The sequence below is a fragment of the Pseudomonas defluvii genome (assembly GCF_001695625.1).
Lineage (GTDB): Bacteria > Pseudomonadota > Gammaproteobacteria > Pseudomonadales > Pseudomonadaceae > Aquipseudomonas > Aquipseudomonas defluvii.
The window spans coordinates 1-41,387 of sequence record NZ_MBPN01000041.1; the positions used below are offsets into that span (position 1 = coordinate 1).

Annotated in this window: 43 protein-coding genes and 2 pseudogenes; 29 read left to right on the forward strand and 16 right to left on the reverse strand. The window is 58.5% G+C overall.

Annotated features, from left to right (window positions below):
* The 8 genes and pseudogenes from EKA13_RS28705 to EKA13_RS13290 all read left to right on the forward strand — a co-directional run.
* Positions 1-516 (forward strand): annotated as a pseudogene (locus tag EKA13_RS28705) (hypothetical protein); the annotation flags it as partial.
* Positions 517-519: 3 nt separating this feature from the next.
* Positions 520-1,386: a hypothetical protein gene (locus tag EKA13_RS13260; RefSeq protein ID WP_065759854.1), complete on the forward strand. Its 867-nt coding sequence runs from the start codon at positions 520-522 to the stop codon at positions 1,384-1,386.
* Entirely contained in the window at positions 1,383-2,501 is a 1,119-nt protein-coding gene (gene gmd, locus EKA13_RS13265; protein ID WP_065759855.1) for a GDP-mannose 4,6-dehydratase, read from the forward strand. Before EKA13_RS13260 ends, gmd begins: the two co-directional genes overlap by 4 nt.
* Before the next feature lie 2 nt (positions 2,502-2,503).
* The gene (gene fcl, locus EKA13_RS13270; RefSeq protein ID WP_065759856.1) at positions 2,504-3,481 is read left to right on the forward strand and encodes a GDP-L-fucose synthase; all 978 of its coding nucleotides are present in this window, start codon (positions 2,504-2,506) and stop codon (positions 3,479-3,481) included.
* The gene (locus tag EKA13_RS13275; RefSeq protein ID WP_065759857.1) at positions 3,481-4,689 is read left to right on the forward strand and encodes a glycosyltransferase WbuB; all 1,209 of its coding nucleotides are present in this window, start codon (positions 3,481-3,483) and stop codon (positions 4,687-4,689) included. Before fcl ends, EKA13_RS13275 begins: the two co-directional genes overlap by 1 nt.
* 87 nt (positions 4,690-4,776) lie before the next feature.
* Positions 4,777-6,204, forward strand: coding sequence for a mannose-1-phosphate guanylyltransferase/mannose-6-phosphate isomerase (locus tag EKA13_RS13280; RefSeq protein WP_065759858.1), 1,428 nt, complete (start codon positions 4,777-4,779; stop codon positions 6,202-6,204).
* Positions 6,205-6,346: 142 nt separating this feature from the next.
* A complete protein-coding gene (locus EKA13_RS13285; protein WP_065759859.1) occupies positions 6,347-7,726 on the forward strand; it encodes an undecaprenyl-phosphate glucose phosphotransferase in 1,380 nt (459 codons plus the stop codon).
* Between the two features lie 26 nt (positions 7,727-7,752).
* Complete coding sequence (locus EKA13_RS13290) at positions 7,753-9,009, forward strand: O-antigen ligase family protein (protein WP_125862933.1); 1,257 nt, start codon at positions 7,753-7,755, stop codon at positions 9,007-9,009.
* Between the two features lie 79 nt (positions 9,010-9,088).
* Here the strand turns inward: EKA13_RS13290 and EKA13_RS13295 are convergent, their stop codons facing one another.
* Complete coding sequence (locus tag EKA13_RS13295) at positions 9,089-9,925, reverse strand: lipopolysaccharide kinase InaA family protein (RefSeq protein ID WP_065759861.1); 837 nt, start codon at positions 9,923-9,925, stop codon at positions 9,089-9,091.
* A 273-nt stretch (positions 9,926-10,198) separates the two neighbouring features.
* On the opposite strand from EKA13_RS13295, the gene EKA13_RS13300 reads away from it, so the two are divergent.
* Positions 10,199-10,519, forward strand: coding sequence for a ComEA family DNA-binding protein (locus tag EKA13_RS13300; RefSeq protein ID WP_065759862.1), 321 nt, complete (start codon positions 10,199-10,201; stop codon positions 10,517-10,519).
* 175 nt (positions 10,520-10,694) lie between these two features.
* On the opposite strand, the gene EKA13_RS13305 is transcribed toward EKA13_RS13300, so the two are convergent.
* Entirely contained in the window at positions 10,695-10,862 is a 168-nt protein-coding gene (locus EKA13_RS13305; protein WP_065759863.1) for a DUF2897 family protein, read from the reverse strand.
* A 146-nt stretch (positions 10,863-11,008) separates the two neighbouring features.
* Here EKA13_RS13305 and pyrF point away from each other — a divergent pair, with 146 nt between their 5' ends.
* Positions 11,009-11,710 (forward strand): orotidine-5'-phosphate decarboxylase, encoded by a 702-nt coding sequence (gene pyrF / locus EKA13_RS13310; protein WP_065759864.1) that lies wholly within the window; start codon positions 11,009-11,011, stop codon positions 11,708-11,710.
* On the opposite strand, the gene EKA13_RS13315 is transcribed toward pyrF, so the two are convergent.
* Complete coding sequence (locus EKA13_RS13315) at positions 11,700-12,704, reverse strand: NADP-dependent oxidoreductase (RefSeq protein WP_065759865.1); 1,005 nt, start codon at positions 12,702-12,704, stop codon at positions 11,700-11,702. The two genes, pyrF and EKA13_RS13315, sit on opposite strands and share 11 nt — an antisense overlap.
* Positions 12,705-13,897: 1,193 nt before the next feature.
* On the opposite strand from EKA13_RS13315, the pseudogene EKA13_RS28860 reads away from it, so the two are divergent.
* Both EKA13_RS28860 and EKA13_RS28865 read left to right on the forward strand, forming a co-directional pair.
* Positions 13,898-14,116 (forward strand): annotated as a pseudogene (locus EKA13_RS28860) (HAMP domain-containing protein); the annotation flags it as partial.
* A gap of 3 nt (positions 14,117-14,119) precedes the next feature.
* On the forward strand, positions 14,120-14,983 hold the full coding sequence (locus tag EKA13_RS28865) for a methyl-accepting chemotaxis protein (protein WP_425415173.1): 864 nt from the start codon (positions 14,120-14,122) through the stop codon (positions 14,981-14,983).
* A 32-nt stretch (positions 14,984-15,015) separates the two neighbouring features.
* On the opposite strand, the gene EKA13_RS13325 is transcribed toward EKA13_RS28865, so the two are convergent.
* Positions 15,016-16,209, reverse strand: a complete 1,194-nt coding sequence (locus EKA13_RS13325; protein WP_065759867.1) for a benzoate/H(+) symporter BenE family transporter — start codon at positions 16,207-16,209, stop codon at positions 15,016-15,018.
* A 147-nt stretch (positions 16,210-16,356) separates the two neighbouring features.
* Between EKA13_RS13325 and EKA13_RS13330 the strand changes: the two genes are divergently transcribed.
* Complete coding sequence (locus EKA13_RS13330; RefSeq protein WP_065759868.1) at positions 16,357-16,959, forward strand: glutathione S-transferase family protein; 603 nt, start codon at positions 16,357-16,359, stop codon at positions 16,957-16,959.
* Between the two features lie 488 nt (positions 16,960-17,447).
* On the opposite strand, the gene EKA13_RS13335 is transcribed toward EKA13_RS13330, so the two are convergent.
* From EKA13_RS13335 to EKA13_RS13355, 5 genes are all read right to left on the reverse strand, one after another.
* Positions 17,448-17,819, reverse strand: coding sequence for a glutathione S-transferase N-terminal domain-containing protein (locus EKA13_RS13335; RefSeq protein ID WP_065759869.1), 372 nt, complete (start codon positions 17,817-17,819; stop codon positions 17,448-17,450).
* Between the two features lie 59 nt (positions 17,820-17,878).
* A complete protein-coding gene (gene folE, locus EKA13_RS13340) occupies positions 17,879-18,424 on the reverse strand; it encodes a GTP cyclohydrolase I FolE (RefSeq protein ID WP_065759870.1) in 546 nt (181 codons plus the stop codon).
* A gap of 69 nt (positions 18,425-18,493) precedes the next feature.
* The gene (locus EKA13_RS13345) at positions 18,494-19,051 is read right to left on the reverse strand and encodes a Smr/MutS family protein (protein ID WP_065759871.1); all 558 of its coding nucleotides are present in this window, start codon (positions 19,049-19,051) and stop codon (positions 18,494-18,496) included.
* Positions 19,052-19,104: 53 nt separating this feature from the next.
* Positions 19,105-19,425 (reverse strand): hypothetical protein, encoded by a 321-nt coding sequence (locus EKA13_RS13350; protein WP_065759872.1) that lies wholly within the window; start codon positions 19,423-19,425, stop codon positions 19,105-19,107.
* 68 nt (positions 19,426-19,493) lie between these two features.
* Positions 19,494-20,084 carry a cysteine hydrolase family protein gene (locus EKA13_RS13355; protein WP_065759873.1) on the reverse strand — a complete coding sequence of 197 codons (591 nt, stop codon included), beginning with the start codon at positions 20,082-20,084 and terminating at the stop codon, positions 19,494-19,496.
* 187 nt (positions 20,085-20,271) lie between these two features.
* Between EKA13_RS13355 and prmB the strand changes: the two genes are divergently transcribed.
* On the forward strand, positions 20,272-21,180 hold the full coding sequence (prmB, locus tag EKA13_RS13360) for a 50S ribosomal protein L3 N(5)-glutamine methyltransferase (RefSeq protein ID WP_065759874.1): 909 nt from the start codon (positions 20,272-20,274) through the stop codon (positions 21,178-21,180).
* Positions 21,181-21,262: 82 nt separating this feature from the next.
* On the opposite strand, the gene EKA13_RS13365 is transcribed toward prmB, so the two are convergent.
* Together EKA13_RS13365 and EKA13_RS13370 are read right to left on the reverse strand one after the other, a co-directional pair.
* Positions 21,263-22,060, reverse strand: coding sequence for a hypothetical protein (locus tag EKA13_RS13365; RefSeq protein WP_065759875.1), 798 nt, complete (start codon positions 22,058-22,060; stop codon positions 21,263-21,265).
* 106 nt (positions 22,061-22,166) lie between these two features.
* Positions 22,167-23,126 (reverse strand): alpha/beta hydrolase, encoded by a 960-nt coding sequence (locus EKA13_RS13370; protein ID WP_065759876.1) that lies wholly within the window; start codon positions 23,124-23,126, stop codon positions 22,167-22,169.
* Between the two features lie 136 nt (positions 23,127-23,262).
* On the opposite strand from EKA13_RS13370, the gene aroC reads away from it, so the two are divergent.
* The 14 genes from aroC to EKA13_RS13440 all read left to right on the forward strand — a co-directional run bounded on the left by aroC (position 23,263) and on the right by EKA13_RS13440 (position 36,364).
* Complete coding sequence (gene aroC, locus EKA13_RS13375) at positions 23,263-24,354, forward strand: chorismate synthase (RefSeq protein ID WP_065759877.1); 1,092 nt, start codon at positions 23,263-23,265, stop codon at positions 24,352-24,354.
* A 38-nt stretch (positions 24,355-24,392) separates the two neighbouring features.
* Positions 24,393-25,541, forward strand: coding sequence for an MFS transporter (locus EKA13_RS13380; RefSeq protein WP_065759878.1), 1,149 nt, complete (start codon positions 24,393-24,395; stop codon positions 25,539-25,541).
* Complete coding sequence (locus EKA13_RS13385; RefSeq protein ID WP_065759879.1) at positions 25,538-26,158, forward strand: methylthioribulose 1-phosphate dehydratase; 621 nt, start codon at positions 25,538-25,540, stop codon at positions 26,156-26,158. The genes EKA13_RS13380 and EKA13_RS13385 overlap by 4 nt, the downstream gene beginning before the upstream one ends.
* A gap of 26 nt (positions 26,159-26,184) precedes the next feature.
* Positions 26,185-26,730, forward strand: coding sequence for a 1,2-dihydroxy-3-keto-5-methylthiopentene dioxygenase (locus EKA13_RS13390; protein ID WP_065759880.1), 546 nt, complete (start codon positions 26,185-26,187; stop codon positions 26,728-26,730).
* 11 nt (positions 26,731-26,741) lie between these two features.
* Positions 26,742-27,425, forward strand: a complete 684-nt coding sequence (gene mtnC, locus EKA13_RS13395) for an acireductone synthase (RefSeq protein ID WP_065759881.1) — start codon at positions 26,742-26,744, stop codon at positions 27,423-27,425.
* Positions 27,426-27,788: 363 nt separating this feature from the next.
* Complete coding sequence (locus EKA13_RS13400) at positions 27,789-28,310, forward strand: ankyrin repeat domain-containing protein (protein WP_065759882.1); 522 nt, start codon at positions 27,789-27,791, stop codon at positions 28,308-28,310.
* A 58-nt stretch (positions 28,311-28,368) separates the two neighbouring features.
* Positions 28,369-28,899 (forward strand): hypothetical protein, encoded by a 531-nt coding sequence (locus EKA13_RS13405; protein WP_065759883.1) that lies wholly within the window; start codon positions 28,369-28,371, stop codon positions 28,897-28,899.
* A gap of 70 nt (positions 28,900-28,969) precedes the next feature.
* On the forward strand, positions 28,970-29,161 hold the full coding sequence (locus tag EKA13_RS13410) for a PLDc N-terminal domain-containing protein (protein ID WP_065759884.1): 192 nt from the start codon (positions 28,970-28,972) through the stop codon (positions 29,159-29,161).
* 127 nt (positions 29,162-29,288) lie between these two features.
* On the forward strand, positions 29,289-30,149 hold the full coding sequence (speE, locus tag EKA13_RS13415; protein ID WP_065759885.1) for a polyamine aminopropyltransferase: 861 nt from the start codon (positions 29,289-29,291) through the stop codon (positions 30,147-30,149).
* Between the two features lie 207 nt (positions 30,150-30,356).
* Entirely contained in the window at positions 30,357-32,441 is a 2,085-nt protein-coding gene (locus tag EKA13_RS13420) for an LTA synthase family protein (protein ID WP_065759886.1), read from the forward strand.
* Between the two features lie 248 nt (positions 32,442-32,689).
* Positions 32,690-33,022, forward strand: a complete 333-nt coding sequence (locus EKA13_RS13425; protein WP_065759887.1) for a ribonuclease E inhibitor RraB — start codon at positions 32,690-32,692, stop codon at positions 33,020-33,022.
* A gap of 184 nt (positions 33,023-33,206) precedes the next feature.
* Entirely contained in the window at positions 33,207-34,616 is a 1,410-nt protein-coding gene (locus EKA13_RS13430) for a circularly permuted type 2 ATP-grasp protein (RefSeq protein ID WP_065759888.1), read from the forward strand.
* Positions 34,617-34,619: 3 nt separating this feature from the next.
* On the forward strand, positions 34,620-35,570 hold the full coding sequence (locus tag EKA13_RS13435; protein ID WP_065759889.1) for an alpha-E domain-containing protein: 951 nt from the start codon (positions 34,620-34,622) through the stop codon (positions 35,568-35,570).
* Complete coding sequence (locus EKA13_RS13440; RefSeq protein ID WP_065759890.1) at positions 35,567-36,364, forward strand: transglutaminase family protein; 798 nt, start codon at positions 35,567-35,569, stop codon at positions 36,362-36,364. Before EKA13_RS13435 ends, EKA13_RS13440 begins: the two co-directional genes overlap by 4 nt.
* Positions 36,365-36,366: 2 nt before the next feature.
* Here EKA13_RS13440 and EKA13_RS13445 read toward each other — a convergent pair whose 3' ends face one another.
* Positions 36,367-37,170 carry a cytochrome c gene (locus EKA13_RS13445; RefSeq protein WP_065759891.1) on the reverse strand — a complete coding sequence of 268 codons (804 nt, stop codon included), beginning with the start codon at positions 37,168-37,170 and terminating at the stop codon, positions 36,367-36,369.
* A 528-nt stretch (positions 37,171-37,698) separates the two neighbouring features.
* Here EKA13_RS13445 and EKA13_RS13450 point away from each other — a divergent pair.
* Positions 37,699-38,427 (forward strand): amidotransferase, encoded by a 729-nt coding sequence (locus EKA13_RS13450; protein ID WP_065759892.1) that lies wholly within the window; start codon positions 37,699-37,701, stop codon positions 38,425-38,427.
* Between the two features lie 9 nt (positions 38,428-38,436).
* Here the strand turns inward: EKA13_RS13450 and EKA13_RS13455 are convergent, their stop codons facing one another.
* The 4 genes from EKA13_RS13455 to EKA13_RS28120 all read right to left on the reverse strand — a co-directional run.
* Positions 38,437-39,408, reverse strand: a complete 972-nt coding sequence (locus EKA13_RS13455) for a magnesium and cobalt transport protein CorA (protein ID WP_065759893.1) — start codon at positions 39,406-39,408, stop codon at positions 38,437-38,439.
* 62 nt (positions 39,409-39,470) lie between these two features.
* Entirely contained in the window at positions 39,471-40,193 is a 723-nt protein-coding gene (locus tag EKA13_RS13460; RefSeq protein ID WP_065759894.1) for a lysophospholipid acyltransferase family protein, read from the reverse strand.
* Positions 40,194-40,369: 176 nt separating this feature from the next.
* Entirely contained in the window at positions 40,370-41,059 is a 690-nt protein-coding gene (locus tag EKA13_RS13465; RefSeq protein ID WP_065759895.1) for a crotonase/enoyl-CoA hydratase family protein, read from the reverse strand.
* Between the two features lie 33 nt (positions 41,060-41,092).
* On the reverse strand, positions 41,093-41,387 hold a 295-nt coding region (locus tag EKA13_RS28120), incomplete at its 5' end, for a hypothetical protein (protein ID WP_218060845.1).

Genomic DNA, 41,387 nt, shown 5'->3' on the forward strand with positions numbered 1-41,387 from the left:
GAGCAAGTCATGCGATATAGGAAGTTTCGCTATGGCTGGAAGAATGTTTCGCACAAAAGTTGGGTTGTTCCTGATCAAAAATATATAGCTAAAGATTTTGAGCTTTCAGATTACGGTTTTGTGGGAGCAGGCTGCACGATATATCCTAAGGTTAAGGCGGGGCGATTTTTATTGATGGCCCCAGGTGTATCAGTAATTGGTTCCGACCATGAGTTTTCTATTGTAGGTGTACCGACGTGCTTTTCTGGTCGACAGCTTCTGGAGCAAACGGAAATCGGTGACGATGTGTGGGTTGGTCAAGATGCACTAATCATGGCGGGAGTAAAAGTTGGCTCCTGTTCAATAATCGCTGCTAAATCGGTAGTCACGAAAGATGTCCCACCGTTTGCTATTGTTGCAGGGGTGCCAGCAAAGGTAATACGTTATCGTTTTACAAGTGACTTGGAGCGGCAGCGCCATCTCGCTACTATTTCAAGTCACAAAGGCTATGGTGAGTTGGTCGGCGATTTGGAGTGACGTATGAGTTTTCAGAAAAGATTTTATTATTTACTGCAGGATTTTGTTCCTCGTATTTTTATGCCCTATGTTCTTAGGGTCGCTGTCCTGTTTCGCTTTTTGGCTACGCGAAATAAACAGGGTTTGATGAAAAACTTGGATCTGAAAAATATTGCAGCGGGCAAGGATGCTTTTTTGTTGGCCACCGGGCCAAGTTTGAAAGGGATTGATTTAAGTTTTCTGGCTGGAAATGATTGTTTTAGTGTGAGTAATTTTATTTTACATCCACAGCTGAATGTGATCAGGCCGAAGTTTCATTTTTTTGCGCCATATCATGAGCCCCTGGTTTATGAAGAGTATATTTCTTGGCTTGTTAAGGCTGATAAAGAGTTGCCTTTGGAAACATCCATAGTGCTAGGCTTGCAAACCAAAGTAGATGTTGAGAAGTTTGGTATTTTTCAAACCAGGTCTGTTTATTATTTGTGCTTGGAAAAATCTCAAATTTCAAGTGATATTGATCTTACTCGCCCTGTGCTAGCTCCACAGACCAGCCCTATTATGGTTTTACCAGTGCTCTATTATATGGGCTATAAGCGAGTGTTTCTTCTTGGTTGTGATCATAATATATTAAAAGATTATGGTGGCGTTGTTGAGAATTTTTATGAGTCAGGTCAGGATCCAAGGAAAAATGCTACCTCGGGTGATAATTGGCGTGACGGTATAATCAAGCATCTGGATAATGCGAAGAATGTATTTGTGCAATATGAGTATTATCGAAAGATTTTTGAGTCGTCAGGTAGGTCTCTGAAGCATACTTCTAAATATGGTTGGCTTGATTTTATTGAGTATGTCCCACTCAATAAAGATGATATTTTTAAGGCGGAAAAATGAAAAAAGCACTTATTACCGGCGTTACAGGGCAGGACGGCTCTTACTTGGCTGAGTTTCTCTTGGAGAAAGGCTATGAAGTACATGGTATTAAGCGCCGTGCTTCGTCTTTTAATACTCAGCGTGTTGACCATATCTACCAGGATCCGCACGTAGATAATCGTAATTTTGTTTTGCATTATGGCGATTTGAGTGACTCTTCTAACCTCACTCGTATTATTCAGGAAGTACAGCCTGATGAGGTGTACAACTTGGGGGCACAGTCCCATGTTGCAGTGAGTTTTGAGTCCCCGGAGTACACCGCAGACGTTGATGCCATGGGCACACTGCGTATTCTTGAAGCTATTCGTTTGTTGGGCTTGGAGAAAAAAACACGCTTCTATCAGGCGTCGACGTCCGAGCTTTATGGACTGGTGCAAGAAATTCCTCAAAAGGAAACGACACCGTTCTACCCTCGCTCCCCTTATGCGGTAGCCAAGCTTTATGCCTACTGGATTACAGTAAACTACCGTGAAGCTTATGGTATGTATGCCTGCAACGGCATTTTGTTCAACCATGAGTCGCCGCGTCGTGGTGAAACATTCGTAACACGTAAGATTACACGCGCTTTGGCGAACATCGCCCAAGGCCTGGAAAAGTGTTTGTTCCTCGGCAATATGGATGCCCTGCGTGACTGGGGTCATGCCAAGGACTACGTCCGCATGCAATGGATGATGTTGCAGCAAGAGCAACCGGAAGACTTCGTGATTGCAACCGGTGTTCAATATTCGGTGCGTGAGTTCGTACGGTGGTCGGCTGCTGAGCTTGGCCTTACGCTGCGCTTTGAAGGTGAAGGCGTTGAAGAGCATGCGATTATCGAACACATTGAAGGCGACAAGGCACCGGCACTGAAGGTCGGTGATGTCGTTGTCCGCGTAGATCCGCGTTATTTCCGGCCTGCCGAGGTGGAAACCTTGTTGGGTGATCCAACCAAGGCCAAAGAAAAATTGGGTTGGGTACCGGAAATTACCGTACAGCAAATGTGCGAAGAGATGGTGCGCGAGGACTTGAAAGCAGCTCAGCGCCATGCGCTGCTGAAGTCCCACGGCCATGACTTGCCTGTATCTGTGGAGAACTGATTGTGGCCCGTAATCTGGAACAGTCGATTTTTGTGGCCGGCCATCGTGGAATGGTTGGCTCAGCCATCGTTCGCAGGCTCAAGACGCTTGGCTACTCGAACATCCTCACCGCAACGCGGGATGAGTTGGATTTGCTCGACCAGGCGGCGGTTCGGCAATTTTTTCAAACTCATGCCATTGACCAGGTTTATCTGGCCGCAGCCAAAGTAGGTGGTATTCATGCGAATAACACCTATCCGGCCGATTTTATTTTTGACAACCTGATGATTGAGGCCAACATCATTCAGGCTGCTCACCTGCGTGGTGTTCAAAAGCTGCTATTTCTCGGTTCTTCCTGCATCTATCCAAAGCTGGCAGTGCAGCCTATGACGGAGGCTGCGTTACTGACAGGTGTGCTTGAACCAACGAACGAGCCTTATGCATTGGCCAAAATTGCTGGTATCAAGCTTTGTGAAAGCTACAACCGTCAGCATGGCCGCGATTATCGTAGTGTGATGCCAACCAACCTCTATGGCCCGCACGATAATTATCACCCTGAAAACAGCCATGTTATTCCAGCGTTGCTGCGTCGCTTCCACGAGGCTACTCAGCGAGGTGATACCGAGGTTGTGATCTGGGGCAGTGGCAAGCCAATGCGTGAATTTCTACATGTCGACGATATGGCTGCTGCCTGCGTGCATGTCATGGAGCTCGAGCCCGAGCTATATCAGGCACACACACAGCCAATGCTTTCTCACATCAACGTTGGTACGGGCGTCGATTGCACGATTGCTGAGTTGGCGCACACGGTTGCCAAAGTGACCGGATTTCAGGGCAAGCTGACGTTCGATGCGACGAAGCCCGACGGTGCTCCGCGCAAGTTGATGGACGTTTCGCGTTTGGCCGCGTTGGGCTGGACAGCCAGTATTGGCCTTGAGCAAGGCTTGCAGAGTGCCTATCAGTGGTACGTCGACAATGTGCAAAACGCTCGGACTCACTGATGAAAATTCTGCTTTATGGCATCAATTACAGCCCAGAGCTGACTGGAATCGGTAAATACAGCGGCGAAATGGCCCGCTGGCTTGCTGAGCAAGGCCATGAGGTGCGGGTTGTTACCGCACCACCGTATTATCCCGATTGGAAAGTGTGGCCTGCGTTTTCGTCCTGGCGTTTTAACTGTACTCAAGAGGAGGGCGTCAGTGTTTACCGGTGCCCGCTCTATGTGCCGGCTAAACCGACGGCACTAACGCGCTTGTTGCACCTGGCAAGTTTTTCTATCTCATCTTCGTTGGCAATGCTGGCGCAGTTGAGGTGGAAGCCAGACCTGGTAGTTCTGGTGGTCCCGACGCTATTTTGTGCACCTCAGACGCTCCTGCTGGCTAAGCTGGCGGGCGCTAAGTCCGTTCTGCACATTCAGGATTTTGAAGTCGATGCATTGTTTGGCCTGCGGATTGCCAACAGCGGCGTGCTAAAACGTATTGCTTATGGCGCAGAGCGGCTGATTTTGCGCGCATTTGACCGTGTTTCAAGCATTTCTGCGGCCATGCTGCGGCGCGCCCAGAGCAAAGGTGTCAGCGTTGAGCAGTTGCGTTTTTTCCCTAACTGGTCTGAAACCGCACGGTTTGCCAATGTTGCGCGTAATGACGCATTGCTTGCCCGACTTGGCATTGATCCTGCCAAGAAGGTGCTGCTTTACTCCGGGAACATAGGCGAGAAGCAGGGGCTGGAAAGTGTAATTGAAGCTGCGGATCGCCTTAAGGGCCGTGCGGAGCTGGTGTTCCTGATCGTTGGCGAAGGCGCAGGTAAGGCCCGATTGCAAGCGTTGGCAGCATCGAAGCAACTGTCGAACGTAGTCTTTGCACCGTTGCAACCCTATGAGGACCTGCCCGCGCTGCTCGCCAGTGCCGATTGCCATTTGGTCATTCAGAAACGTGGGGCTGCAGATGCGGTACTGCCATCAAAACTGACCAACATCCTTGCAGTAGGCGGCAATGCAGTTATTACCGCAGACCCTGAGACCAGTCTGGGCTTGTTGTGCCAAGACCATCCAGGCATTGCAGAACGGGTAGAGCCCGAGTCTGTCGAGGCATTGCTTAGGGGGATTGAGGGTTGCCTGGCTATGCCCTTGCCTAACCTGATTGCTACAGCATATGCCCATGATTTTCTCGACAAGGATCGGATTCTGGCTCGGTTTATCGATGAGGTTTAATTTTCTTTCTTGTTGTAATGTGTTGGGCGTGCTGCACGGCATGCAGAATTCATTTTTTGGTAGTACGACTTCAAAGGACAAAAACACATGTTGCTTCCGGTAATCATGGCTGGCGGTTCCGGCTCGCGTCTCTGGCCGCTTTCGCGTCAACTTAACCCCAAGCAATTTTTGCCGATGGTCGACCAGAATCAGTCCATGCTGCAAGCCACGATTGAGCGCCTGCAGGGGCTGGACGCCCAAGCGCCACGCTTGATTTGCAACGAGCAGCATCGGTTTCTTGCAGCAGAGCAGCTACGTCAGATTGGCCTGGAGCAGGCCAATATTCTGTTGGAGCCAATGGGGCGTAACACGGCACCTGCCATTGCTTTGGCGGCATTGCAGGCCATAGAAGAGGGTCAGGATCCGTTGCTGCTGGTTTTGGCTGCCGATCACTTGATTCAGGACGTGCCAGCGTTCCATGCCAGTATTGAGGCTGCCATGGTGTTAGCCAAAGCAGGCAAGCTTGTCACCTTTGGCATCGTGCCGGCTTACCCTGAAACCGGTTATGGCTACATCCAGAAAGGCGAAGTGCTTGGCAGTGAAGGGTTCAAGGTCAACCGTTTCGTTGAGAAGCCGGACTTGTCCACAGCCCAGCATTACGTTGCCTCTGGGGACTATTTTTGGAACAGTGGCATGTTCATGTTTCGTGCCAGCCGCTACTTGGCGGAGCTGGAGGCGTTCCAGCCCGACATTCTCAAGGTGTGCCGTCAGGCATTGGCGGGGGCAGAGCAGGACCTGTACTTCACCCGTATTGATGCAGATGCCTTTGGCCAGTGCCCGGACGACTCGATCGATTATGCGGTGATGGAAAAAACGGCCGATGCCGCCATGGTGCCGCTGGATGCTGGATGGAGTGACATCGGGTCATGGTCTGCACTGTGGGATGTCAGCGAAAAGGACAGCAACGGGAATGTCCTGAAGGGGGATGTCCTTCAACACGGTACTCGTCATAGCTATGTGCATGCCGAGCATCGCTTGGTGACGACGGTAGGGGTCGAGGACCTGGTTATTGTTGAGACCAAGGATGCTGTCCTGGTTGCCCACAAGAGTCATGTGCAAGACGTCAAAAAGATTGTTGAGCAGCTCAAGCAGGAGCAGCGCCATGAGCATGCCAATCACCGTGAAGTGTATCGTCCTTGGGGGGTGTACGATTCGATCGATAGCGGGCACCGTTATCAGGTCAAACGTATCACCGTAAAACCTGGGGCCAAGCTCTCAGTCCAGATGCACCATCACCGTGCGGAGCACTGGATTGTGGTGAGCGGTACGGCGAGTGTCACCAATGGCGACAAAACCTATTTGGTCACCGAGAACCAGTCCACCTACATCCCTATCGGCCAAGTTCACGCCTTGGAAAATCCAGGCGTTATACCATTGGAGCTGATTGAGGTTCAGTCAGGTACGTACCTGGGAGAAGACGATATTGTGCGCTTTGAAGATAAGTACGGGCGTGTCAATCCAAAAAATAAAGCATGACTGATAGTGACTCAGGAGGGGGTGGCCGGCGCTGGCGCCTCTGAGTTGCTGTGTAGGGTAGGGTGTTGTGACTGCGGGGGCGGTGCCTGGCTGCAGTGCGCGCTAACCAGTGTTTTATAGAGATTGGGGCCTGTTCAACGACATGCAAGTCACTCATCGGTATCAACCAACATTTGCAGAACGTTATCCCGTTCCTTTTTTTGTCGCGTTAACGGACATGGTCATCGTCTTGGTGGCGGGCTTGTTTGCCTTCCATTACCGTTTTCAGCACTTTGAGATGACGGGGCGTTACAACACCGCAACGATGATTACGGCTATTGTGGTCGTAGTCTGTTTGGCGTTGGGCGGTGTTTATGGTTCTCAACGAGGCCATTCCTTCTGGCGTCAACTCGGTGTCTTGGTGGTTTGCTGGCTGTCCGCCGCAGGCATTCTTTTATCGTTGACGTTTTTCCTGAAGCTTTCAGATAACTATTCCCGTATCTGGTTCAGCGTAATGTTATTTATGGGTGGCGCATTGTGTTTGTTGCTGCGCCTTTCCGTGTTTTTATTTTTACGCCGTATACGTGGCTCAGGGCTGAACCTGAAGAGTGTACTGCTGATTGATTCTGGAGGGCAGTCGGCCAGCCAACTAAACAGTGGTCGCACCTTGGAAGAAGACGGTTTTCGTATTTCCGCAAGCCTCGCGTTTAGCCAGGATGACGGCTGGATGGACAGCCTGGTCGCCAAAGTGGATGAGTTAGGTGTGCATGAAGTATGGCTGTGCCTGCCGCTCAGTGAAGGGGGCGTCATCCGCTCCATCATGTATGCCCTTCGGCACCACACTGTTGCGGTTCGCTTCATTCCGGAGTGGGGTGATATCCGCTTGCTGAACCACAAGGTGAGCCATATTGCCGGCTTGTATTCATTGGACCTTAGCTGCAGCCCGATGGATGGCTCGGCGTTGGTCGTCAAGCGGCTTGAAGACCTGATCATTGGAGGCTTGATAAGCCTTTTGATACTTCCGGTTTGCCTGTTAATTGCTTTGGCAATCAAGGTGTCGTCCCCTGGGCCAGTTTTGTTTAAACAGTATCGAACGGGCATCAACGGTAAACATTTCAAAGTGTACAAATTTCGCTCGATGGTTGTGCATAGCGAAGGTGGCGTTACCCAGGCCACGCGCAACGATGTGCGTGTGACCAAAGTCGGGGCGTTTTTACGACGTACTAGCCTTGATGAACTACCGCAGTTTTTCAATGTGCTCCAAGGGCGTATGTCGATTGTTGGACCTCGCCCCCATGCATTGGCGCACAACGAGTACTACAAGGAGTTGGTTGAGTCTTACATGCAGCGGCATAAGGTCAAGCCAGGTATCACCGGTTGGGCTCAAGTCTGCGGCTACCGTGGGGAGACTGATACGCTCGAAAAAATGCAAAAACGGGTCGAATATGATCTGTGGTACATCGATAATTGGTCGCTCTGGGTTGACCTGAAAATTATAGTTCTCACGGTTTTTAAAGGCTTCATTAATAAAAACGCATTTTGATTTTGTTTGGGGAATTAGTGGTGGCTATGAATGGAGTAGAAGTATTGCGGGGTGGCGGCACTAAAGGCCGAAGCTGGCAGCTTGTTATGATTTGGATGCTGGCTATTGGTTTGTTTATTCAGTTGAGTGGTAAGGTTTGGATTCAGTCCGGTAGCGCGAGGAACGCTCAAGTATATATATGGCTACTTTTGCCTGCGCTGATTTTTGTTTTTTACAAGTTGATCGTTCGGAGTAAATGTGTACCGTCGGCTCACTACATTCCGTGGATTTTTTTTCTGCTCTGGGTCGGCTTGAGTGCACTATGGGCAACAGGCTCTGAAAAGGATGCGTTCTCGCTTGCAAAGCGAGGGTTGCTGATTGCCCTGTATCTTCAAGCGATCTACTTACTAATGTCCTACAATGAGGCCTTTCTGAAGAAGGCGTTGTTGGCAGGGGTCGTCATGGTTGCTATAGGCGCCCTTGTCAGCATTGTTTATCAGTTTGGCATTTTGGATAAACCACTGGCCTATCGTGCTTACCGTATAGATCGCTCGGGTATCGGGAATTTTGCCAATTACGGCTGGCCTGTAGTCGCCGGTATTTTCCACGGTGCAATTGCTATTTGGGCACTCGGTGTGGCATTGGATAAGCGCACGGTGTTCAAGTCAGTACTGTTTTGGCTCGCTATCTTCATGCTGTTGAGCCTCTATGTATTGTTGACCTATACCAGGGGGGCATGGTTCGCCTTGCTGGGGGGGATTGTGGCTGTCGTCATTTTACAAAACTCCAGGCTCGGTTGGTGGTTGCTGGGGATCGGCACAGTGCTTGTCCTTGCACTGGTCATCAAGTTTTGGCCGCAGTTGGTCATCGAGTTTCAGGAAAAGCAGTTGTCTGGGCGCGGGCCTATTTGGGTCTACTATTTTAAAGTCATGTCAGGTCACTGGGCCGTAGGGCACGGGCTGGGCACACCCTTCGAGTATCGCTGGCCTGATGGCGTTCATGTTTCCCCTCATGCCCATAGCTTGTACCTCCAACAGGTCTACGACAGCGGCATCGTTTCGCTTGCGTTGCTAGCTGCGGGTCTACTGGGGTTGGCTCATAAAGCTTGGAAACTGCGCAGCAACTATTGGGTGCGTCTTGCATTTCCTGCACTGGTCTTTGCGCTGATCGCCATGCTTACGGATGTTGAGCGGATCTTTAGTCGACCTGGTGACTACTGGACGTTGTTCTGGTTGCCAGTGGCGATTTTGTTGGCGGTGCCGATGCGGTCTAAAGATGCTGACCAAGTCACTGTGTCGAATTAGTAGCTTTGAGGCAGGCGCATTGCGCGCCTGCCTTTTTCAACATGTGGGAACTGTGGGCTATTGTCCGGAGTTCCTCGATTCACCCCACAACCACCTCTCCGCAAAACACCCCCCGCCGTTCCTTGCGCCCAATATGCTGGTGCTTGCTCTCCTCGTACACCTTGGCAAACCGTGACTTATCCACAGCCGGGTACGCTTTCAGCGCGTCATACACCAGCGCGTCGTACCGCGCTTCTGTGATGAAGCGATAGATTTCCCGGTGGTAGAAAAAGCCAAACTGAAAGCCTAGGGTTTCGCTCAGGTCGTCGGGCGCTTTCAGGAAGCAGTTCTCAAGGTCAATGGCATGGGCAGGGGCGTTGCCGGTGTTGGCGAGCATCACATTTGCGGCCCACAGGTCCATGTGGATGATGCCTTTGCTGTTCAGGGCGTGCAGCAATTCGAACGTTTTTGCGATGAGGTGTTCAACCCCATGAGGGTTGGCATTCACCCATTCCAGGCCATCGGTGTGGTCGGGCAGTAGCTCGGTGATGATGATCACGTCGTTTGCCAGCCCCACAGGCGAGCGGGTGTAGCCAAAGGCGATCAACGACGGCACGCGTACACCGCGCCGTTGGGCTTCAGCCGTGTTCATCAACTCTTCTATGGGCCAGTCATACATGCCGCAACGTTTGGCGCGGCCTCTGGCGATACGTATTTTTTTCTTGAAGGTGTCGATGGGCTGGCGTTTTGCGAACAGGCGACAACCGCTGCTGAGTACCGGCGCACTCACGCGTTTGTCTTGGCGTGCCTGGTTTAGCAAATGTTTCATCGCGTCAGCGACATGGGGGGTAATCGGCGTGCTGAAGTGCAGGGTCGAGCGCTGGTGTGTGTAGGTAAAAGGGAAGTCCTTGACCAGTTGTTTCGCATCCCTGTCCACGTTTGAAGCCCTATATCAAAATGCCATGTGATTGATGAACATAGCATTTTTTTGTTTTTTTACATTTTTTTTACATTTCCTTTACGAATTTTGCATTCGTTTGTGTGGGTGTCTGTTGAGGTGTGCAGGCAAGGCTGGGGATGAACGCGCTGTCTAATTTAGTAAAAAATCCTCGGCTTATCGCGTTTGACGCACGGTACCCAGGGGCTAGGTTTCAGGGGCAGCCAAGGAAAAGCTGCCTCAGCAAGCAAACGACCTAAGGAGTGTCACCTTATGCGCCATATGTACTTGTCCTCTCTGCTGTTAGCCCTGTTCGCGACCTTTTCATTGCCCGCTTCAGCGGCGCCAACGGCCCCGGCCCAGCCTGCTGCTCAGGTTGTTGTTGAGCAAAGCGTGGGTAAGGTTGATTTGAATAAAGCCAGCGCCGCAGCCCTGCAAAGTGAATTGACCGGTATCGGTAAAGCCAAGGCCGAGGCTATCGTCGCCTACCGTGAGGCTCACGGGGACTTTGCGTCGGTTGATGAGCTGCTGGAGGTCAAGGGTATTGGCAAAGCGTTGCTGGAGCGCAATCGCGATAAGTTGACGGTTAACTGATCGGGAGTGGGGCGGATGTGTCGGCGCGGCGTTGTGAGCGTTTGGCGCTGGGGAGGTGTTGCCTTCCATCGCGGGCAAGCCCGCTCCTACTTTTTGGACTGCCTCCGAGAAATTGGACACAAATCCAACCCTTGGTGGGCAGTCCATTTTTTCGGGCGGGCTCGGTCCCGTATGTTTAGCGGTCCTTGGCGTCTTTGGCGTCCATTTCGGCGTTGCGTTCGTGAATGCGCTTGAGCTGTTCTTCGGTCAGCGGCAGTTTTTGTGCGGTGTCGCGCAGCAGCATCAGGCCGCCTATGATGGAGCCAAGGGCAACCACCAGGATCAACCAGGCATACCAAGGCATGGGGTGCTCCTTGTCCAGTGTTGGGTGTAGTACCTGAAGTATAAGAGGGCGAGCGGGTTGACGGCGAATTCGTCATCAGTGGGCCCCCTTGCACCGCTGCATCGGCTACAATGCGCGCCGATTTCGACTTGCCAAGAGACTTGCCCATGTCCGTCTGCCAGACGCCTATTATCGTCGCCCTGGATTTCCCCTCCCGTGACGCCGCCCTGAAGCTGGCCGATCAGCTGGACCCTAGCCTGTGCCGGGTCAAAGTCGGTAAGGAGCTGTTCACCAGCAGCGCTTCGGGCATCGTCGAGAGCCTGTGTGAAAAAGGCTTCGAGGTGTTTCTCGACCTGAAATTCCACGACATTCCGAACACCACCGCCATGGCTGTCAAAGCGGCTGCCGAAATGGGCGTGTGGATGGTGAACGTGCATTGCTCCGGTGGCCTGCGCATGATGGCGGCCTGCCGTGACGTGCTGGCCCAGCGCAGCGGCCCTCAGCCTCTGCTGATTGGTGTTACCGTGCTCACCAGCATGGAGCGCGAAGACCTGGCCGGCATTGGTCTGGACATCGAGCCGCAAGAGCAGGTGCTGCGCCTGGCTGCACTGGCCGAGAAGGCCGGTATGGACGGCCTGGTCTGTTCGGCCCTGGAAGCCCCGGCGCTGAAGGCAGCTCACCCGTCGCTGCAACTGGTCACCCCGGGTATCCGCCCTGCGGGCAGCGCTCAGGATGACCAGCGCCGTATCCTGACACCTCGTCAGGCGCTGGATGCCGGCTCCGACTACCTGGTGATCGGTCGTCCGATCAGCCAGGCCGCCGATCCAGCCAAGGCGCTGGCCGACGTGGTTGCCGAGATCAGGGCTTAAGCACCAGCTTGCCGAAATTTTCCCCGTTAAACAGCTTCAACAGGGTTTCGGGGAAGGTTTCCAGCCCTTCGACCACGTCCTCCCGGCTTTTCAGCATGCCGGTGGCCAGCCAGCCGGCGATTTCCTGCGCGGCGGCGGCAAACTGCGGGGCGTGGTCCATCACCACAAAGCCTTCCATCCGTGCCCGATTCACCAGTAGCGACAGGTAGTTGGCCGGTCCTTTCACCGCCTGCTTGTTGTTGTACTGGCTGATGGCGCCGCAAATCACCACCCGCGCCTTGAAGTTCAGGCGGGTGAGCACGGCATCCAGGATGTCGCCACCAACGTTGTCGAAATAGATATCCACACCCTTGGGGCACTCGCGCTTGAGGCCTTCGAGGACGTCTTCGGCTTTGTAGTCAATGACGCCGTCGAAGCCCAGCTCATCGATCAGGTAGCGGCACTTCTCCTGCCCACCGGCAATGCCGACCACGCGGCACCCTTTGAGCTTGGCGATCTGCCCGGCGATGCTGCCGACCGCACCGGCCGCGCCGGATATCACCACGGTTTCACCGGCCTTGGGTGCGCCAACGTCCAGCAGGGCGAAGTAGGCGGTCATGCCGGTCATGCCCAGTGCCGACAGGTAGCGCGGCAGCGGTGCCAGCCCTGGGTCGATGGTGTAGAAACCTTTGGGCGCCCCGAGGAAGTAGTCTTGTACGCCGAGTGCGCCGTTGACGTAGTCGCCTACGGCGAAGTCGGGGTGTTTCGAGGCGATCACTTCGCCAACGCCCAGGGCGCGCATCACTTCACCGAGTGCCACTGGTGGAATGTAGGACTTGCCCTCGTTCATCCAGCCGCGCATGGCCGGGTCTAGTGACAGGTAGAGGTTTTTGACCAGCACCTGGCCGTCTGCCGGCTCGTTGACGGGCACCTGTTCAAAGGTGAAGTCATCCCGCGTCACGGCGCCCACTGGGCGTTTGGCGAGCAGGAAGCGGCGGTTGTTCAAGGCAGGCATGGCGTCGTTCTCTAATGAAAAGGTCAAGCTTGTTCATAGCCCCTGTGGGCTGTATCGGCAAGGGTTAGCGTTTGGCGAAATACTCGATGATTGATCTGGGTGATTGAGCCTGAAGGGGTGTTAGCGGAATGTAGCGTGCCCTTATGGCGGGCGCTTTCAGGCGGTAACCCAGGCAGCGTCAGCGCGACCTTCAGCTTACTGAAAACGACGCGAACCTAGCTTTTTGCCATTATTCCGACGCCAAAGGCTTGTGCGGCGGCTTGCGTGATTGCCACTCTGCGTCCTGGGGATTTTCCGGGGTTTCCGGGATGGCAGCAGGGGAGCGGGGCGCAATGAATTCGGCCAGCAAGGGTGGTTTTGCCAATTGGGGAATGGCTCGCAAGATGGGCCTTGGGTTTAGCCTGGTGTTGTTGTTGACGACGCTGGTAGCGGGGCTGGGTGTTGCCGCGTTGTTTGGCGTTGGCAAACGGTTCGATGGCCTCAAGCAAATGACTGCGGTCAACGATGCGTTGTTGCAGGTACGCCTGCGTGAGCAGACTTACGCGCTGACGTCCGATCCCAAGGCGGTTGAAGCCTTGCACCAAGGGGTGGAGGTTTTGCAGGCGCAGGCCCGCGAACTGCCGCAGCTGGCCAGCGCGAGTGTCGAGCCGTCACTGCTTGCCTATCGCCAGGCATTCGACCAGGTCGTCGAGTTGACTCAGGCCAAGGAGCTGGCGCTGGACATGGCCAATTGGTCGGTCTCCAGCGTGGCCAACAACCTTGACGTCTTGCAAGCCGGGCTCGCAGATGACGGCACCTGGACCCTGAAAGACTCGCAGGGCACGCGAGGGGCGGAGTTCGTTGAGCAGGCCGGTCAGGTCGCCCAGGTGGCGCGGCTGATGCTGCTGGCCATGGACGAGGCCCGGGTACGGCTGGAGCAGAGCCGCAAGGGCGCAGAGGACGTTCGTCAGGGGCGTATCGAGCAGGCGGAACAAGCGGCAGCGCTGGTCGCGCAATTGAAGGGCAGTGTGCAGGATGCCGGTTACCAGAGCGTGCTCACGGAGGTGGCCACCCATATTGCCAGCTTTGGCGAGAAACTCGGCGAATACACCGACCTGCTGGCCCGCGAACAACAACTTAAACAGCAGCTGCAGCAGCGCGCCGAGCAGGTCATGGCGCAGGTCGATCAGGCGTCGACCGCCGAAGAGGCGGCCATGCAGGCTGAACTTGGGCGCAACACCTGGCTGATTATTGCCGCTTCACTGTTGGCGCTGGTGGTCGGTGTTGTTGCGGCATGGTTGATTACGCGGGCAATCGTTGGGCCGCTGCGCCGGGTGATTGGCCGTGCCCAGCAGATCGCTGCTGGCGATTTGAGCGGCGACATTGCCGTTGATCGGCATGATGAGGTGGGCCAGTTGCTTCTGGCCATGCAGCAGATGGGCAGTGGCCTGGCGGGTATCGTCAGTGGGTTGCAGGTAGGTATCGAGCAGTTGGCCGGCAATGCTCAGTCGTTGTCGGCCGTCACCGAGCAGACTAACCGTGAGGTCAGCAGCCAGAAGGAGGAAACGGAACAGGTTGCCACGGCCATGCACCAGATGACCGCGACCGTTCACGATGTGGCCCGCAATGCCGAAGAAGCCGCTCAAGCGGCCCAGGCGGCGGATGACAAGGTTGAGAGCGGCCATCAGGTAGTGCGCCAGAGCATGCAGCGTATCGAGGCGTTGGCCAGTGCTTCCACGTCGGCCAGTGAAGGCATCGAGCGCTTGAGTTCCGAGGTGCAGAACATCGGCAAGGTGCTCGAGGTGATCAAGAGCGTGGCCGAGCAGACCAACCTGCTGGCGCTCAACGCGGCCATCGAAGCCGCACGGGCAGGCGAGCAGGGGCGTGGTTTTGCGGTGGTCGCGGATGAGGTGCGGGCACTGGCCAAGCGTACCCAGCAGTCAACCGAAGAAATCGAGCGGTTGGTCAGCAGCCTGCGCAGTAACGCCCAGGCTTCGGTTGAACAGATTCAGGGCAGTGGTGAGCTGGTCAAGCTGGCGGTTGCCGATGCACTGCAGACGGAGAGTGCCTTGGGCAGTATTGCGGCTGCAGTGTCGTTGATTCAGCAGATGAACCAGCAGATTGCCGCCGCTGCCGAGCAACAGAGTTCGGTGGCGGAGGAGATCAACCGTAGCGTCAGCAACATTCGCAGCAGTGCTGATCAGTCCGCGCTGGCCATGCAGGGCAATGCCAGTTCAAGTATTGAACTGGCACAGCTGGGCACCGAGTTGAAAGGGATGGTTGGGCACTTCCGCTTGTGAGGGCTGGCGCTGCCCACCTAAGGCCGCTGCGCTCAGGCGGCCTTGCGCCAGTTCAGAATCATTAGCGTCAGCACCCCGGCCACGATCCCCCAGAACGCCGAACCCACGGAAAACAGCGTGAAGCCCGAGGCGGTGACCATAAAGGTGATCAGTGCTGCTTCACGCTCCTTGGCTTCGTTCATGGCCACGGTCAACCCGTTCATGATCGAGCCAAACAGCGCCAGGGCGGCAATCGACAGCACCAGCTCCTTGGGCAGCGCCGCGAACAAGGCCGCCAACGTCGCCCCGAATACCCCGGCAATACCGTAGAAAATCCCGCACCAGACGGCGGCGGTGTAGCGCTTGCTCGGGTCTTCATGCGCGTGCGGGCCGGTGCAGATCGCCGCGCTGATCGCTGCGAGGTTGATGCCGTGCGAGCCGAATGGTGCTAGCACCAGCGAGGCCAGGCCGGTGACCGTGATCAGTGGCGAGGCCGGCACTTGATAACCATCGGCGCGCAGCACGGCAACACCTGGCATGTTTTGCGACGTCATGGCGACGACAAACAGCGGGATACCAATGCTGATGGTGGCGGCGAGTGAGAAAGACGGGGTTGTCCACACCGGCGTTGCCACTTCCAGGCTGAAGCCGCTGAAATCCAGCAGGCCAAGGGCGCCGGACAGCGCCGTACCCACCAGCAAGGCCGTGAGCACCGCATAGCGAGGCGAAAGGCGCTTGATCACCAGGTAGCTGAAGAACATCCCCAGTACCAACAGGGTGCGGTGCTGGGCTGCAATGAAAATCTCGCTGCCGATCTTGAACAGAATGCCCGCCAGCAAGGCCGACGCCAACGAGGCAGGGATGCGCTTGACCAAGCGCTCGAAGCTCCCGGTCAGGCCGCAGATCACCACCAGCACGGCGCAGGTGATGTAGGCACCGATGGCTTCGCCATAGCTGACGCCGCCCAGGCTGGTGATCAACAGCGCTGCCCCCGGGGTTGACCAGGCGATGGTCACCGGTGTGCGGTAGCGTAATGACAGGCCGATGCTGCATACCGCCATGCCAATCGACAGGGCCCAGATCCAGGAAGAAATCTGCCCGCTGCTAAGCCCAGCCGCCTGACCCGCCTGGAACATCAACACCAATGAACTGGTGTAGCCGGTGAGCATGGCGATAAAGCCGGCGACCACTGCGGAGGGTGAAGAATCGGCCAGTGGGCGCAGGTGCGCAGAAGTGGCGTCGGTCATGCGGGCAGTCCTTGTTCGTGTGTAAGCAGATTTTTCAGACTAACCTGCACTCCCGCGATGTTTGCAGTACAGCAATCGTTGCATTTGGCCGTACAGTCACCAACTACTGCAGACAGTTTCGTTTCAGCACTCAAAAGGGGAGGGGAAATGTACAAGGTCTATGGTGATTACCAGTCGGGCAACTGCTACAAGATCAAGCTGATGCTCCACCTGCTGAACCTGCCCTATGAGTGGCACCCCATCAACATCCTCAGTGGCGACACCGAGACCCCCGAGTTTCTTGCCAAGAACCCCAACGGCAAGGTGCCGGTGCTGGAGCTTGAGGATGGCACCTGCCTGTGGGAGTCCAACGCCATTTTGAACTTCCTCGCGGACGGTACGGAGTATTTGCCCACCGAGCCGCGCCTGCGAACCCAGGTGCTGCAATGGCAGTTTTTCGAGCAGTACAGCCATGAGCCTTACCTGGCCGTGGCGCGTTTCATCCAGTTCTACCTGAGGCTGCCTGAAGACCGGCTAGACGAGTACAAGAAGCTGCAAAAAGGCGGGCACAAGGCCCTGCGGGTGATGGAGAAGCAGCTGCAGCTAACGCCTTATCTGGTGGGCGATGAGTATTCGATAGCCGACGTGGCCTTGTATGCCTACACCCATGTCGCCCATGAAGGCGGCTTCGACCTTTCTGGTTACCCGGCGATCCAGGCATGGCTCAAGCGCGTGGCCAGCCATCCACGCCATGTGACCATGCTGGGCTAACTATCTGAAGTAGCGGCGCCTGCCACGGTGGGCCGCGCAGGGTATGTGGGTTTTCTGTTGGAGCAGGCTGGCCTGCGATGGCGTCGGCGCGGTGCCCGTGAGTTCGCGGCGTTTGCATCGCGGGCAAGCCCGGCTCCTACAGCTGGCGTGGGGTCTGTTGGAGCTGGCTTGCCTGCGATGGCGTCGGTGGGGTGTCAGTGGGTTCGCGGTGTTTGCATCGCGGGCAAGACCCGCTCCTACAGCTTGCGCGGGCTCTGTTGGAGCTGGCTTGCCTGCGATGGCGTCAGCGGGGTGCCCGTGAGTTCGCGGTGCCTGCATCGCGGGCAAGCCCGGCTCCTACAGGTTACGCGGGCTCTGTTGGAGCTGGCTTGCCTGCGATGGCGTCGGTGGGGTGTCAGTGCGTTCGCGGTGTTTGCATCGCGGGCAAGACCCGCTCCTACAGGTTACGTGGGGTCTGTTGGAGCTGGCTTGCCTGCGATGGCGTCGCCTCAGGCTGCTGAGAAGCGCTGATCCAGGTACGCGATGATCGCCTTGGATTCATACATCCAGGTGGTCTTGCCGTCTTCTTCGATGCGCAGGCACGGCACTTTGATCTTGCCGCCACCTTCAAGCAGGGCCTGGCGATGCTGTTCGTCGTTCTTTGCATCACGCAGGGCCACTGGCACGTTGAGGCGGTGCAGGGTGCGGCGGGTCTTCACGCAGAAGGGGCAGGCGTGGAACTGATACAGGCTCAGGCCTTTTGCATGCTGTTCGATCTTGGCTTGTACGGCCGGGTCACGCTTGAGTTTGCGCGGGCGGGTGATCAGGTCGAGAACGACGATCAGTTGGCCGAGGCCAATGCGAAGGGCTTTGACGATCATGACGGCATCTCACAATAAAAAGCCGACCCCGTGAGGTCGGCTTGAAGGTGTACAACCGATCATTTGATCAGGTTGAGGAACTCGCTGCGGGTGGCGGCATTTTCGCGGAACTCACCCAGCATCACCGAGGTGACCATGGACGAGTTCTGCTTTTCTACGCCGCGCATCATCATGCACATGTGCTTGGCTTCAATGACCACGGCCACGCCGAGGGCACCAGTCACTTGCTGGACCGCATCGGCGATCTGGCGGCTGAGGTTCTCCTGGATCTGCAGGCGGCGGGCATACATGTCGACGATACGCGCGACTTTCGACAGGCCCAGGACCTTGCCAGCCGGGATGTAGGCAACATGCGCCTTGCCGATGAACGGCAGCAGGTGGTGCTCGCACAGCGAGTACAGCTCGATGTCCTTGACCAGGACCATTTCGCTGTTGTCGGAGCTGAACAGCGCTCCGTTGGTCACCTCTTCCAGGGTTTGGGAATAACCGCGGCAAAGGTACTGCATGGCCTTCGCGGCACGCTTGGGCGTGTCGAGCAGGCCCTCGCGGGAGACATCCTCGCCCAGTTGGCCGAGGATCGCGGTGTAGTTCTGTTCCAGGGACATGGATCTACCTGTGGGGAATAATCGCAAACGCGAAGGGTACGGCGGCGGCGGCGGCGCTGCAAGCACAGCTTACTCGTCGCGCCCTTCGAGCATGGTACGTTTGAGCATGACATACACCGCGCCAGTGCCGCCGTGACGGGCCTGACAGGAGGTGAAACCCAGCACCTGTGGATGTTGACGCAGCCAGGTGTTGACGTGGCTCTTGATCATTGGCCGTTTGCCATCCAGGCGTACCGCCTTGCCGTGGGTGACCCGAACACAGCGCACCTCGAAGCGGGTGGCTTCGGCGAGGAAGTCCCAGAGGGTTTCCCGGGCTTTTTCCACGCTCATGCCATGCAGGTCGAGGCTGCCCTCAAAGGCGATCTGCCCAAGCTTGAGCTTGCGCATCTGGCTTTCCTGGACACCGTCACGGCTCCAGTGCAGGTCATCTTCCGGGCCGACATCGATCACGAACTGGTCGGAGAGCCCGTCGACTATTGTCTGGTCGCTGCGCACGGTCGCCGCTTGGCGCAGGCCGGCCAATTGCTTGCGGTCGGCCTTGGGTTTGCCAATCTCGGCGCGATCATGCTTGATCGGCTTGACGCCGCGCACTTCGCTCTTGAACAGGGAAAAATCGTCGTCTTGCATGTAAGCCTCCGCCTGGGCGGCGCAGTTTACGCGACTCCCCGCGTCTCGTTAATTCAATCGTGCTTTTTCATCAAGTGTGGTGCCAGGTTGAGTTCCCGGCCACGCCGCAGCCGTGCCCGACAACGGCGCCACAGCCATACGCCCAGCCACAGCAGCAACACGCCCGCGCCGACGATGACAGCCGCCGCGGCACGGTTGTTGGCCAGCTCGCCCAAGGCGGGTGCATGGCCAAACAGGCTGGCGGTGCCAGCCATCGCCAGCAGTACACCAAGGGTCGCCAGCAGGGCCGAAAAGGCAGCCGCAAAACGCATTGACCAATTACGCGGTTCGCGTGAGCGAAGGCGCTTGGCGTCGAAACCATCGGATAACTTCATTCCGATTTCCTCTATGGATATCGGGCCTTCGACCTGAAAGTACCGATGTGGTTCCGCCAGCTGTCAGGTCAAATCAGGCTAGCGACTTGGGTCACGCAGGCAAAGTTGTCGGCCATGATCGCCATTTCACTTTGCTGGATCTGCGCTGCGGGTATCACGCCGCCCTTGAAGGGCAGGTCGCGGGTGGTGCAGGCGTCTTCGACCAGGGTGCAGCGGTAGCCGTAGTCCTTGGCCCGACGTACGGTGGTGCTGACGCTGGAGTGGCTCATGAAGCCGCAGACAATCAGGTCCAGATGACCGAGTTTCTGCAGTTCCTCATGAAGCTTGGTGTTCTTGAACGCGTTAGGCATGCGTTTTTCGATGATGACTTCATCGCCCTGTGGCTCGAGGCCGGGGATGAACTCGCCACGTTCGCCCTGTGGGTCGAACAGGCCGCCAACCGTGCCGAGGTGGCGTACGTGAATCACTGGTCGGCCGGCCTTGCGCGCCGCGTCGAGCAGTTTGCCGATGTTGGCCACGGCTTCGTCCATGCCTGACAGCGCCAGAGGACCACTCAGGTACTCTTTCTGCGCATCGATAATCACCAGGCTGGCGTTACTCAGCTTGGCCGGCGGATAACCGCGACCGCTGAGGTGGAACATCGTCATTGGAACGGACATCAGGGGCTCCTTTGGATAGGGCTTTTCGCCTATTCTCCCCTGCTTGGACGCAGATGTGAATCGCTTAGCGTACAAGCGGCGTGGTTAGTGGCCTGCAGCCATGTTGGCCAATCGCTTAAAACGTCATGGGCAGCCATATTCCTGGCCAGGCTGTTAGAATCGCCGGTCGTTTCTCTAGGAGTCTACCGTGACCACTTCCCGCCTGCGCACCCTGCGCGACCATATTCGTTGGGCTGTCAGCCGTTTTCACGAGAAGGAGCTGTTCTTCGGCCATGGCGCCGACAACGCCTGGGACGAGGCGCGCCTGCTGGTGCTGGGCGCAGTTCACCTGCCATGGGAAGTGGCCGACAGCTACCTTGACTGCCGCCTCGAAGACGAGGAAGTGGCGCACCTTCAGGCTCTGCTCAAGCGTCGTATCGAAGACCGCGTTCCGACGGCTTACCTGTTGGGTGAGGCGTGGTTCTGCGGCATGTCGTTCATCGTCGACGAGCGTGTACTGATTCCGCGTTCACCCATTGGCGAGCTGATCGAAAAGCGTTTCGAGCCGTGGTTGGCGGCAGAGCCGCAGCGCATTCTTGACCTGTGCACCGGCTCTGGCTGCATTGGTATCGTCAGTGCCGAAGTGTTCCCGGACGCTGAAGTGGTGCTGGCCGACCTGTCCTTCGAGGCATTGGAAGTCGCCAATCAGAACATCGAGCGTCATGGCCTGGAAGAGCGCGTCTTTACGGTTCAGGGCGATGGCTTCGAGGGGCTGCCGGGTCAGCGTTTCGACCTGATCCTGTCCAACCCGCCGTATGTCGATGCCGAAGACTTCGCCGACATGCCGCAGGAGTACCACCATGAGCCGGAGCTGGGCCTTGCCTGTGGCGACGATGGCCTGGACCTGGTCCGGCGGATGCTGGCTGAAGCGGCGGATCACCTGACCGAGAAGGGCTTGTTGATTGTCGAAGTGGGCAACAGCCAGGTGCACCTGTCGGCCTTGTACCCCGAGGTGGATTTTGCCTGGCTGGACTTCGAGCGCGGTGGTCACGGCGTATTCATGCTGACGGCGCAGCAGTGCCGTGAGCATCAGGCGCTGTTTGCTTCGCGGGTGTAAGCGCTAGCGGCGTCTGTATCGTTGGCAAGCCAAACCCCACAAGTACGGTGGGGTGCTTGCCAGCGATAGCACCTGCAGGTTGTCAGCGTTGGGTTGCAATCCAGATCAGCAGCCCGGCCTGGAACACGGCGAAGGCGACCAGGCAGGTGATGGTGAAGCGCAGGCCGCTGTCCTCGCGCTTGTATTTGTTCACGCGCTCGTCCCGCTCACGCAGTTGCGTTTCTTTTTCCTGCAGGGTCTGTTCGGCCTGCTGGAGCATGCCCGCAGCCTCGATGATCTCGACCTGTTGGACCTTCTCGTTGTTCCAGCCACCCTTGAGCTCACCCACCTGCACTTCCAGGTAGCGCCCCTTCATGTGCTGGACATCGGCGTACTCGACCTCCAGCCCGACGTTTTTCAGCACATGGTCACGGCGTTGGCGGGTGTCTTCGTTCAGCGCGTCCTTGCTCGGGAGTGCCGCACCCTCGATCCGGTAGTGCGACCACTTTTGTTGTGCCCACTGTACCCCTTGAGCCAGCAGAAAACGTCCGAGGCCACGGTTCAGGGGCTCCATCTGCAGGCCACTGTCAGGGCCGAAGCTCACGTGGTGCGTCTCATGGTCGACGCGGATGTCCAGGCGATTCTGCTCCTTGCGCACTTTTTGCCCAGGCAGACGAATCTCCATGCGCAGCAGGCTGTGCGTCTTGCTGTGCCGTTCGGCATAGCCGTACTGGACGAAACGCAAGGGCCGCGCACCGGTGGCCCGGTCGGTCGGCAGTGGGGCCAGGCGCAGCATGCGAAAGTGCTCCGGCTTCAGGTCTTCCCACGGCAGCGGGGCAGGTTCTGGAGCGACCGTTTCGGCGCTTGCTTCGGGGGCATCCTGGGGTGGGACATCGGTCATCACGGCAATCCTCTTGTGCGCAGCAGGCTGGCCGTAATTTGGATGCCAGCACCGGCTTATCGGCAGGGTTGGCCTGGACTGGAGTGCATTTTTCCGGAACTTCTGCTCAAGCTGCCGGCAATCGACGAATAAACTCGACGATTCTCTCGCCCAGTGCGCTGGCCAGTGGCAGCGCCGGGTTGAGGTAGCTTTGCTGTTGCTGGTGCACGTCAGCCGGGGCGATCCGCAGCATATGGTTCATGCCCTCGATCAGTGCCAGTTCGGCATCGGGTTTGGCGGCCTTCAGGCGCAGGGCATCGTCGACACTGACCTGCACGTCATGGTTGCCTTGCACGATCAGCGCCGGAATTTTCAAGCGGGCAAAGGCGGCTGCCGGGTCTTGCCGGAACAGTGAAATCAAATAGGGTTGAACGCTGGGGCGCAGAATGTCCTGCAAGGGCGGGGGAACATCGCTCGATGTATGGCCGGCTTTGAGCTGGTCGATGATCGCCTGGGCCCGTGCTTGGTAACGATCAGGTACGCGCTCGGCTATCTGGGCATGCAGCACGTCATGCACCGGGCGCCCGCTGCCAGCCACGGCAATCACTGCGCTGGCCCCGGCCGGTTCGGCCGCCAGGCTGGCGATCAATGCACCTTCGCTGTGGCCCAGCAACACCAGCGGGCCGAAGCGTGGGTCGGCGTTGAGCGCACGGCCCCAGGCTACGGCATCGGCAACATAACCCTCGACGCTCAGGTCACGTTCGTCGGGTGCCGCCTCCAGGCTGGCGGCAACGCCGCGTTTGTCATAGCGCACGCTGGCGATATTGTTGCGTGCGAGCAGCAGTGCCAGGCGTTTGAGGTTGTCGGTGTGAGCCCCGTTGGGGTTGTTGCCGTCGCGGTCGGTCGGGCCTGAGCCGGCAATGATCAACACCACGGGCGGCGGCCGCTCGCTGCGGGGCAACAGCAGGCTGCCACGCAGGATGCCGGCGCCTGTATCGAGGTCCAGGGGCCGCTGTAGAACGCTGGGGGCCGCCGCTTGGGCGAGGCTGCTGAGGCACAGAAGAAGCAGGGTGAGGGCGCGTAACATTACAGGGCCGCTGCTGGAGAGATGAAAGTTGGACACACGCCGGGCTAGAAGGTTCGCCAACAGGGATGAACTCGCCGGTGAGCCTGCGTATACTGGCGGCCTTGTTCAAATCAGGCTGATTCGCGGAGCGTCCTGCATGTCCGGCAATACCTATGGCAAGCTGTTCACTGTCACCACCGCTGGCGAAAGCCATGGTCCGGCGTTGGTCGCCATTGTCGACGGCTGCCCGCCGGGCCTCGAGCTTTCACTGGCCGACCTGCAACACGACCTGGACCGGCGCAAGCCTGGCACCAGCCGTCACACCACGCAACGCCAGGAAGACGACGAAGTCGAAATCCTCTCCGGCGTTTTCGAAGGCCGTACCACCGGCTGCGCAATTGGCCTGTTGATCCGCAACACCGACCAGAAGTCCAAGGACTACTCGGCGATCAAGGACCTGTTCCGCCCGGCGCATGCCGATTACACCTACCACCACAAGTACGGTGTACGTGACTACCGTGGCGGTGGCCGCAGCTCGGCGCGCGAAACCGCGATGCGGGTGGCCGCCGGTGCCATCGCCAAGAAGTACCTGGCCAGCCAGGGCATCACCATTCGTGGCTACATGAGCCAGTTGGGCCCGATTGAAATCCCCTTCAAGACCTGGGAGTCGGTGGAGCAGAACGCGTTCTTCAGCCCAGACCCGGACAAAGTGCCAGAGCTGGAAGCCTACATGGACCAGCTGCGTCGCGACCAGGACTCGGTCGGGGCGAAAATCACCGTTGTCGCCGAAGGCGTCATGCCTGGCCTGGGCGAGCCGATCTTTGATCGCCTGGACGCCGAGCTGGCTCATGCACTGATGAGCATCAACGCCGTCAAGGGTGTGGAGATCGGTGCGGGCTTCGCCAGCGTGGCCCAGCGCGGTACCGAACACCGCGACGAGCTCACCCCGGAAGGTTTCCTCAGCAACAACGCTGGCGGCATTCTGGGCGGGATCTCCTCGGGTCAGCCGATTGTTGCGCACCTGGCGCTCAAGCCAACGTCGAGCATCACCACCCCGGGCCGTTCGATCGATATCGACGGTAACCCGGTCGACGTCATCACCAAAGGGCGCCACGACCCTTGCGTAGGCATCCGTGCTACCCCGATTGCCGAGGCGATGATGGCCATCGTGCTGATGGACCACCTGCTGCGTCACCGTGGGCAGAATGCCGATGTGAAGGTCAGCACGCCGGTGCTGGGCCAGTTGTAATGCCCCGAGTGTTCGATCGCGCCATGGCCGCTTGAGCCGTGGCGCCGATTCCCTACTGGCGACTGTCCAGCTTCTATCTGTTCTATTTCGCCTTGCTCGGTTCGACAGCGCCATTCCTGGCGCTGTACTTCGATCACCTGGGGTTTTCCAGTGCGCGGATCGGCGAGCTGGTGGCCATCCCCATGCTGATGCGCTGCGTGGCGCCGAATCTGTGGGGCTGGCTGGGGGACCGTACTGGCCAGCGCCTGTTGATCGTGCGGCTTGGTGCGTTGTCGACGCTGGCGAGTTTTTCGCTGATCTTCATCGATAAGAGCTACGCCTGGCTGGCGTTGGTGATGGCCCTGCATGCGTTCTTCTGGCACGCGGTGCTGCCGCAGTTCGAGGTCATTACCCTGGCACACCTGCAGGGGCAGACCGCACGCTACAGCCAGGTCCGCTTGTGGGGGTCAATCGGCTTTATCCTGACGGTTGCGGGGCTGGGCCGGTTGTTCGAGTGGCTCAGCCTGGATATCTACCCGGTGGCGCTGGCCGTGATCATGGCCGGTATCGTCCTGGCCAGCCTTTGGGTGCCCAATGCACACCCGCCCGGGCAGCATGTGCGCGATGCTGGCGAGGGGTTTATCCGGCAATTGCTTCGCCCCGGCGTGCTGGCTTTTTATACCTGTGTGGCCCTGATGCAATTGAGCCATGGCCCGTACTACACCTTTCTGACCCTGCACCTTGAGCGCCTGGGGTACAGCCGTGGCACCATTGGCCTGCTCTGGTCGTTGGGCGTGGTGGCCGAGGTGCTGATGTTTCTGGCCATGAGCTGGATCATGGCGCGGGTGTCGTTGCGCCGGGTGCTGCTGGCCAGTTTCCTGTTGGCAGCGTTACGCTGGATGCTGCTGGGCGAGTACGCCGAGCACCTGGCCGTGTTGCTGGTCGCGCAGTTGATGCACGCGGCCACCTTCGGCAGTTTTCATGCAGCGGCCATTGCCTTCGTGCAGCGCAGCTTCGGGGCGCGCCAGCAAGGGCAGGGGCAGGCGTTGTATGCCGCATTGGCTGGTACCGGTGGCGCATTGGGTGCCTTGTACTCGGGCTACAGCTGGAATGCGTTGGGCCCCACTACAACCTTTAGTATTGCCAGCGTCGCTGCCGTGGCGGCAGCCGTTATCATTGCGACTCGAATGAAAGAGGACAGGGCATGAGCCTTACCCGTGAACAATTGGCCTTGGAAATCATCGAAGCCGGGCGCTTTCTCTATGGCCGAGGCTGGTCGCCGGCCACCAGCAGCAACTATTCCACCCGCCTGTCGGCGGATCAGGCGCTGTTGACGGTCTCCGGCAAGCACAAAGGTCAGTTGGGCGTGGACGATGTCCTGGCCACCGACCTCGCTGGCAATAGCCTGGAGCCGGGCAAGAAACCCTCGGCGGAAACCTTGCTGCATACCCAGTTGTACGCCTGGCGGGCAGACATCGGGGCCGTGCTGCATACCCACTCGGTCAATGCCACGGTGTTGTCACGGGTGACCGCTGGGGACTACCTGGTGTTCGAAGACTATGAACTGCAGAAAGCCTTCAGTGGTATCTCGACCCACGAGTCGACGGTGCAGGTGCCGATTTTCGAGAACGATCAGGACATCGCCCGTCTGGCGGCCAAGGTTCAGCCCTGGCTTGAGGCGCACCCCGACTGCGTCGGCTACCTGATCCGTGGCCATGGCCTGTACACCTGGGGCCCGCGCATGAGTGATGCGTTGCGTCAGGTCGAAGCCTTCGAATTCCTCTTCGAGTGTGAATTGAAAGTGCGATCGGTTACCGGTCGTTGAGTCGCTACAACTAGGAGTTGCCCCTGATGAGCAGCCTGACCGTGTACCACCAGTCCACCCCGGACATCCCGAACAAGGTGCTGACCCACGTTGAGGACATCGCCTCGACCCTGGCAGAGCAGGGCGTGCGCTTCGAGCGTTGGGCCGCCAATGCGCCGATCCAGCCGGGCGCTAGCCAGGAAGAGGTGATTGCGGCCTACCAGGCCCAGATCGACAAGCTGATGACCGAGTGCGGCTACATCACCGTCGATGTGGTAAGCCTGAACAGTGACCACCCACAGAAGGCCGAACTGCGTGCCAAGTTTCTCGATGAACACCGTCATGCGGAAGACGAAGTGCGTTTTTTCGTCGCCGGGCGAGGTCTGTTTACCCTGCATATCGACGAGTATGTCTACGCCGTGCTCTGCGAGAAGAACGACCTGATCTCGGTACCGGCTGGCACCCCTCACTGGTTTGACATGGGCGAGAACCCGCATTTCGTTGCCATTCGCCTGTTCAATAACCCAGAAGGTTGGGTAGCTCAGTTCACCGGCGACAAAATCGCCGATCAATTCCCGCGTATCGACGACTGACCGGAGCCTGCATGACTATCAAAGCCATCCTCACCGACATTGAAGGCACTACCAGCGCGGTGAGTTTTGTCTTCGACGTGCTGTTTCCGTTCGCGGCCAGGCACCTGCCCGATTTTGTCCGTACCCATGCGGCTGAGCCTGCCGTGGCGGCCCAATTGCAGGCTGTGCGCACCGACAGCAATGAGCCCGCTGCTGACGTCGAGCGGGTAATTGAAATCTTGCTGCAGTGGATTGCTGAAGACCGCAAGGCCACGCCACTCAAGGCGTTGCAAGGCATGGTCTGGGCCGAGGGCTATCAGGCGGGGCTGCTCAAGGGCCATGTCTACCCGGATGCGGTTGAAGCGCTCAAGCGCTGGCATCAGGAAGGCTATGCCCTGTACGTGTATTCCTCGGGCTCCATTCAGGCGCAGAAGCTGATTTTCGGCTGCTCTGAAGCCGGCGACCTGACCCCGCTGTTCAGCGGGTATTTCGACACGACGTCCGGTGGTAAACGCGAGGCGCAATCCTACCGCACCATTGCCCAGGCTATTGATTTGCCGGCAGAGCAGATCCTGTTTCTCTCGGACATCGTCGAAGAACTGGATGCGGCTCAGCAGGCCGGCATGGCGACCTGCGGGCTGGTACGCCAGGGTGGGGAACTGGCGGGCCACAGCAATGTAGTCAGCTTCGCCTTGATCGACGTAAACCAGTTCTGACGCTTTGCATCACAGGCAAGCCCCCTTGTAGGAGCCGGGCTTGCCCGCGATGCAAACGCCGCTAACGCACTGACACCCCACCGACGCCATCGCAGGCAAGCCTGCCTGTAGGAGCGGGTCTTGCCCGCGATGCAGCCACCGCGCACTCACGGACACCCCACCGACGCCATCGCAGGCAAGCCAGCTCCAACAGAGCCCGCGCAGCCTGTAGGAGCCGGGCTTGCCCGCGATGCAGACGCCGCGCACTCGCGGGCACCCCTGCGTACCAATAGATTTCTTCTGTTGCATCCATGCGTTATTCCGCGTTGACCCCCAGCCCGTGCTGGCCAAGACTTGGGCTTTTACGGCAGCCAGGAGCCCTCCATGTCCGACCAACTCACTTGCGAACAACTCAACGACGAAGCCATTGCCTTTGCCGAGCAGGTTTTCGATTGCGCCCGTCAAGGTGATGCCGTTGTTCTTGAGCGCTTGTTGCAGCAGGGGCTGCCGGCCAATCTCTGCAACCACAAAGGCGATAGCCTGTTGATGCTTGCCAGCTACCATGGCCATGTCGAGGCGGTGCGTGTGTTGTTGCAGCACGGTGCCGATCCGCTCGTCGCCAACAACAATGGCCAACTGCCGCTTGCCGGCGCCGCGTTCAAGGGCGACCTGGCCATGGTGCAACTGCTGGTGGAGCAGGGCGCCAGCGTCGAGGCGGCGACGGCTGATGGTCGTACGGCATTGATGATGGCGGCGATGTTCAACCGAACCGCAATCGTGGACTACCTGCTGGCACAGGGGGCCGACCCCAAGCGTGCAGATGCCAAGGGCATGACTGCATTAGGCGCAGCCCAGGCCATGGGCGCGCAGGACGCCGTGACGCAGTTGCAAGCGCTGGCCGGCTAACCCTCGGTGGGTGTTTACCGTTATCCTTGGCGCCTTTTATCGTCGTAAGGGCACCCTCATGAAAAACCAACTGGTCGAACTTATCGGCAAAATCAGCTCCGGCTGCCTGCGTGAGGATGATATCGAGCGGATCGCTGACGAAGCCGCTCAGGCGTATGCCGATCCAGCCGGGTTTCTGGCCGCCAACCCCGATATCAACTACGACGACACCTTCCCTATTCCCCTGGGTGAATGGGTTGTGGTGGGCAGCCTGCCGGACACCGTGCTGTTCCAGGCCGACAGCTATCAGGATCTGTTCGCCCAGATCGTCGCCTCCTTCGGCCCCGATGTGGCGTTCAACATCAAGCCCAAGCAATTGGCCAAGACTGAAGCCTTGACCGCACTCAACCGCATCCAGATCCAGATGAGCAGCATGAACAAGGAGGCGGGCGGCTATGTGTTGCTCGACTTCAGTGAGCCGCTCGACGATGAATTGCAGGTCGTGCTGGTTTACGGCAACGACCTGGAGCGGGTGCTTGAGTTGTCTGCCGAAGTCGGGATTTCCGCCGCGCCGTCGCTTGAAGCACTGCGGCTGGCCTTGCACGTTTAAGTCGGTGTGGACACCAGGGGGTTGAGCGCTGGCTATGCTCAATGGCACATCCCGTCACAGGAGCGGCATCATGGGTTCGACGTTTAATGGCTTCGTTGGCCTGATCATCCTGGCCCTGGACATCTGGGCAATTATCAACGTGATTAAAAGCAGCGTAGGGACCGGGCCCAAGGTGCTCTGGGTGCTGCTGATCCTGCTGTTGCCGGTGCTGGGCCTGATCATCTGGGCGATTGCCGGCCCCCGGGGCAATGTCCGTCTGTAGGTGCCTGCGCGGCCTGCGGTACCTCGACGAATATTCGACCTGTCATGATCGACAACGTACACTGCGCCCTTTTCTATGGCGGGTGCGTTTGCGCCCGTTGTCAGCCGCTTTTATTGGAGGTCCCGCAATGAGCGACTACCTGGAGACGTTGTACGAAGGCTACGGCCAGCGCTTTCGCATGGACAAGCTGCTGCACGAGGTTCGTACCGAGCACCAGCACCTGGTGATTTTCGAGAACCCGCGCATGGGGCGCGTGATGGCGCTGGACGGCGTGATTCAAACCACCGAGGCCGATGAGTTCATCTACCACGAGATGCTCACCCACGTTCCGATCCTGGCTCATGGCACGGCGCGGCGCGTGCTGATCATTGGCGGCGGTGACGGTGGCATGTTGCGTGAAGTGACCAAGCACCGTGGCGTTGAGCACATCACCATGGTCGAGATCGACGGTACCGTGGTCGACATGTGCAAGGAGTTCCTGCCGGAGCACTCCAAGGGTGCCTACGATGACCCGCGCCTGAATCTGGTCATTGATGACGGCATGCGGTTCGTTGCCACCACCGAAGAGAAGTTCGACGTCATCATCTCCGACTCCACTGACCCGATCGGTCCGGGAGAGGTGCTGTTCTCCGAGAACTTCTACCAGGCCTGCCATCGTTGTCTGAACGACGGCGGTATTCTGGTCACTCAGAACGGCACGCCGTTCATGCAGTTGTCTGAAGTTCAAACCACCGCAAGCCGCATGCGCAGCCTGTTCGCCGATTGGCACTTCTACCAGGCCGCGGTACCGACCTACATCGGTGGTGCAATGACCTTCGCGTGGGGCGCTACCAACACCAGTTACCGCAAACTGCCGCTGGAAACCCTGCGTCAGCGTTTCGCCGGCAGTGGAATCGTTACGCGTTATTACAACCCGGAGATTCACATCGGTGCGTTTGCCTTGCCGCAATACGTGCTGCAGGCTGTAAACAAGCCCAGCAACGATTGATGCCGCACTACGGCGCCCTGGGGCGCCGTAGTTGATTTCATGAAGTATGGCAAGTTTCTGAACAGAATTTTCACATTCGATTGCCGACAATTCGCGCGCTCAATTGCCTGTTCGACGAATGGCTCTCCAGTCCCCCGGGTGTTTGGGCAGGCTTGTTATTTCGCTCTTCGTTTCTTTCAAATCTGAATCTTTGGGATCTTCCTATCCATGGCTAACACGGACGCCTTGAGTCATCAGCGTGCTGCTTCGCGCGCGCTGCAACCGACCGTCAAATCGCACCTGGCCTATACGCTGCTGAGCGGCCTGGTGATCATGCTGATGCTCAGCCTGGTGCGGCTTGCGCTGCTGGTTTACAACAGCGATCAGATCGGCAACACCCCGGTCTCGACGTTGGCCGAGGCGTTCGCCAACGGCCTGCGTTTCGACCTGCGCCTGGTGGTGTACCTCTGCGTTCCGCTGATGTTGGCACTGTTGAGTGTTCGGGCGATGGCCGCACGCGGCCTGTTCCGTTTCTGGCTGACCGTGACCGCCAGTGTGGCCATGTTCCTCGGCTTGATGGAGATGGACTTCTACCGTGAATTCCACCAGCGCCTTAACGGGTTGGTCTTCCAGTACGTCAAGGAAGATCCGAAGACCGTATTGAGCATGCTGTGGTACGGCTTCCCTGTCGTGCGTTACCTGTTGGCCTGGGCCTTTGGGACCTGGTTGCTGAGCCTGCTGTTCAAGGGCGTCGACCGCATGACGCGGCCTCGTGGCGTGTATGGCAGCAGTGTGGCCGGTGCGCGCAGCGTAGCGCCTTGGTATGTGCGCGGCGGCGTGTTCTTCATGGTGCTGATGGTGGCCGTGGTTGCCGCACGCGGTACCTTGCGTCAAGGCCCGCCGATGCGTTGGGGCGACGCTTACACCACCGACTCGAACTTTGCCAACCAGTTGGGCCTGAACGGTACGCTGACCCTGATCACCGCTGCCAAGAGCCGGATGTCCGAAGAGCGTGACAACATCTGGAAGGCCACCCTGCCGCAGGATGAAGCGCAGGAGACCGTGCGCAGCATGCTGCTGACGCCTCACGACAAACTGGTCGATGCCGATGAAGCGGCTGTGCGCCGTGAGTTCACCCCGCCAGTCGAGAAAACCCTGCCGATCAAGAACGTCGTGGTGATCCTGCTGGAAAGCTTCGCCGGGCATTCGGTGGGGGCGCTGGGTGCCACCACCAACATTACGCCGTACTTCGACAAACTGGCCAAGGAAGGGTTGCTGTTCGACCGTTTCTTCTCCAACGGCACCCATACCCACCAGGGTATGTTCGCTACCATGGGCTGCTTCCCCAACCTGCCTGGTTTTGAATACCTGATGCAGACGCCTGAAGGCAGCCACAAACTGTCGGGTCTGCCGGCGCTGCTCAGTGCGCGCAAATACGACGACGTCTATGTCTATAACGGCGACTTCGCCTGGGACAACCAGTCCGGGTTCTTCAGCAACCAGGGCATGACCACCTTCATTGGCCGCAAGGATTTCGTCAATCCAGTATTCTCCGACCCGACTTGGGGCGTGTCTGACCAGGACATGTTCGACCGCGGTGCTGAAGAGCTGGCGAAGAACTATGGCAAGAAACCGTTCTATGCCTTGCTGCAAAGCCTGTCCAACCACACGCCGTACGCGCTGCCGACAAACCTGCCGGTAGAGCCGGTGACGGGCCAGGGTCGTCTCGACGAGCACCTGACCGCCATGCGTTATTCCGACTGGGCATTGGGTCAGTTCTTCGAGAAGGCGCGCAAAGAGCCGTACTTCAAGGAAACCCTATTCGTTATTGTTGGCGACCACGGTTTCGGCAACAACCAGCAGGTCACCGAACTCGACCTGAGCCGCTTCAACGTCCCGTTGCTGCTTATTGCGCCGGGTATCCAGGAGAAGTTCGGTGCGGTCAACCACACCGTGGGTACCCAGATCGATATCGTGCCGACCATCATGGGCCGCCTCGGTGGCGAAACCCTTCATCAGTGCTGGGGGCGTGACCTGCTTAACCTGCCGGAAGGCGACCAGGGTTTTGGCATGATCAAACCGTCGGGTAGCGAGCAGACCGTTGGCCTGGTAACGGGTGATCGGATTCTGATCGAGTCCAAGGACATGTCGCCACGCATGTACCGCTACCAACTGGGTCGCGAGTTCAAGGCCGAGCGAATCGAAAGCCCGGACCAGGCTGAACTGACGCGCAAACTGGAGTCGTTCATCCAGACGGCGACCAAGAGCCTGCTGGATAACACCGCCGGTGTGGTTCACGGCGTGCCGGACTGATCACCTGCACTACGTGATGCCTGTTTGACCAAAGCCCCGATAAATCGGGGCTTTGGTTTTTTGATGTGTCGATACGACTTACATCGGTTGGCACGAGCGCTGCGCAAGCGCTAGGATGCACTCAGGGTCTACCTGATTCACGCTTCCCGGCCCTGTCTTGATCACTAGCTCGAAGGCCCGCGCCTCTACTGTGGGCGATAGCGTCACGCACTGAAGGTTAATCCATCGGTATTTGCGGAGGACGATTCATGAGCAGCCAATATGATGACATCAGCATTAATGTCTTGCGCAGCATGAAGGAAGGCGGGTTCGACTTTGCCCGTATCCACCCCATCGAGTTCTATGCCGTTTTCCCCGATGAGGAGCGTGCCCGCAGAGCAGCCGGGAAATTCCGTGGCGAGTCGCTCAATGCACAGGTCTGTGAATGTGCAGATGGCGGCTGGCATCTGGAATTGAGCAAGGTGATGTATGCCACCCATGGCGGCATTGATGAGTTCGAACAGGGCTTTGAGGCGGTGATCGCACCGCTAGGTGGTGAGGTTCAAGGCTGGGGGGTCAAGCAAGAGCGTTTGCTGGCCTGAGCCAATCAACCGTCAGCCGGGCACTGCCTCGCAATGAGGCGCCGTCGCCCGGTTGACGGTGTATCTCGCACTGCTCTGGTGCGGTGTTTTTCCCTCGCTTCTATAACCACTTGAAATAAAAGCATTTATGCCGATGGCACGGGGCTTGCGATGACGTCTTGGTCCGGATGACAAGGAGTTCGGCATGATCCGCAGCTTTTATGACGAAATGTATGCCGGCAACGGTGAAGTCCGAGCGCACTACAGCGGATTCGCCAGTTGGCTGGCCGAGACCCCGCCGGAACTGTTGGCTCAGCGTCGTCGGGAAGCCGACCTGCTGTTTCATCGAGCCGGTATTACGTTCACCCTCTATGGCGATGAGCAAGGCACTGAACGCCTGATCCCGTTCGACACCATTCCCCGTAGTATTCCCGCCGCTGAGTGGCGCGTGATCGAACGGGGCTGCATCCAGAGGGTCAAGGCCCTCAACCTGTTTCTCGCCGACCTCTACCATGATCAGCGCATTCTGCGGGCCGGCATCATTCCGGCCGAGCAGGTGCTCGCCAACGAACAGTATCAGTTGGCAATGCAGGGGTTGAATCTGCACCGTGATCTCTACGCGCATATCTCCGGGGTCGATCTGGTGCGCGACAGCGACGGCAGCTACTACGTACTCGAGGACAATCTGCGTACCCCCAGCGGTGTGAGCTACATGCTCGAAGACCGCAAAATGATGATGCGCCTGTTCCCGGAGTTGTTCGCCGCTCAACGCATCGCCCCGATCGATCACTACCCGAACCTGTTACTCGACACCCTGAAAAGTTCCAGCCCGCTGGATAACCCCAGTGTTGTGGTGTTGACCCCCGGTCGCTTTAACAGTGCCTTCTTTGAGCATGCATTTCTCGCCCGTGAAATGGGCGTGGAGTTGGTTGAAGGCGCGGACCTGTTTGTGCGGGACGAGCATGTGTACATGCGCACCACGGACGGCCCCAAGGCGGTCGATGTGATTTACCGGCGCCTGGACGATGCCTTCCTCGATCCGCTGGCCTTCAACCCTGACTCAATGCTGGGCGTGCCCGGCCTGTTGTCTGCCTACCGCTGTGGCAACGTGGTACTGGCCAACGCAATTGGCACCGGGGTCGCCGACGACAAGTCGATATACCCCTATGTCACCGACATGATCCGTTTCTATCTGGACGAGGAGCCGATTCTGAAGAACGTGCCGACCTGGCAATGCCGCAAGCCGGCTGAGTTATCCCATGTGCTGGCGCATTTGCCGGAGCTGGTGGTCAAGGAAACCCAGGGCTCGGGCGGCTACGGCATGTTGGTCGGGCCTGCTGCCAGCCGTGCCGAACTCGAAGCCTTTGCGGCGCGGATCAAAGCGCGCCCCGCGGCCTACATCGCGCAGCCGACGTTGTCGTTGTCGACTTGTCCGACCTTTGTCGAGAACGGTATTGCCCCACGGCATATCGATTTGCGTCCCTTCGTCTTGTCCGGCCGGGAAACCCGCGTGGTGCCCGGTGGTTTGACCCGGGTGGCACTGCGTGAGGGCTCGCTGGTGGTCAACTCGTCCCAGGGGGGCGGTACCAAGGACACCTGGGTCGTTGAGGATTGAATCATGTTGAGTAGAACGGCCTCGGATCTGTATTGGATGTCGCGTTATCTGGAGCGGGCGGAGAACCTCGCGCGGATGCTTGATGTCAGTTATTCACTGTCACTGATGCCGCAGGACGGCCGCGGAGGCGGCCTTGATGAGCTTGCGATGCCGTTGCTGATCACGGGCACTCTTGATGACTACCTCGAACGTCATGGCGAACTGCACGCCGAGCGACTGTTGCAGCATTTCGCCCTGGACCCGGGCAACCCGGCCAGTATCTACAGCTGTCTTGGCTCGGCACGGGTCTGTGCGCATGCGGTTCGTGGGCGAATTACCGCCGACATGTGGGAGAACATCAATGCGGCCTGGCTGGAAATCCGTGGCATTGCCGAGCAGGGCGTAGGGCGTTATGGCCTGAGCCGTTTTTGTGAGTGGGTGAAGGAGCGCTCACACCTGTTTCGCGGTGCTACCTACGGCACCATCATGCGCAACGATGCCTTTCGTTTTATCCGGCTGGGCACCTTTATCGAGCGTGCCGACAACACGTTGCGCCTGCTCGACGCCCGCTATGAAGTGCTTGGTGATGAAGCCGATGCGGTCAGTGACAGCTCGGCCCGGGGTTACTACCAGTGGAGCGCCTTGCTCAGGGCCCTGTCGTCTTTCGAGGCTTACACCGAGATCTACCGCGATGCACCTGCGGCGCGGCATGTGGCCGAGTTACTGTTGCTGCGTGCGGATGTGCCGCGTTCGCTAAGGGCTTGCACTGAAGAGATCGACCAGATCCTGGCCAGCCTGCCCGGCGCCAACGGCCGTCCGGCACAGCGCCTGGCTGCCGAGGTGGATGCGCGCCTGCGCTACACCGGTATCGACGAAATCCTCGATGCGGGCCTGCACCCTTGGTTGAGCGACTACATCCCGCTGGTACGCCAGTTGGGCAACGCCATTCACAGCGCTTACCTGGAGGTCGTATGAGACTGACCATTAGTCATGAAACCGCCTATCACTATGAAGACCCGGTACGCACCAGCATCCAGTACCTGCGCCTGACCCCACACGACACCGAGCGGCAGCAGGTGTTCAATTGGCACCTCGACCTGCCACGACCGGCACGGGCGCAAGTAGACCCGTTCGGCAACATCCTGCACGTGTTGAGCCTGGATGAACCGCATTCCGAATTGATTATCCGTGCTCGGGGGCAGGTGGAGATCGACGAGCAGTTCGAGGTTGAACATGAGGCGGGTTCGGCACTGCCGTTCTTGCGTTTTACGCGGTTGACCGAGGCCGACGAAGCACTGCGCGCATTTGCCGAGCGCCAATGCCGCAAGCGCCGTGATCGTTCCGCGCTGATTGACCTGATGCATGGATTGCACGAGCGCATTGCCTATACCCCCGGGGCGACGGCGGTGGAGACCAGTGCCGCGCAGGCGTTTGCAGGTGGCGCGGGCGTCTGTCAGGACCACGCCCACGCGTTCCTGGCGTGCGCCCGCAGCCTTGGCATTCCGGCACGTTATGTGTCCGGCTACTTGTTCGACAGCGACAGCCAGCACCTGGCCAGCCATGCCTGGGCAGAGGCCTGGCTGGATAATGGCTGGTACAGCTTTGATGTCACCAACCAACTGCAGCGCCCCGAACGGCACCTGAAATTGGCGGTCGGCATGGATTACCTGGACGCGTGCCCGGTGCGCGGCATGCGCCGGGGTGGTGGCTTTGAGCAGATGCACGCCAAGGTGCTGGTCACCCCGACCCTCGGCGCGCAGCAGCAATAGCCCTAGGGCTGCTTGCGCCCGGCCATGTGCTGGAGGTAGGCGAGAAGGGCGTCAAGTTCGCCGTCGCTAAGCACGCTGCTGCTGAAGCCGGGCATTTTCGCCTGTGGCCACTGACGCAGGCTTTGCGGGTCGCGGATATAGCGGCGCAGGTGGTCGAGGTGGAAGTACTCGGTCGGGTTGTAAGGCATGTTCAGGTCCGGGCCAAACTGTGCATCGCCGGCGCCGTTGAGCGTGTGGCAGGCCAGGCAGTTTTTCTGGAACACGGCAAAGCCCAGGTTGACCGGGCTATTGTCTGCAAGCCCAGGTGCGGGGCGCATGGCCGGGAAGCGTTCGGCGACGGCGTCCAGGCGGCGAATGCTGGCAACCTGGAAAGGCCACTGTTCAGGGCTGATATGACCTGCCTGCGGGTTCGTCCATACCAGGTAGAAGGGGCCTGCGCTTGGTTTGCCTTTGCCCAGGCCTGGCCAGGGTTTGGCGGGGTCCTCAATGGCCAGCCAGGCCCGTGCTGGCCCCTTGGCGAGCAGTGGCGCCGCTGGCATCTCGGCGGCGAAGCCGTCCAGCGCAACTGCCTGCAGGTGATCCTGTGCCGAAACCCCGGTCAGCAGGGCGCTGAGGGGGATGGCGCGGTAGTGCATGGCTTTCTTGTAGGAAACATCGTCCGCGATGCTGATCGATTGCGCTTGCGGGTGCTTGAGCAAGTCTTCGGTTTGCCAGTTGATCGGCGCATCACCCAGTTCCAGAACCAGTTGAGCGGCCTGTAACGGTAGGCTCAGCACGGCAAACAGCAGGGCAAGGCAGCGTCGCATGGAACAGTCTCCAACCAATGAGACCGGCAGCATACACTACGGCTGATAGGTTCCTGAGGCGTGCGCGTCGTTCAGCCGAACAGCCGCGATAGATTCGGCAGAATCAAGAGTAGGGTAGTGGCAAAGAGGATGAGCCCTGCCTGACGTACTTTCGTGTGCTTGAACATGGCTGACTGCCTTTTTGTTGTTATTCCTGAATGCCGAGTGGCTTCCCTGTCGAAGGTTTACGTGTGATTTCGGGCCTGCCAGGCACCGGCACAAACCTGCTGAAAGTGGGTATACAACTAACCTTAGGGTTAACGTCACCCATCTTTTAGAACGGTTTGGTATTTCCAGCTTTTAGAATCTTTGCTTTGGCTATCAGGCGTTTTGCCATGCCATGATGATCGCCCTTGCTAGACACGTGCGTGCAGTTCGTCGGTGGATCCAGTCTGCATGACCGTTCGTCAGTGCATTCTACTTGCTTACAGGCCTTAATCGCGGCAGGCTCTAGCACGCATTTCGCCTTTGTCGTTCGGGACTATCTCTATGTCGCTACGCATCTGCATCCTTGAAACCGACGTCCTGCGGCCGGAACTGGTCGAGCAGTTTCAGGGCTACGGCCGGATGTTCGAGCAACTGTTTGCCCGCCAACCCATCGCCGCCGAGTTCAGCCTGTATAACGTAATGAACGGCGAGTACCCCAGCGATGAGCAATCGTTCGATGCTTACCTGGTTACCGGTAGCAAGGCCGATTCGTTTGGCAGCGATCCCTGGATTCAAACCCTCAAGACTTTTTTGCTTGAGCGCTACCAGCGTGGCGACAAGTTGCTTGGCGTGTGCTTTGGTCATCAGTTGCTGGCGCTGCTGTTGGGGGGCAAGACCGAGCGTGCGACGCAGGGCTGGGGCGTCGGTATTCACCGTTATCGCCTGAACGCACAGCAGCCGTGGATGACCCCGGCGATCGAAGACCTGACCTTGTTGATCAGCCATCAGGACCAGGTCACCCGCTTGCCGGAAAACGCCACGCTGATCGCGTCCAGCGAGTTCTGCCAGTATGCGGCCTATCACATCGACGATCAGGTGCTGTGTTTCCAGGGGCACCCCGAGTTCGTTCACGATTACTCACGGGCGCTGCTTGATTTGCGTCAGCAGCACCTGGGCGATGAGGTCTATCGACAAGGGCTGGCCAGCCTGTCCAGCGAGCACCAGGGTGAAACCGTGGCCGAATGGATGATGCGCTTCGTGGCCCATAAGCCCGAAGGCACGACGGCCTGAGGGGGCACCTCAGAGCCAGCCGGAGCGCTTGAAACTGGCAAAGAGTGCGGAGCAGCCTACTGTGATCACCCCCAGTACGGCAAAGTAGCCGTACTGCCAGCCAAGCTCCGGCATGTTCTGGAAGTTCATGCCGTAGATACCGGCCACGGCGGTGGGGAAGGCCAGTATCGCCGCCCAGGCGGCGAACTTGCGCTGGACGATGCTTTGCCGCGATGACTCCAGCAGCATGCCGATCTCGATGGTCTGGCTGGCGATGTCACGAATACCGGCGAGGTCTTCCATCTGTCGGGTCACGTGAATCTGCACATCTCGAAAGTACGGGCGCATGTTCTTGTCGATGAACGGGAACGTCAGGCGTTGCAGTTCCTCGCTGATCTCGACCATCGGCGCCACATAGCGGCGCAGGCGCAGAATGTCTCGGCGCAGGCCATGCAGGCGCTTGATGTCATCTTCGTTGAGTGCGCCACTCAGTACGCTCTGTTCCAGCTCTTCGATTTCGCCGTGAATCGCTTCGCTGACTGGCTGATAGTTTTCGGTGACAAAGTCGAGCAGGGCGTAGAGGACGAAGTCCTCGCCATGCTCCAGCAGCAGAGGGCGCGCTTCGCAGCGTTGGCGTACCAGCGCGTAGGACTTCGAGTGGCCATTGCGGCAGGTGATGATGTACCCCTTGCCGGCGAAGATGTGCGTCTCGATGAACTCCAGCTTGCCCTCGTGGCGCACGGGTGAATACGTCACGATGAACAGCGCGTCGCCGAACGTTTCCAGCTTCGGCCGGCTGTGTTTTTCCAGGGCATCTTCAATGGCCAGTTCGTGCAGGTTGAACTGGCGCTGCAGATTGGCCAGCGCCTGCGCATCAGGCTCTTCCAGGCCGATCCAGACAAAGTGCCCTGGCTTGCTGGCCCAGTGGCTGCCTTCGTCCAGTTCGATTGACGTAACTTTTCTGCCGGCGCTGTACACCGCGGCTGCAACGACTCGTCCCATGACTGCTCGCTTCTTCAGGTGATCCTGTCAGCTTGGTATGACTGCATCGATCCGGCAACTGCTCAGGCCGGCGGCAGTTCGTTTTCCATCGTGTCGATGCAGCGCTGCATCTGTTCCCGGCACTGTTGGATCAACGCCGGGATGTCCTCTTTGCCGAGGCCGCTGGTCGAGATGGGCGCCAGCGAGCGGATGATGACGTCGCCGCTGTTCCAGCTGTTCAGGCGCATGCGCTGTGCATAACGGCTGACACACACCGGCACGATGGGAACCCCTGCTTCAATTGCCAAGCGGAACGCACCGCTCTTGAAGTCCAGCAACTGGTTGCCGGGGTTGCGTGTACCTTCCGGGAAAATCCAGATCGAGGTGTTGTTGTGCTGCACTATCTGGGTGGTGGCATGGAGCGCCTGCCGTGCATGGTAGGCGTTGCTGCGGTCGACCAGAATATTGCCGCCAAGCCAGAAGATCTGACCGAAAAAGGGTATCCAGCCCAGGCTTTTCTTGCCGATGCACACCGTGCGTGGTGGGACGACACCGCCGAGGACGAACAGGTCGAAGTTGGACTGGTGGTTGGCGATGATCACGCAGCCGGGCGGCTGGTCGAACAAGGGGCCGACTTCGGCCTTGACCCGCAGGCGCAGCAACCCGCCAATGGGCCAGGCATACAGGCGAGCAAAAATCCGGCTGTTGTCTGGGTTGAAGGGGCGGCACAGGCCAATCAACAAGCCAAGCGTACCCGCCAGCAGAAAGTGTATGCCCAACAGAAGCATACGGATCAGATAAAGCATCGAGTGACTCACACTGGGCAAACGCGGCGCAGTGTACGGCTGTGCACTCGTGGGGGCAAACACTGATGGTGCTGGCCGAGGGCCAAGGCATCGCAGGCAAGGTCGGCCCGGTGTGAAAGCCAGTGCCTTGTGTGGGGCCTGTGGTGAACAGGCTCGCCTGCGATGCGCCGGAGACGTTAGCCCAGGTGTTCCTGATCGAGAATGATTGCATCGTCCAGGGTATCGAGCAGGGCCTTGCGCACCTTGAGCTTGGTGTTCTTGTGCGCGCTCATGTTGATTTTCTTCAGTTGCCGGGCAGCGGCCAGGGCGGCCTCCTGCAACTGCTCGGCAGCCACGACTTTATCCAGGAAGCCGGCGTCGACGGCGCTGATCGGGTCGAACATCTCGCCATTGATCACCGAGCGGTGAAACGCCGAGCGGCGCAGACGGTCGCGGGCAAGTTCGATGCCCGCGTGGTGCATGGTCATACCGATCTGTACTTCGTTCAGGCCGATACTGAAAGGGCCTTCGACACCGATACGGTAATCGGCCGAGAGCAGCAGGAAGGCACCCTTGGCCACGGCGTGCCCGGGGCAGGCGACAATCACCGGGAACGGGTGAGCGAGCAGGCGCCGGGACAAGGTAGAGCCTGCCGTGACCAGGCTCACGGCCGCCTGTGGCCCGGAGGTCATCACCTTCAGGTCATAACCGCCGGAGAGGATGCCCGGTTGGCCGGTGATAATTACCACTGCACGGTCTTGCTGTGCACGATCCAGCGCGCTGTTGAACGCGGCGATCACATCGGGAGAGATCGCGTTGACCTTGCCGTTGTTCAGGGTCAGGGTCGCGATACCCTCGTCCAGGTGGTAGGTAATCAGCTCACTCATGAGAGGGATCCTTTGTTAAGAGTGAGGCAGACGTTACTCAGCCTCTGCAGCCAGGTAAAGCGCCAAGGCTGACTGGCCGGTCAGCGCTGGCGCCTGCGGCCCCGTACGCTGGGGGGCGACGGTGAAAGGCGGGTAAAGCGCTTTATAGATTGGCAGCTTTGCCCTATTTGGCAGGCAAGCGTGGCCGTGGCCCTTAAGCGCATGAAAATTCTGAAAAAAACCTTTGCCAAAAGAAAAACTTTCGACTACATTAGCGCCCCTAGACAGGCTGAACAGCTTGACGAGATCCGGTGAAGTGTCCGAGCGGTTGAAGGAGCACGCCTGGAAA

Bases quoted from the DNA above. Each gene is read 5' to 3' on its own strand.
- EKA13_RS13260 (WP_065759854.1), top strand. From the start codon at position 520: ATGAGTTTTCAGAAAAGATTTTATTATTTACTGCAGGATTTTGTTCCT.
- gmd (WP_065759855.1), top strand. From the start codon at position 1,383: ATGAAAAAAGCACTTATTACCGGCGTTACAGGGCAGGACGGCTCTTAC.
- EKA13_RS13275 (WP_065759857.1), top strand. From the start codon at position 3,481: ATGAAAATTCTGCTTTATGGCATCAATTACAGCCCAGAGCTGACTGGA.
- EKA13_RS13280 (WP_065759858.1), top strand. From the start codon at position 4,777: ATGTTGCTTCCGGTAATCATGGCTGGCGGTTCCGGCTCGCGTCTCTGG.
- EKA13_RS13285 (WP_065759859.1), top strand. From the start codon at position 6,347: ATGCAAGTCACTCATCGGTATCAACCAACATTTGCAGAACGTTATCCC.
- EKA13_RS13290 (WP_125862933.1), top strand. From the start codon at position 7,753: ATGAATGGAGTAGAAGTATTGCGGGGTGGCGGCACTAAAGGCCGAAGC.
- EKA13_RS13300 (WP_065759862.1), top strand. From the start codon at position 10,199: ATGCGCCATATGTACTTGTCCTCTCTGCTGTTAGCCCTGTTCGCGACC.
- EKA13_RS13305 (WP_065759863.1), bottom strand. From the start codon at position 10,862: ATGCCTTGGTATGCCTGGTTGATCCTGGTGGTTGCCCTTGGCTCCATC.
- pyrF (WP_065759864.1), top strand. From the start codon at position 11,009: ATGTCCGTCTGCCAGACGCCTATTATCGTCGCCCTGGATTTCCCCTCC.
- EKA13_RS13315 (WP_065759865.1), bottom strand. From the start codon at position 12,704: ATGCCTGCCTTGAACAACCGCCGCTTCCTGCTCGCCAAACGCCCAGTG.
- EKA13_RS28865 (WP_425415173.1), top strand. From the start codon at position 14,120: ATGGGCAGTGGCCTGGCGGGTATCGTCAGTGGGTTGCAGGTAGGTATC.
- EKA13_RS13325 (WP_065759867.1), bottom strand. From the start codon at position 16,209: ATGACCGACGCCACTTCTGCGCACCTGCGCCCACTGGCCGATTCTTCA.
- EKA13_RS13330 (WP_065759868.1), top strand. From the start codon at position 16,357: ATGTACAAGGTCTATGGTGATTACCAGTCGGGCAACTGCTACAAGATC.
- EKA13_RS13335 (WP_065759869.1), bottom strand. From the start codon at position 17,819: ATGATCGTCAAAGCCCTTCGCATTGGCCTCGGCCAACTGATCGTCGTT.
- folE (WP_065759870.1), bottom strand. From the start codon at position 18,424: ATGTCCCTGGAACAGAACTACACCGCGATCCTCGGCCAACTGGGCGAG.
- EKA13_RS13345 (WP_065759871.1), bottom strand. From the start codon at position 19,051: ATGCAAGACGACGATTTTTCCCTGTTCAAGAGCGAAGTGCGCGGCGTC.
- EKA13_RS13350 (WP_065759872.1), bottom strand. From the start codon at position 19,425: ATGAAGTTATCCGATGGTTTCGACGCCAAGCGCCTTCGCTCACGCGAA.
- EKA13_RS13355 (WP_065759873.1), bottom strand. From the start codon at position 20,084: ATGTCCGTTCCAATGACGATGTTCCACCTCAGCGGTCGCGGTTATCCG.
- EKA13_RS13365 (WP_065759875.1), bottom strand. From the start codon at position 22,060: ATGACCGATGTCCCACCCCAGGATGCCCCCGAAGCAAGCGCCGAAACG.
- EKA13_RS13370 (WP_065759876.1), bottom strand. From the start codon at position 23,126: ATGTTACGCGCCCTCACCCTGCTTCTTCTGTGCCTCAGCAGCCTCGCC.
- aroC (WP_065759877.1), top strand. From the start codon at position 23,263: ATGTCCGGCAATACCTATGGCAAGCTGTTCACTGTCACCACCGCTGGC.
- EKA13_RS13385 (WP_065759879.1), top strand. From the start codon at position 25,538: ATGAGCCTTACCCGTGAACAATTGGCCTTGGAAATCATCGAAGCCGGG.
- EKA13_RS13390 (WP_065759880.1), top strand. From the start codon at position 26,185: ATGAGCAGCCTGACCGTGTACCACCAGTCCACCCCGGACATCCCGAAC.
- mtnC (WP_065759881.1), top strand. From the start codon at position 26,742: ATGACTATCAAAGCCATCCTCACCGACATTGAAGGCACTACCAGCGCG.
- EKA13_RS13400 (WP_065759882.1), top strand. From the start codon at position 27,789: ATGTCCGACCAACTCACTTGCGAACAACTCAACGACGAAGCCATTGCC.
- EKA13_RS13405 (WP_065759883.1), top strand. From the start codon at position 28,369: ATGAAAAACCAACTGGTCGAACTTATCGGCAAAATCAGCTCCGGCTGC.
- EKA13_RS13410 (WP_065759884.1), top strand. From the start codon at position 28,970: ATGGGTTCGACGTTTAATGGCTTCGTTGGCCTGATCATCCTGGCCCTG.
- speE (WP_065759885.1), top strand. From the start codon at position 29,289: ATGAGCGACTACCTGGAGACGTTGTACGAAGGCTACGGCCAGCGCTTT.
- EKA13_RS13420 (WP_065759886.1), top strand. From the start codon at position 30,357: ATGGCTAACACGGACGCCTTGAGTCATCAGCGTGCTGCTTCGCGCGCG.
- EKA13_RS13425 (WP_065759887.1), top strand. From the start codon at position 32,690: ATGAGCAGCCAATATGATGACATCAGCATTAATGTCTTGCGCAGCATG.
- EKA13_RS13430 (WP_065759888.1), top strand. From the start codon at position 33,207: ATGATCCGCAGCTTTTATGACGAAATGTATGCCGGCAACGGTGAAGTC.
- EKA13_RS13435 (WP_065759889.1), top strand. From the start codon at position 34,620: ATGTTGAGTAGAACGGCCTCGGATCTGTATTGGATGTCGCGTTATCTG.
- EKA13_RS13440 (WP_065759890.1), top strand. From the start codon at position 35,567: ATGAGACTGACCATTAGTCATGAAACCGCCTATCACTATGAAGACCCG.
- EKA13_RS13445 (WP_065759891.1), bottom strand. From the start codon at position 37,170: ATGCGACGCTGCCTTGCCCTGCTGTTTGCCGTGCTGAGCCTACCGTTA.
- EKA13_RS13450 (WP_065759892.1), top strand. From the start codon at position 37,699: ATGTCGCTACGCATCTGCATCCTTGAAACCGACGTCCTGCGGCCGGAA.
- EKA13_RS13455 (WP_065759893.1), bottom strand. From the start codon at position 39,408: ATGGGACGAGTCGTTGCAGCCGCGGTGTACAGCGCCGGCAGAAAAGTT.
- EKA13_RS13460 (WP_065759894.1), bottom strand. From the start codon at position 40,193: ATGCTTTATCTGATCCGTATGCTTCTGTTGGGCATACACTTTCTGCTG.
- EKA13_RS13465 (WP_065759895.1), bottom strand. From the start codon at position 41,059: ATGAGTGAGCTGATTACCTACCACCTGGACGAGGGTATCGCGACCCTG.